This is a genomic window from Sporosarcina sp. BI001-red (assembly GCF_003384035.1).
Classification (GTDB): Bacteria; Bacillota; Bacilli; order Bacillales_A; family Planococcaceae; genus Sporosarcina.
This window is the reverse complement of the sequence record NZ_QQAK01000012.1, coordinates 288,358-346,028: the sequence shown is the minus strand read 5'-3', so window position 1 is coordinate 346,028 and position 57,671 is coordinate 288,358. Positions and strand designations below refer to the sequence as shown.

General features: G+C 40.2%; 61 protein-coding genes and 3 pseudogenes (1 of these 64 running past the window's edge). 12 read left to right on the top strand and 52 right to left on the bottom strand.

From position 1 onward, the window contains the following. Both DVB69_RS11180 and acnA read right to left on the bottom strand, forming a co-directional pair. A protein-coding gene (locus DVB69_RS11180) for an acyl-CoA thioesterase (protein ID WP_116019179.1) crosses the window boundary here: on the bottom strand, positions 1 to 52 show its 5' end (the start). 374 nt of this gene lie to the left of the window's left edge; the window shows 52 of its 426 coding nt (coding positions 1–52); it begins with the start codon at positions 50 to 52; its stop codon lies off the left edge, out of view. Between the two features lie 114 nt (positions 53 to 166). Continuing rightward, entirely contained in the window at positions 167 to 2,881 is a 2,715-nt protein-coding gene (acnA, locus tag DVB69_RS11175) for an aconitate hydratase AcnA (RefSeq protein WP_116019178.1), read from the bottom strand. Positions 2,882 to 3,092: 211 nt separating this feature from the next. On the opposite strand from acnA, the gene DVB69_RS11170 reads away from it, so the two are divergent. Both DVB69_RS11170 and DVB69_RS11165 read left to right on the top strand, forming a co-directional pair. After that, complete coding sequence (locus tag DVB69_RS11170) at positions 3,093 to 3,638, top strand: cysteine hydrolase family protein (protein WP_116019177.1); 546 nt, start codon at positions 3,093 to 3,095, stop codon at positions 3,636 to 3,638. 123 nt (positions 3,639 to 3,761) lie between these two features. Further along, on the top strand, positions 3,762 to 4,016 hold the full coding sequence (locus tag DVB69_RS11165) for a GlsB/YeaQ/YmgE family stress response membrane protein (protein WP_025784505.1): 255 nt from the start codon (positions 3,762 to 3,764) through the stop codon (positions 4,014 to 4,016). Positions 4,017 to 4,047: 31 nt separating this feature from the next. On the opposite strand, the gene DVB69_RS11160 is transcribed toward DVB69_RS11165, so the two are convergent. From DVB69_RS11160 to DVB69_RS11140, 5 genes are all read right to left on the bottom strand, one after another. Next, positions 4,048 to 4,713: a lytic transglycosylase domain-containing protein gene (locus DVB69_RS11160; RefSeq protein WP_116019176.1), complete on the bottom strand. Its 666-nt coding sequence runs from the start codon at positions 4,711 to 4,713 to the stop codon at positions 4,048 to 4,050. Positions 4,714 to 4,737: 24 nt separating this feature from the next. Further along, on the bottom strand, positions 4,738 to 5,325 hold the full coding sequence (locus DVB69_RS11155; RefSeq protein ID WP_116019175.1) for an SCO family protein: 588 nt from the start codon (positions 5,323 to 5,325) through the stop codon (positions 4,738 to 4,740). A gap of 109 nt (positions 5,326 to 5,434) precedes the next feature. Next, the gene (locus tag DVB69_RS11150) at positions 5,435 to 5,575 is read right to left on the bottom strand and encodes a YvrJ family protein (RefSeq protein WP_370452963.1); all 141 of its coding nucleotides are present in this window, start codon (positions 5,573 to 5,575) and stop codon (positions 5,435 to 5,437) included. A 108-nt stretch (positions 5,576 to 5,683) separates the two neighbouring features. After that, positions 5,684 to 5,905, bottom strand: a complete 222-nt coding sequence (locus tag DVB69_RS11145) for a DUF2922 domain-containing protein (protein WP_116019174.1) — start codon at positions 5,903 to 5,905, stop codon at positions 5,684 to 5,686. Between the two features lie 25 nt (positions 5,906 to 5,930). Continuing rightward, positions 5,931 to 6,152, bottom strand: coding sequence for a DUF1659 domain-containing protein (locus DVB69_RS11140; RefSeq protein WP_116019173.1), 222 nt, complete (start codon positions 6,150 to 6,152; stop codon positions 5,931 to 5,933). A gap of 126 nt (positions 6,153 to 6,278) precedes the next feature. On the opposite strand from DVB69_RS11140, the gene DVB69_RS11135 reads away from it, so the two are divergent. Further along, entirely contained in the window at positions 6,279 to 6,701 is a 423-nt protein-coding gene (locus DVB69_RS11135; RefSeq protein ID WP_116019172.1) for a DUF2621 domain-containing protein, read from the top strand. Between the two features lie 21 nt (positions 6,702 to 6,722). Here DVB69_RS11135 and DVB69_RS11130 read toward each other — a convergent pair whose 3' ends face one another. The 7 genes from DVB69_RS11130 to DVB69_RS11100 all read right to left on the bottom strand — a co-directional run bounded on the left by DVB69_RS11130 (position 6,723) and on the right by DVB69_RS11100 (position 13,677). Continuing rightward, on the bottom strand, positions 6,723 to 7,253 hold the full coding sequence (locus DVB69_RS11130; RefSeq protein WP_116019171.1) for a CcdC family protein: 531 nt from the start codon (positions 7,251 to 7,253) through the stop codon (positions 6,723 to 6,725). Then, the gene (locus tag DVB69_RS11125) at positions 7,250 to 7,570 is read right to left on the bottom strand and encodes a thioredoxin family protein (protein ID WP_116019170.1); all 321 of its coding nucleotides are present in this window, start codon (positions 7,568 to 7,570) and stop codon (positions 7,250 to 7,252) included. Before DVB69_RS11125 ends, DVB69_RS11130 begins: the two co-directional genes overlap by 4 nt. A 20-nt stretch (positions 7,571 to 7,590) precedes the next feature. Then, complete coding sequence (locus tag DVB69_RS11120; protein ID WP_116019169.1) at positions 7,591 to 8,301, bottom strand: cytochrome c biogenesis CcdA family protein; 711 nt, start codon at positions 8,299 to 8,301, stop codon at positions 7,591 to 7,593. A 149-nt stretch (positions 8,302 to 8,450) separates the two neighbouring features. Then, on the bottom strand, positions 8,451 to 10,229 hold the full coding sequence (locus tag DVB69_RS11115; protein WP_116019168.1) for an ABC transporter ATP-binding protein: 1,779 nt from the start codon (positions 10,227 to 10,229) through the stop codon (positions 8,451 to 8,453). Further along, positions 10,229 to 11,983 carry an ABC transporter ATP-binding protein gene (locus DVB69_RS11110; RefSeq protein WP_116019167.1) on the bottom strand — a complete coding sequence of 585 codons (1,755 nt, stop codon included), beginning with the start codon at positions 11,981 to 11,983 and terminating at the stop codon, positions 10,229 to 10,231. The genes DVB69_RS11115 and DVB69_RS11110 overlap by 1 nt, the downstream gene beginning before the upstream one ends. 79 nt (positions 11,984 to 12,062) lie before the next feature. Next, positions 12,063 to 12,395, bottom strand: a complete 333-nt coding sequence (locus tag DVB69_RS11105; RefSeq protein ID WP_116019166.1) for a YolD-like family protein — start codon at positions 12,393 to 12,395, stop codon at positions 12,063 to 12,065. Positions 12,396 to 12,426: 31 nt separating this feature from the next. Then, positions 12,427 to 13,677: a Y-family DNA polymerase gene (locus DVB69_RS11100; RefSeq protein WP_233505374.1), complete on the bottom strand. Its 1,251-nt coding sequence runs from the start codon at positions 13,675 to 13,677 to the stop codon at positions 12,427 to 12,429. Positions 13,678 to 13,917: 240 nt separating this feature from the next. On the opposite strand from DVB69_RS11100, the gene efeO reads away from it, so the two are divergent. The 8 genes from efeO to DVB69_RS11060 all read left to right on the top strand — a co-directional run bounded on the left by efeO (position 13,918) and on the right by DVB69_RS11060 (position 21,969). After that, complete coding sequence (gene efeO / locus DVB69_RS11095; protein ID WP_116019164.1) at positions 13,918 to 14,781, top strand: iron uptake system protein EfeO; 864 nt, start codon at positions 13,918 to 13,920, stop codon at positions 14,779 to 14,781. A gap of 7 nt (positions 14,782 to 14,788) precedes the next feature. Beyond that, a complete protein-coding gene (gene efeB, locus DVB69_RS11090; protein WP_116019163.1) occupies positions 14,789 to 16,057 on the top strand; it encodes an iron uptake transporter deferrochelatase/peroxidase subunit in 1,269 nt (422 codons plus the stop codon). After that, a complete protein-coding gene (locus DVB69_RS11085) occupies positions 16,032 to 17,786 on the top strand; it encodes an FTR1 family iron permease (RefSeq protein WP_233505373.1) in 1,755 nt (584 codons plus the stop codon). The genes efeB and DVB69_RS11085 overlap by 26 nt, the downstream gene beginning before the upstream one ends. A gap of 115 nt (positions 17,787 to 17,901) precedes the next feature. Next, entirely contained in the window at positions 17,902 to 19,134 is a 1,233-nt protein-coding gene (locus DVB69_RS11080; protein ID WP_116019161.1) for a dicarboxylate/amino acid:cation symporter, read from the top strand. A 312-nt stretch (positions 19,135 to 19,446) separates the two neighbouring features. Further along, positions 19,447 to 19,776, top strand: a complete 330-nt coding sequence (locus DVB69_RS11075) for a LytTR family DNA-binding domain-containing protein (protein WP_147300775.1) — start codon at positions 19,447 to 19,449, stop codon at positions 19,774 to 19,776. 10 nt (positions 19,777 to 19,786) lie between these two features. After that, entirely contained in the window at positions 19,787 to 20,206 is a 420-nt protein-coding gene (locus tag DVB69_RS11070; protein WP_116019159.1) for a DUF3021 family protein, read from the top strand. Continuing rightward, positions 20,199 to 21,137 (top strand): ABC transporter ATP-binding protein, encoded by a 939-nt coding sequence (locus DVB69_RS11065; RefSeq protein WP_116019158.1) that lies wholly within the window; start codon positions 20,199 to 20,201, stop codon positions 21,135 to 21,137. Before DVB69_RS11070 ends, DVB69_RS11065 begins: the two co-directional genes overlap by 8 nt. Further along, entirely contained in the window at positions 21,118 to 21,969 is an 852-nt protein-coding gene (locus DVB69_RS11060) for an ABC transporter permease (protein ID WP_233505383.1), read from the top strand. The genes DVB69_RS11065 and DVB69_RS11060 overlap by 20 nt, the downstream gene beginning before the upstream one ends. A gap of 95 nt (positions 21,970 to 22,064) precedes the next feature. Here the strand turns inward: DVB69_RS11060 and csaA are convergent, their stop codons facing one another. The 17 genes and pseudogenes from csaA to DVB69_RS10970 all read right to left on the bottom strand — a co-directional run bounded on the left by csaA (position 22,065) and on the right by DVB69_RS10970 (position 34,299). Continuing rightward, positions 22,065 to 22,394, bottom strand: a complete 330-nt coding sequence (gene csaA / locus DVB69_RS11055; protein WP_116019156.1) for a chaperone CsaA — start codon at positions 22,392 to 22,394, stop codon at positions 22,065 to 22,067. Between the two features lie 407 nt (positions 22,395 to 22,801). Further along, positions 22,802 to 22,984 carry a hypothetical protein gene (locus DVB69_RS11050; protein WP_116019155.1) on the bottom strand — a complete coding sequence of 61 codons (183 nt, stop codon included), beginning with the start codon at positions 22,982 to 22,984 and terminating at the stop codon, positions 22,802 to 22,804. A 244-nt stretch (positions 22,985 to 23,228) separates the two neighbouring features. Continuing rightward, positions 23,229 to 24,449, bottom strand: coding sequence for an MFS transporter (locus tag DVB69_RS11045; protein ID WP_116019154.1), 1,221 nt, complete (start codon positions 24,447 to 24,449; stop codon positions 23,229 to 23,231). Positions 24,450 to 24,498: 49 nt separating this feature from the next. Next, positions 24,499 to 24,888 (bottom strand): DnaJ family domain-containing protein, encoded by a 390-nt coding sequence (locus DVB69_RS11040; protein WP_116019153.1) that lies wholly within the window; start codon positions 24,886 to 24,888, stop codon positions 24,499 to 24,501. A 339-nt stretch (positions 24,889 to 25,227) separates the two neighbouring features. Further along, complete coding sequence (locus tag DVB69_RS11035) at positions 25,228 to 25,677, bottom strand: NUDIX domain-containing protein (protein WP_116019152.1); 450 nt, start codon at positions 25,675 to 25,677, stop codon at positions 25,228 to 25,230. Between the two features lie 174 nt (positions 25,678 to 25,851). Next, positions 25,852 to 26,520 (bottom strand): annotated as a pseudogene (locus DVB69_RS11030) (HAD family hydrolase); the annotation flags it as partial. Between the two features lie 199 nt (positions 26,521 to 26,719). Continuing rightward, entirely contained in the window at positions 26,720 to 27,232 is a 513-nt protein-coding gene (locus DVB69_RS11025; protein ID WP_116019150.1) for a DUF4825 domain-containing protein, read from the bottom strand. 280 nt (positions 27,233 to 27,512) lie between these two features. Further along, positions 27,513 to 27,824, bottom strand: a complete 312-nt coding sequence (locus DVB69_RS11020; RefSeq protein ID WP_116019149.1) for a phosphatase — start codon at positions 27,822 to 27,824, stop codon at positions 27,513 to 27,515. Positions 27,825 to 27,939: 115 nt separating this feature from the next. Further along, on the bottom strand, positions 27,940 to 28,143 hold the full coding sequence (locus DVB69_RS11015; protein ID WP_116019148.1) for a hypothetical protein: 204 nt from the start codon (positions 28,141 to 28,143) through the stop codon (positions 27,940 to 27,942). A 121-nt stretch (positions 28,144 to 28,264) separates the two neighbouring features. Beyond that, entirely contained in the window at positions 28,265 to 28,531 is a 267-nt protein-coding gene (locus tag DVB69_RS11010; RefSeq protein WP_116019147.1) for a DUF4190 domain-containing protein, read from the bottom strand. Between the two features lie 346 nt (positions 28,532 to 28,877). Next, positions 28,878 to 29,285, bottom strand: coding sequence for an NUDIX hydrolase (locus DVB69_RS11000; RefSeq protein ID WP_116019145.1), 408 nt, complete (start codon positions 29,283 to 29,285; stop codon positions 28,878 to 28,880). A gap of 139 nt (positions 29,286 to 29,424) precedes the next feature. Continuing rightward, positions 29,425 to 30,045 carry a class I SAM-dependent methyltransferase gene (locus tag DVB69_RS10995; protein ID WP_116019144.1) on the bottom strand — a complete coding sequence of 207 codons (621 nt, stop codon included), beginning with the start codon at positions 30,043 to 30,045 and terminating at the stop codon, positions 29,425 to 29,427. A gap of 240 nt (positions 30,046 to 30,285) precedes the next feature. Then, entirely contained in the window at positions 30,286 to 30,780 is a 495-nt protein-coding gene (locus tag DVB69_RS10990; protein WP_370452962.1) for a GNAT family N-acetyltransferase, read from the bottom strand. Positions 30,781 to 30,879: 99 nt separating this feature from the next. Beyond that, positions 30,880 to 31,668 (bottom strand): ABC transporter ATP-binding protein, encoded by a 789-nt coding sequence (locus tag DVB69_RS10985; protein WP_116019142.1) that lies wholly within the window; start codon positions 31,666 to 31,668, stop codon positions 30,880 to 30,882. A gap of 654 nt (positions 31,669 to 32,322) precedes the next feature. Further along, positions 32,323 to 32,955, bottom strand: a complete 633-nt coding sequence (locus DVB69_RS10980; protein ID WP_116019141.1) for a type 1 glutamine amidotransferase family protein — start codon at positions 32,953 to 32,955, stop codon at positions 32,323 to 32,325. A gap of 77 nt (positions 32,956 to 33,032) precedes the next feature. Beyond that, the gene (locus DVB69_RS10975) at positions 33,033 to 33,995 is read right to left on the bottom strand and encodes a helix-turn-helix transcriptional regulator (protein WP_116019140.1); all 963 of its coding nucleotides are present in this window, start codon (positions 33,993 to 33,995) and stop codon (positions 33,033 to 33,035) included. Positions 33,996 to 34,065: 70 nt separating this feature from the next. Next, positions 34,066 to 34,299, bottom strand: a complete 234-nt coding sequence (locus DVB69_RS10970) for a hypothetical protein (RefSeq protein ID WP_116019139.1) — start codon at positions 34,297 to 34,299, stop codon at positions 34,066 to 34,068. Positions 34,300 to 34,719: 420 nt separating this feature from the next. Between DVB69_RS10970 and DVB69_RS10965 the strand changes: the two genes are divergently transcribed. Then, the gene (locus tag DVB69_RS10965) at positions 34,720 to 35,106 is read left to right on the top strand and encodes a DUF3888 domain-containing protein (RefSeq protein ID WP_116019138.1); all 387 of its coding nucleotides are present in this window, start codon (positions 34,720 to 34,722) and stop codon (positions 35,104 to 35,106) included. Between the two features lie 192 nt (positions 35,107 to 35,298). Here DVB69_RS10965 and DVB69_RS10955 read toward each other — a convergent pair whose 3' ends face one another. The 21 genes and pseudogenes from DVB69_RS10955 to DVB69_RS10840 form a co-directional block, all read right to left on the bottom strand. Then, positions 35,299 to 35,874 (bottom strand): histidine phosphatase family protein, encoded by a 576-nt coding sequence (locus DVB69_RS10955; protein WP_116019136.1) that lies wholly within the window; start codon positions 35,872 to 35,874, stop codon positions 35,299 to 35,301. Between the two features lie 133 nt (positions 35,875 to 36,007). Then, positions 36,008 to 37,282, bottom strand: coding sequence for an acyl-CoA thioesterase/bile acid-CoA:amino acid N-acyltransferase family protein (locus DVB69_RS10950; RefSeq protein ID WP_116019135.1), 1,275 nt, complete (start codon positions 37,280 to 37,282; stop codon positions 36,008 to 36,010). A gap of 246 nt (positions 37,283 to 37,528) precedes the next feature. Beyond that, positions 37,529 to 38,068 carry a GNAT family N-acetyltransferase gene (locus DVB69_RS10945; RefSeq protein WP_116019134.1) on the bottom strand — a complete coding sequence of 180 codons (540 nt, stop codon included), beginning with the start codon at positions 38,066 to 38,068 and terminating at the stop codon, positions 37,529 to 37,531. A gap of 522 nt (positions 38,069 to 38,590) precedes the next feature. Then, positions 38,591 to 38,974, bottom strand: a pseudogene (locus tag DVB69_RS10935) (ankyrin repeat domain-containing protein); the annotation flags it as partial. 254 nt (positions 38,975 to 39,228) lie between these two features. Then, complete coding sequence (locus DVB69_RS10925; RefSeq protein WP_233505372.1) at positions 39,229 to 39,720, bottom strand: DUF5412 family protein; 492 nt, start codon at positions 39,718 to 39,720, stop codon at positions 39,229 to 39,231. A gap of 757 nt (positions 39,721 to 40,477) precedes the next feature. After that, positions 40,478 to 40,723 (bottom strand): annotated as a pseudogene (locus DVB69_RS10920) (group II intron reverse transcriptase/maturase); the annotation flags it as partial. An 837-nt stretch (positions 40,724 to 41,560) separates the two neighbouring features. Continuing rightward, the gene (locus tag DVB69_RS10915) at positions 41,561 to 42,025 is read right to left on the bottom strand and encodes a GNAT family N-acetyltransferase (protein WP_116019130.1); all 465 of its coding nucleotides are present in this window, start codon (positions 42,023 to 42,025) and stop codon (positions 41,561 to 41,563) included. 343 nt (positions 42,026 to 42,368) lie between these two features. Next, positions 42,369 to 42,650 (bottom strand): hypothetical protein, encoded by a 282-nt coding sequence (locus DVB69_RS10910; protein ID WP_199562851.1) that lies wholly within the window; start codon positions 42,648 to 42,650, stop codon positions 42,369 to 42,371. 1,331 nt (positions 42,651 to 43,981) lie between these two features. Then, the gene (locus DVB69_RS10905) at positions 43,982 to 44,479 is read right to left on the bottom strand and encodes a P-loop nucleotide/nucleoside kinase family protein (protein ID WP_116019129.1); all 498 of its coding nucleotides are present in this window, start codon (positions 44,477 to 44,479) and stop codon (positions 43,982 to 43,984) included. A gap of 138 nt (positions 44,480 to 44,617) precedes the next feature. Next, the gene (locus DVB69_RS10900; protein WP_116019128.1) at positions 44,618 to 44,857 is read right to left on the bottom strand and encodes a hypothetical protein; all 240 of its coding nucleotides are present in this window, start codon (positions 44,855 to 44,857) and stop codon (positions 44,618 to 44,620) included. A gap of 88 nt (positions 44,858 to 44,945) precedes the next feature. Then, the gene (locus tag DVB69_RS10895) at positions 44,946 to 45,674 is read right to left on the bottom strand and encodes a Fic family protein (RefSeq protein WP_116019127.1); all 729 of its coding nucleotides are present in this window, start codon (positions 45,672 to 45,674) and stop codon (positions 44,946 to 44,948) included. A gap of 197 nt (positions 45,675 to 45,871) precedes the next feature. Then, a complete protein-coding gene (locus DVB69_RS10890; RefSeq protein WP_116019126.1) occupies positions 45,872 to 46,546 on the bottom strand; it encodes a hypothetical protein in 675 nt (224 codons plus the stop codon). Positions 46,547 to 46,984: 438 nt separating this feature from the next. Beyond that, positions 46,985 to 48,802 carry a group II intron reverse transcriptase/maturase gene (gene ltrA / locus DVB69_RS10880; protein ID WP_483315846.1) on the bottom strand — a complete coding sequence of 606 codons (1,818 nt, stop codon included), beginning with the start codon at positions 48,800 to 48,802 and terminating at the stop codon, positions 46,985 to 46,987. A gap of 850 nt (positions 48,803 to 49,652) precedes the next feature. Next, entirely contained in the window at positions 49,653 to 50,018 is a 366-nt protein-coding gene (locus DVB69_RS10875) for a DUF5412 family protein (protein ID WP_116019125.1), read from the bottom strand. A gap of 913 nt (positions 50,019 to 50,931) precedes the next feature. Continuing rightward, positions 50,932 to 51,651, bottom strand: a complete 720-nt coding sequence (locus DVB69_RS10870) for a Fic/DOC family protein (protein ID WP_116019124.1) — start codon at positions 51,649 to 51,651, stop codon at positions 50,932 to 50,934. 3 nt (positions 51,652 to 51,654) lie between these two features. Continuing rightward, positions 51,655 to 51,840: an antitoxin VbhA family protein gene (locus DVB69_RS10865; protein ID WP_116019123.1), complete on the bottom strand. Its 186-nt coding sequence runs from the start codon at positions 51,838 to 51,840 to the stop codon at positions 51,655 to 51,657. A 161-nt stretch (positions 51,841 to 52,001) separates the two neighbouring features. Next, complete coding sequence (locus DVB69_RS10860; protein WP_116019277.1) at positions 52,002 to 52,343, bottom strand: NIPSNAP family protein; 342 nt, start codon at positions 52,341 to 52,343, stop codon at positions 52,002 to 52,004. Positions 52,344 to 52,448: 105 nt separating this feature from the next. Further along, on the bottom strand, positions 52,449 to 52,805 hold the full coding sequence (locus DVB69_RS10855; protein WP_233505370.1) for a nucleoside triphosphate pyrophosphohydrolase family protein: 357 nt from the start codon (positions 52,803 to 52,805) through the stop codon (positions 52,449 to 52,451). Positions 52,806 to 53,086: 281 nt separating this feature from the next. Beyond that, positions 53,087 to 55,636: an FtsX-like permease family protein gene (locus tag DVB69_RS10850; RefSeq protein ID WP_116019122.1), complete on the bottom strand. Its 2,550-nt coding sequence runs from the start codon at positions 55,634 to 55,636 to the stop codon at positions 53,087 to 53,089. After that, positions 55,633 to 56,298, bottom strand: coding sequence for an ABC transporter ATP-binding protein (locus tag DVB69_RS10845; RefSeq protein WP_233505369.1), 666 nt, complete (start codon positions 56,296 to 56,298; stop codon positions 55,633 to 55,635). Before DVB69_RS10845 ends, DVB69_RS10850 begins: the two co-directional genes overlap by 4 nt. Before the next feature lie 66 nt (positions 56,299 to 56,364). Further along, positions 56,365 to 56,721, bottom strand: a complete 357-nt coding sequence (locus DVB69_RS10840; RefSeq protein WP_116019120.1) for a hypothetical protein — start codon at positions 56,719 to 56,721, stop codon at positions 56,365 to 56,367. Between the last annotated feature and the right edge of the window lie 950 nt (positions 56,722 to 57,671).

Genomic DNA, 57,671 nt, shown 5'->3' with positions numbered 1-57,671 from the left:
TCTGGTCGGTCTCCGCATATCGAATTTCAATTTCTTTTTCGCTAATAAACATGTCCTGTCACCTCTTCTACCTAGACAATTATACAAAAATCGATTAAAAATAACAGCCTTGACGATTGTAAAAACCCCCCTTACTGAATTAAATCAGTAAGGGGGGTTCTAGGAATTACTTTTCTAGCATCTTGTTGCGAAGTACCATTTGAAGAATTCCGCCGTGACGGTAGTAGTCGATTTCGACTTCTGAATCGAAACGCGCGAGCGCATCGAATTCCGTTACAGTGCCATCTGCAGCAGTAGCAGTCACTTTCAAGATGTCGCGTGGTTTAACGCCTTCAGCGATATTCACGCTGATTGCTTCTTCTCCTGTTAATCCAAGAGATGCTGCACTTTGTCCGTTAACGAACTGAAGTGGAAGAACACCCATCATTACTAGGTTTGAACGGTGAATCCGCTCGTAGCTTTCTGCGATAACTGTCTTAATGCCGAGAAGAGATGTCCCTTTCGCAGCCCAGTCACGTGAAGAACCCATTCCGTAATCTTTACCCGCAATAACTGCAAGTCCAGTACCTTGTTCTTGGTACTTCATGCAAGCGTCATAGATTGGCATGATTTCTTTGTTTGGCCAGTAAGTTGTGTAACCGCCTTCTGTGCCTTTAGCGATTTGGTTACGGATACGGATGTTCGCAAACGTACCGCGCATCATTACTTCGTGGTTACCACGTCGTGAACCATATGAGTTGAAGTAACGTGGCTCTACGCCGTTTGCACGCAAGTAGATGCCTGCTGGTGTATCTTTACCGATTGCGCCAGCTGGTGAAATGTGATCCGTCGTAATTGAGTCGCCAAATTTACCAACAACGCGCAAGTCTTTTAATGCACCGATATCTTCTGGCTCTTTTGAAAGACCCTCGAAGAATGGTGGGTTTTGAATATATGTTGAGTTCTCATCGAAATCATACAATGCATCGTCAGTTGTTTCGATTGCATTCCACGCTTCGTTTTCAGAGAACACGCGTGCATATTCTTTACGGAAGAGTTCAGGAGTGACCGTTTTCTCGATCATTGCCTTAACTTCTTCTGTTGATGGCCAGATGTCTTTGAAGTATACATCTTTGCCGTCTTTAGATGTCCCGATTGGTTCTTTTTTGAAGTCGATATCTACGGTTCCAGCGAGTGCATACGCAACAACTAGTGGTGGTGAAGCTAAATAGTTTGCCTTCACGTAAGGGTGGATTCGTCCTTCAAAGTTACGGTTACCCGAGAGTACGGATGAAACGAGCAAGTCGTTTTCGCCAATCGTCTTCTCGATTTCTGGAAGCAATGGACCAGAGTTACCGATACATGTTGTACATCCGTATCCAACTGTGTTGAATCCGATGTGGTCGAGGTACTTATCAAGACCAGAGTCTTGTAGGTAGCCTGTAACTACTTTTGAACCTGGTGCAAGTGAAGTTTTCACGTATGCAGGAGGTGTAAGTCCGAGCTCAACCGCTTTTTTCGCGACAAGTCCAGCACCGAGCATTACGTAAGGGTTCGATGTATTGGTACATGAAGTGATTGCAGCAATCGCGAGATCCCCTGTTTTCATCTCCATTTTTGTACCGTTTGCGAACTCGATTGTACCACTCTTCTTCATTTCTTTCGGCGTAAGTCCGAATCCTTGGTTGCCTTCAGGTGCGACAACCGCATCGTTGAATTCACGCTTCATGTCTGTAAGTGGAATCATATCTTGAGGACGTTTTGGTCCAGCAAGGTTCGCTTCTACTTGAGTCAAGTCGATTTCGACAACCTCTGTGTAGATTGGATCTTCTTTGTCCGTTGTGAAGAACATGTCGTTCTCTTGTAAGTACTTTTTCACGACAGCGATATGATCCGCATCGCGGCCTGTTAGACGCATGTAGTTAAGTGATTCTTCATCAACTGGGAAGAAGCCACATGTTGCGCCGTATTCAGGTGCCATGTTAGCAATCGTTGCACGGTCAGCAAGTGGTAATTGCGGTACGCCTGGCCCGAAGAACTCAACGAATTTACCAACAACTCCATGTGCACGCAAGATTTGCGTCACTTTTAGAGCAAGGTCAGTTGCAGTCGTTCCGTTTGGAAGCTCACCCGTCAATTTAACACCGATAACTTGTGGAATTGGGAAGTAAGAAGGTTGACCAAGCATACCTGCTTCAGCTTCAATTCCGCCAACGCCCCAGCCAAGTACGCCGATTCCGTTGATCATCGTTGTGTGAGAGTCTGTACCGACTAATGTATCTGGATACGTTTCGAACGTTCCATCTTCATTTTTAATTTCGTGGACAACGCTTGCCAAGTACTCAAGGTTTACTTGGTGAACGATACCAGTTGCTGGTGGAACCGCACGATAGTTGTCGTATGCTTTTTGTGCCCAGCTCAAGAACTGGTAACGCTCAGCATTACGCTCAAATTCGAGTTCCATGTTTTTCTGTAATGCGTCCGATGTTCCGTAGCTGTCAACTTGAACCGAGTGGTCAATAACGAGGTCTACAGGGATTTCGGGGTTAATCTTATCCGGATCTCCACCCATTTCTGCCATTGCAGAACGAAGAGATGCCAAATCGACAACAACTGGTACACCAGTGAAGTCTTGCAAGATAACGCGGGATGGCTTGAATGGTACTTCTGCATCCGCATCAGCGTCCTTGCCCCATTTTGCCAGGTTGTTTACATGATTGTCTTGGATGACATATCCGTCGTGTTGGCGCAGGACAGATTCTAACAGTACTTTGATCGAGTAAGGCAATCTCGAGACTTTTGCAATACCTGCTTCTTCAATCGCTCCAATGCGGTAATAGTTATACGTTTTACCGTTCAAATCAAATGAGGAGCGGCTGTTATGAAAATTGCTCTTTGTCATTGCTGAATTCCTCCTTTACGTACTGAAAAGGCTCTATAAATAAGCATCTTTTCTCTACTCCATCATATAACAGCAAAGTCTATAAGTAAATTACATTAAATTTATAGTAATCCATAAGTAAACGCGATAGACCGTACAAAAGAAGAATAGATGCATATTTTTGTTGGTCTGTGCATAATGGAATCAGAATATGGAAAGGACGTGCTGGATTATGAAAAAAGCGTTGTTGGTTATTGACTACACTGAAGATTTTGTCGCAGAGGATGGAGCGTTGACATGTGGGGCACCTGGAATTGCGCTTGAAAGGTATGTCGAGCAACTGACTAAGGAGTTTATTGCCCAAGGTGAAGCTATTGTATTCGCGGTGGACGTACATGACGAAAACGATCCGTATCACCCTGAATCTCGTCTATTCCCCCCACATAACTTACGTGGAACTACTGGAAGAGAACCATTTGGATCGTTGAAACAACTTCATGAAGACAACTGCAAATCGATCCACTGGATGGATAAAACCCGTTACAGTGCGTTCGCTGGAACGGAACTTGAAATTTGGCTCCGTTCGCGCAGCATCCAGGAAATCCATTTAGTTGGTGTATGTACAGACATTTGTATTTTGCATACAGCTGTAGACGCGTATAACAAAGGATTTACCATGGTCATCCATGAACGAGGTGTGGCAAGTTTCGACGCTGCTGGACACGACTGGGCGTTGCGTCATTTCGAAAATACGCTAGGTGCTACCATTATTCGATAAGTTTTAGTAAAAGCCAATGAGACAATATGAACAATTTTAGCTAATAGGTTTCAAGTAGGTCAATTGCGGTTATTATACTTACTAGATCAGACATACTATATTAGAAAAAGGAGAGGATTTCAAATGAGTTTCATTTGGTTCTTAATCATTGGCGGAATTATCGGTTGGCTTGCCGGACTTATTCTAGGGAAAGATATCCCAGGCGGAATTATTGGTAACATTATTGCAGGTATCGTAGGTGCATGGGTTGGCGGAATGCTGCTCGGCTCTTGGGGACCTAAAGTTTCAGACTTCTATCTCGTACCAGCAATCATCGGTGCTGTCATTCTTGTCTTCATTGTCAGCCTGATTATGAAAGCTATGCGAAAAGCAGCATAACAAAAAGGACTTCGCGAATCGCGAAGTCCTTTTATTTTTGCGCTTGCTGGGTTTGTTGTGCTTCATATTCTTCAAAAAACCAAAGAACGTCTTCTACGTATTTATCACTATGGTTGTAGTGAAAGATGGCCTTTTCGATTTGTCCGTCTGCTGCCCCACTTTGTGATAGGTAGTTAGCAGCGCTAAAGATGGCATCTTCCAAGTTGTATGGATCAGCAATTCCATCGCCATTTCCATCTACTCCATACCCGCCATACTTTGCGATCACATCAGGGTTGGTTTTATCCTCTTCGGGGATATCCCCTTTTCCTAAACCCGTACACCCTGGATAGCTCCATCCAACGAACGTACACGGCATGAATTGCATATGCCCTTCGGCTCCTGTCGGTGAGACCATTGTTTTCATTGTGGAAAAGCGCGTTTCCACCCGATGGTGTGCAGCAAGCAACGTCCATGGAATGTTGTATTCTTTGGCGGCGGCTTTATAAATCGGAATATATTCTTCAGGAATCGTCAACCCACCATGTCGATCTGACAGATCCATCAACGTGCTGGCCGACTTTTTAATGACTTCCGGATGGCTGATGCTTGTCCAAATAATCGCAGTCAAGGTGAAGAGGACGACTGAAACAGGAATAAGCAGCGCGATTAGCAAGACTTTAGCTTTCGTCGTTAGGCTGCGCTTCTTTTTCTTCACTCGTCCCTCTCCTCTCTGTACGATTTAGTCTTGTTTGCTTAGTGCTTTCATGTCTTTCACGATTGTATCGAACGGAACGTCGCCGTTACCAGAATATGATTTAACGACTTTTCCTTCTTTATCGACTAAACCAAAGCGGGATCCGTGAATCACTTGGTCTGAATTTGGATCGTCAATTACAGGCATTTTAAAGGACTTCACCGCAAGATCGCTTATGTCCTCCATCGTATAACCAGTGAGCATTTCCCATTTTGAGGAATCCTTAACATCGAAACGGCCTAAATATTCTTTGAGTTTTTCGGGTGTATCGACATCAGGATCTACACTGAAGGACACAATTTTGTAGTCTTCAATCCCTTTTTCTTCTAACTTCTCTTGGATTTCCGCCATATTGGTCATCATAGGCGGACAAACAGTCGTACATGTAGTGAATACAAACTGAGCTAGCCAGATATCACCTTTCAAATCATCCAATGAGACCTTTTCGTTGTTTTGGTTCGTGAATTCGAATGGCGCGATGCTGTAATGATGATCTGCTTTAAATCCACCGGAGCATGCACTCAATGCCAGTGCCATCATAATGACGCCAAAAACGATTGCCTTTTTCTTCATTGCACTTCCCCCAAACCTATTGTGTTTACCATATCATATTCTACAAACGAACGCCAAACAACCATGGATCTGCAGGTTGTTTGGCGTTTGTTTGTCGGTTATGTGAAGACTACTTCACTTTTAGTGTAATGAGCGCTCCGTGAATCGCTTCGAGCTTCACTTCCAGGCGGTGGAGCAGGTACAAGGATACAAAAACCGGAAAGCCCACCTCCTGGATGAACCCCATGGTTTGTTCCAACAATTGTTCCATCACATTCGCCTCCTTTAATTGGGTATGCCATGCAAGTCTTATTGCTTGGTTTTAAAAAAGCCGGCCCCTGTCAGTTGACTAGGGACCGGCCTACCTACTTTTATCGTATTACTTGTTGCTAATCAGATCATTCACCGATCGATCGATAATGCGAGCGCTCTTCACAGCGGTCAGGACGTCCCCATCCCTTTTGAACACACCGGATGCAATGATCTGCTCCATTGCGGTCTGAACTTCAGCGGGTGTGACCCCGGGACGCGGATCATCGACGGATAGGACAAAATCTTTTCCGTCTGACTTTGTAAATACGAGTTGAAGTGTGAGTGCCATTTGTGAATTCCTCCTTTTTTGTTAGTTAGTCTGTAATTTCAGATGTGACGATTTTTTCATAAGACATGACTGTCATAGAAGACAGTTGGCCAAGTGCAGAAAGTGCAATCTGCAAGTTTGCCGGTGTCGCATTTTGTTCGATGAAACGATAGCTTTGTGACTTGCGGATGAGACGTCCATCGGGTGTAGAGCCTGCGTTGTAGAAAATCTTACCGACTGCTGTTTGAAACTCGAGTGCTGCTGCCATGTGCGTTCCCCTCCTTTCACAGTCTAGATAGACGAAACTCGCAGAAAAGGATACAATGTTCGTGAAAGTTTTTAAGTTTACAGTTACAATTGAGAGCGTAGAGAGTCTTAAAGAGGTGAACGTATTATGCCAGGCTGGTTTATCTGGTTTATTGTATTTTGGTGTATTGTCTTAATCGGCTTGTTTGGGATTGGCGGATTTTTCATGTTCCGCAAATTCCTTAAAGTGTTCCCGAAGGAAGATGGGAAGTCGACATTGGACTGGGAAGAGTACTACGTGGACAACTCGCTTCATTTATGGAATTCCGAAGCGAAGGGGTTGTTGAACGAACTTGTCCAGCCGGTTCCTGAGTTATTCCGTCCGGTAGCAAAGCAGAAGATTGCAGGTCGTATCGGTCAGATTGCACTCGATGAGCATGCGAATTCGATTGAATTCGATCATATTATCCGTGGGTACATCGTGGCAACGCCGAAACGCGACCACAAATTCTTACGTAAGAAGCTCACGACTATGGATGTCGACATGACACCATATGAGCATCTTTTTTAACACAAAAAGAGAGAGACTTGGTCATTTGATGACCGTAAGTCTCTCTCTTTTTTTTAGGTTGTTGTATTTAATAAGCATACCAATGCGCCATGGAACGATCATCGCAAATGCGAGGATGAAGAACATCCCGGCAAGTTCTCCGACATCGATCGAGCTACTGAGGATCAGTTTGGCGATCAGGCGGAAGATGAGTAAGCCCGCCAAAATGAAGACAAACGCTTTCGATCGCTTGACGAACAATTGACCATTTTTCTTCTCGAAATTTGTTGTTGCAATCAAAATCGTTGAAAAGAGCAGCCCTACAGCCGCCGCTTCCATCACCTGACTCCACGGAACCTGGAATTGAGTAAACAAAAACATGAGCATCCCGGAAGACATGAACAACGGTGGCAGTATAATACGAATCGGTGAAATCGGGCGATCAGCCGCTTTGGAACGGACAAAGAACGCCAAAATCCCCATGAAGAAAAATGCAACTGTTGAACCGACGATTAAATAGACGGGCGGAATTTTATTGAAAACTGTATCAATCAGTTCTTGGAGTTGACTCATCCGTGCGCCTCCTTCAGCTCCTCCAACCGTTTGCGAAGTGGCTCCATCGGAACAAACCTCGCAAACCGAGTCGTTTCTTTTCCTTGCCTGAATAACAATACAGCAGGTGCTGTAAACAGAGAAAGCTGCCCTGCCATTTCTGGCACTTTCGCGACATTCACATAATAGAACGGAAATGAATACTGTTCAGTAAGCACTTCAACTTGTGGATACAGCCCATCACATACAGAACAATGATCGGTTTTCACGAATAATAGCATAGCTTCTTGCTGTGTTAAGAGTTCTTGCCATGCTTCAAAAGACATAACTTCGTTCATTGTTCAATCCTCCTTGATGGTTAAAAACCTTGGAAATCTCCAAAGATCGGACTGAGTAAGCTGATTAAGAACGTCATACCGTCAAAGAATAACACGATACCGAAGACAATCATAAAGGCTCCGCCTATCCGCATAATCGTCTGATTATGTGTACGGATCCATCCAAGACGAGTTACGAAGAATGACAGTACAAAAAATGGAATCGCGAATCCAAGGACGTAGGTCATCATATACAGCATACTCGAACCTGGATTTGAAGCGGCAAGTCCGATTATGGCACCAATAATGGGACCCATACATGGCTGCCAGCCTGCTGAAAATGCAAGTCCGATGAGTGCAGATCCTAAGTAGCCGGACGGTCGATTTTTAAACTGTAGTTTGCGTTCCGCCATTAAAAACTTTGGTGTGAAGATCCCAACAACCATTAGACCAAATAATACGATGAAGATGGCGCCAATTTGCCGAAGAAGATCCATATACTCGATAAAGAAACGACCGATAAATGAGGATCCGAATCCTAGGAAAATAAATACGATGGAAAATCCAAGAAGGAAAAATAGCGTATGTAACATTCCGTTCCGGCTCATACGTTTCTTATCTGAGCGCAAATCATCGATCGACATCCCAGTAATGTAGGAAATGAAAGCTGGATACAGCGGTAAGACACACGGCGATATGAAGCTTAAAAAGCCCGCGCCGAATGCTAGGAATACGTTCACATCTGTTGCCAAGGAACTTCCCCCTCTAGATTTTTTCTTTTTCCTATCCATCGTATCAGAACGCGTCCTCGAATACGTACATTTTGTCTGTGAACAGTTTATGACACATTTCCAACCCCGTATGTGCACGATGACACATACGGGGTTGGAAACAAGAAAATTTAAGCGGTCTGACCGTTCTGCAACTGATACATCTTATAATAGAGTCCCTTCATACTAAGGAGTTGCTGGTGGGTTCCACGTTCAGCAATCTCCCCCTTGTGCAACACTAAAATTAGTTCCGCATCTTGGATTGTACTGAGTCGGTGTGCAATGGCAATCGTCGTCCTCCCTTTCCGCATCTTTTGCAGGCTGGCTTGGATTGCGATTTCCGTTTCAGTATCTATATTGGCGGTCGCTTCATCGAGTACAAGGATTTTAGGGTCTACTGCCATCGTCCGTGCAAATGCAATGAGCTGTCGCTGTCCACTCGACAATGTGGCGCCGCGCTCCATCACTTTGTGCGCGTAGTCCCCCTCTAATTGTTCAATGAACTTATTCGCTTGTACGAATTCCGATGCTGCTCGAACCTCTTCGGATGTCATCGATTCGTTATGCAGTCGGATATTACTTTCAACATCCCCGTAAAACATGAATGGATCTTGAAGAACTAGGCCGACTTTGTCGCGTAATTCCTCCATTGGATAGGACTTCAGGGAACGTCCATCAATACTAATGGAACCGTGCTCGTACTCATAGAACCTCATAAGTAAGTTGATGATTGAACTTTTCCCGCTGCCGGTATGCCCAACCAGAGCGACAGTTTCACCTGCATTTGCGGTGAATGAAATATCTTTCAATACGTCCGTTTTGCCGTCATAACTAAATGTGACGCCGTCAAAGATGATGGTTCCTTCTGTAATCTTTGCATCCCTTTCCGCTTGTTGAACAGGTTCCATGTCCGGTTCGTCAATCAGTGTGAAAACGCGCGATGCTGAAACAAGCGCCTGCTGGAAAATGGACATCCGGTTCATCACTTGCTGTACGGGTTGGAACAGGCGGCTGAGTAATGTCGTAAATGCATAGATGACACCTACGTCGACTGCAGTGGAAAGCGATGTGAATCCGAAGTATGCAAGCGTACAAACAACGGCTGCAGCATATAACAAGTCAATGAACGGTCCGAGTAAGATGCTGTCGAACTTAATGTTCCGGACTCCGGCCCGATAGTGTCCATCGTTGATCGACTCGAATTCATCTGCGAGCCGCTTTTCTTGGCGGAACGCTTGAATCATGCCCATTCCTGAGAGGGATTCGGAGATTTTTCCGTTCAATTGACTAAGTCGTTCCCGGATATCTTGATAAAAGTCTGCGCTGTAATGACGATAGACCGATATTAGAATAAGGAATATGGGTAACAACACCATAGAATACAATGCCAGTCTCGCATCTAGTGAGAATAGCGCGATGTAAACTCCGATGATTCCGAAGATTGCTTGCAGGAATGTGACAACAACACTCACAAACATTTCTTTGATCGCTTCCGTATCGTTTGTCACCCGGGAAACGATTGCACCCGCTGGTGTTTTATCGAAATAGCGCATTCCAAGTCCTTGTACTTTAGTGAACGCATCGATTCGGATTTGTTGGATAATCTTAAGCGCAATTTTTTGAAAGCGGAGCGATTGGAAATAGGAAATCACAACAACTGTCACTTGAATGGCGACATAGGCAACCAGCAACCGGATGATACCCGCGCGCCCAAAATCCAACGTGACGAGATGGTTGTCGATGAATGATTGAATCAGAAGCGGACTCACGATGCTTCCTGTAATTGTGAGCGCCAGAAGCAAGAGCGCAATCGAAATCGATACGGTGTGAGGCTTCAAGTATTTTAGAAGTCGGACGAATACTTCCCACTGTCCACGTGCGGACAATTTTGTCTGTTTCACTTCTGCCATTACGCCTCACCCCCTTGTTCTACAGACGCTTCAAGTTGTTGCAAGTCGTACATTTCCTTATAGCTGCCGTTTTGTGCCATCAATTCTGAGTGGGTTCCAGATTCTGAGATTGTCCCCTCATCCATGACAATGATTTGGTGCGCGTGTTGAATAGCACTTAACCGATGTGATGTAATGATCGTTGTTTCCCCACTACGTGTTTCTTTCAAGGAACGAAGGATCGCTTCTTCCGTCTTCGCATCCACTGCTGAAAGAGAGTCATCTAAAATGAGTAGTTCAGGTTGCATGAGCAGCGCACGGGCAATCGATATTCGTTGTTTTTGCCCTCCGGATAACGACACACCGCGCTCTCCAACAATCGTGCGATACCCTTCTGAAAACCCTGCGATGTCATCATGGATATGCGCGAGTCGTGCAGCGTGATGAATCTCTTCTGACGGAGCCATCGGATTCGTAAAGGCAATGTTTTCCGCCAATGTTGTTGAAAAGAGGAAGTGATCTTGCGGGACATATCCGATCGATTCACGGAGCCGCTGTTGTTTGTATTGGTGGATGGAGTGACCGCCGTACGAAATGACACCGTCATAATCGTCAAACTCCCGTAGCAACAGTTTCAAGATAGCTGTTTTTCCGGATCCGGTTTTCCCTACGATTCCAAGTGTTTCTCCTTGACTTAACGTAAAGTGGACGTCTGAAAGTGCGGGTTTCGGATCCCCCGGGAACGTAAAGGTGTCAATATCGACTGCAAGATCCCCTTTTGGTCGTTCATCAATGGCACCTTCCACATCCACCACTTCAGGATCGACAGACAGCAATTCACGGATTCGTGTGTACGAAGCATTGCCTCGCTCTACGATATTAAATAGAAATCCGAACGCAAGCATCGGCCACGTCAACAATCCGAGATAGGTGCTGAACGCGACCATATCCCCGACGCTCATGTCACCGGCGATGATAAAACGGGCTCCGAAGATAAACGAAATAATAGAAGAAATCGCAAAGATTCCACCGATTGTGGGGTCAAATAAGGCATCTACACGGGCAACCCGCATGTTTTTTTCCACTACTTCATCCGATAGTTGCCTGAAGTCTTCGATGTCCTCTTTTTGCTGTCCAAACGTTTTAATAACTTTGACACCCGAGATACTCTCTTGAGTCTTATCGTTCATGCTAGAGAAGGACTCTTGAGCAGTTCGGAAATGACGTCGTAGCAATTTGCCGTAAAAACTCGTCAATACAATCATGATGGGAATCGGAATAAGCGCGATCAGCGTCAACTTCCAGTTAATCGTTAACGCCATCGTTAAGATGACAAAACCACCTGTTGAAATTGAATCGAACAAAGTCAGCACACCCATGCCTGCAGTTTGCTGAACTGCACTCACGTCATTGGTGGCATGCGCCATTAAATTCCCTACTCGACGTTTTTGATAAAAAGCGGGTGACATCTTTAAAAAATGATCGAATAATTGCTTTCGGATCGTCCGTGCGAGGACAATCGATGAACCGAAAATCATAACGCGCCAAAGATTGCGGAATCCATACATGGCAATCCCAGCGACTGCAAGGATAACGAGCCATTTCGTCAGCTGGTTCCCAGTTAACGTTCCTTTTGTAATGCCATCGACGATATAGCCGAGGATTTTTGGCGGCAGTAGCTGTAAAATTGAAACAAGTACAAGTGCTGCAACTCCAATTGTATATTGCTTTTTACGCTGTTTGAAAAACCAGCCGAGCTGAATGAGTACGTTCAATGAATTCCCCTGCCAATCTATATAGGACTCTGAACAGTTTAGCAGACTCTTACATAATCCGGAAAGTATTCGTTTCGAATTATCCGATTTTAGAAATAGTTTCAATATCGAGCAGAGAAAGAATGCGTGCTCCCCCATCGATTGTCACAATGCGCAACTGCCTTTTCTCTGGTTCTAGACAATGGATGTAAAAGTCATCGGTCACGCGTTTACCGGTTTGCCAATGTGTAATGGTGATAGCTTGGTGAGTCTCCATGGCAGTAGCGATGATGTAATTCCATTCCTCTAACTGCTGTTCGTCAGGTTCGCTTCGCGTCAGAACAGCGTCTTCTGCTTGCCATGCGCGTAAACGCTCAACGTGTTCCGGTAGCATCAGTGCGGTCCATTTAATCTTTCCACGATCTCGTAGCATCATACTCTCTCCTTTCGTCCGTCACATACCGTCATTTTACATGTCCGCCAATCAGGCCAGCTCGATGGCGCGCTGTCCCTGCATCGGTATACGAGACTGCACGTAAAACGGCAGCCGATCCATATTTACTACGGAGTTCATCGACCGTTTCACCAAGCTTGCGTGTCTTCCATTTCCGCTGGTCAAACAAGCTCAGTTGCATCGAGTGCTCTTCGACTAGATTGGATAGGCTCAACGATAGCTGGCGAACAGGGCGACCATCGTGAAACGTATCGAACAGTTCTGTGCATGTCTTGTAAATCTTCATCGTATCGTTTGTCTCTTCTGGAATCGACTTGGAACGGCTAAATCCTCCACCTAACGCATTCTTCGAGTAGCCAACAGATAAATGGATCGTCCGACCAGCACGCCTTGCAGTGCGAGCACGCATCGCGACGTCTTCACACATTTCAAGCACTACAGCAAGCACATCCTCACGACGACAATAATCCCTGAAAAGAATTTGCCCCTTGCCATAGCTGACTTGCCCCTCAATCAGTGGCGCCCCGAGATCAGACAAATCAATCCCGTGGGCATGATGGTAAAGCTGATTCCCCATAACACCGAACTTCTCTTCTAGCTGGACAAGTGAAGCGTGTGCGAGATCACCAACGGAGTAAATCCCCATTTCATTTAAAGTGTGTTCAGTCCTTCTCCCGATTCCCCACATTTCACTAAGTGGTGCGATGGGCCACAATTTCGTTGGCACATCCTCGTAGCCCCAGTAAGCAAACCCCGTTTTCTTCGCTTCCAAATCCAGGGCAAGTTTGGACAACAGCATGTTTGGCCCCATCCCACATGCGGATTGCAGTTGGAATTGGCGAAATAAATCATCCTGAATACGTGCCACGGTTTCTCTTACGGGTCCCCATAGTTTCTCCGTCCCATCCAAGTCAACAAAGCTTTCATCAATGCTATACACATGAATCGCTTCTTTTGGGACGTATTGGTTCAACAAATGAGTGATCTCCATTGAGACCTTTATATAAAATTCCATCTTGGGTTCAATCAGTCGTATGGAGGGATCATCTGGTATTTCAAAAAGGCGCATCCCGGTCTTAATACCAAACCGTTTTTTGAGTGGAGGCGATGCCGCCAGTACAACGCCCCCTTTTCGCTCTTTGTTTCCAATAATGGCGATTGGCGTTTCCATCACATCCAGTCCTTCCATGGCGGCTGCACAACTTGCATAAAAGCTGCGCATATCGATGCAAATAATTTTACGTTCAGGCAGCTGTTTCATAACGATTCCTCCTAAGAACATCTGTTCCCTTATTATATGACGAACAAACTCGTTATACAACAGCCATTCTCTTCCAATTGCAGTAAGACGTTGAGATTCCGCTCCCCAACTTGCCATAACTTATTTTTGTTTTATAGGAAAATGACATGAAATTGCCACCCCTTGATAGAAAAAACTATTGACTCAGAGTGGTGATAATGATTATCATTGAGAAAAAGACGGAAAGTAGGAAATAATCTTATGAAATCCCATGCCTTGCTCGCTTCACTACTCGCAACAGGTCTCGTCCTTTCAGGATGCGGCGCTGATAAAACCACTGATAAAGCAACAACTGAGAAAGAATCAACAGAAGCTGTAGCTCCAACTGATCTTCAACAAGAAACAGATGCATATAAACAATTCGCTTTGGAGCAAATGGACCAGTTCGTTATGGAAACCGATAAATTTGTCAGTGCTGTAAAAGAAGGCAGAATCGATGACGCAAAAGCAATCTATCCCCTCGCCCGCATGTACTTTGAACGTTCAGAGCCGATTGCAGAAAGTTTCGGAGACCTCGATCCTCGTATTGACGCACGTCTAGCAGACTTGGAAGACGAAGGTCAAGGTGAAGAAGAATGGTCTGGATACCATAAGATTGAATACGGTCTATGGGTCGATAATACAACTAAAGGATACGAAGACGTTGCGGATCAGTTGTTGAAAGACGCAAAAGAATTGCGTGCTCGTGTAGAAACGGTTGAAGTCGGTGCGGATTTAATGATCACAGGTGCTGTTGACCTGCTTAACGAAGTATCTACATCAAAAATTACGGGTGAAGAAGAAATCTTTTCTCACACCGATCTATATGATTTCAAAGCAAACGTTGAAGGCGCAGAAGAAATTTTCCATATTTTCGAGGCGGTCATCAAACAAAAAGATGCGCAACTTGCAACAGACTTGACGAATAAGTTCTCAACTCTAAATGGACTTCTTGCCAAGCATGAAGATGGAAAAGGCGGTTATATTTCCTACGAAGAGTTAACAAAAGAAGATACGAAGCAATTAGCAGATGCAGTTAATCAACTCGGTGAACCATTGAGCATGATGGGCATCGTAATGGAGTGAGAATCTAATGGCAGAAGAAAAGTTGTTTGAGAAGAAAATCTCCCGGCGCCAAATGTTGAAACTAACGGGCGCTGGAGCTGCTGGTGCAGCAATCGGTGCTTCTGGACTTGGTGGTCTTCTTAATGTGTTTGGGATGACGACGGAAGAGGATAATCCGTCATCCAAAAACAAAGTTAACTTTTATGGTGCGCATCAGTCCGGTATCATCACGCCTGTGCAAACTCACGTCTATTTTGCATCACTTGAAGTTCTTGTGAAATCCCAAGGAGAACTAAAAGAGCTGTTCCAGCAATGGACACCGATGGCGGTTCGCTTAATGAATGGCGAACCTATCGGTGAACTCTCTTCTAACGGCTTTATCCCAGCAAAAGATACAGGAGAAGCTGGCGGACTCGATGCATCTGGCCTGACATTGACGTTCGGCGTCGGTCCTTCTCTATTCGATAAAAACGAACTAGGACTTTCAGCGAAACGTCCTTCAGAACTCAAAGATCTCCCCCACTTCCCAAAAGATCAGCTCGATCCTGCTTACACGGGAGGCGACATATGCATTCAGGCATGTGCAGAAGATCCTCAAGTTGCGTTTCATGCAATACGCAACCTGATTCGCGCCGCTTCGGGGAAAGTACGCTTGAAATGGTCCCAAGCGGGGTTCAATTCATTCCCAGAAAAAAATAAAAAACGTGAAACACCGCGCAATTTGTTTGCCTTTAAAGATGGCACATCAGGACCGGATGCTGCGAGTAAACAGGCGATGAATGACGCCGTCTGGGTGCAATCGGGTGAATCACAAGGTTGGCTTACTGGTGGTAGTTATATGGCAGTCCGCCGAATTCAGATGCATTTGGAAACGTGGGACCGCACAGCGCTTAGTGAGCAGGAAGCGACATTCGGTCGTCACCGCGCAACTGGCGCTCCTATTGGATTGAAAGGCGAACACGATGAGATGCCTCTTGATCAAAAAGATGCATCGGGAGAACCTGTCATTCCTGTCGATTCTCATGTACGGTTAGCAAAAGAAGCGAAAGCACAAATTCATAGACGTTCTTTCTCCTACTCTTCAGGGACAATGGACGCAACCGGTGCATACGATGCCGGTTTGCTGTTCATCTCCTATCAAAAACATCCGGAGCAATTTATCGCCATCCAAAAAAGTTTCGGCCGTGCCGATAAGCTGAATGAGTACATCACACACCGTGGCAGTGCCTTGTTTGCCTGCTTCCCTGGTGTTCAGAAAGGAAGCTATATCGGTGAATCGTTATTCAAAATTTTGTAAGCAGGCACTGCTCATCGCAGTCCTGCTTTTGTCTCTTTTACCTGCGTCTCTTGTCCACGCGGAGTCACCTTCTTATAGTGACTTGTATATCGCAATTGGCGATGCCATTATGGCGTCCAAGCAAGACGATAAGCAGGCTGCAGAGACCGCGCTAGAAGAATTCAAGACTGCATGGGAGCAAGAAGACCACCCTGCAAAAGAAAGTAAGCAAGTCGAAAGTGCGCTGAAAGAAGCGGAGCAGGCAAAAGGATCTGCACAGCGTCTTGAATCGTTAACAGCACTGTCAAAAGCCTTACATACGCTGGAGAAAGTTGAAAATCCTGTAGATGAAAAAGCGCAACGTCTCGAGTTTAAAAAGGCAGTCACGCCGGATCTTGAGAAGTTAGGAGACACCATTCGCTCAGGAGATATGGAAGCGATTCGAGGTTCCGTTCAGAAGTTTCTAGCTACTTGGACACGTAACGAACGTCCAGTGCGTGAACAAAGTATCGCGGCTTACGGGACCATCGAAACCCAAATGGCGTTCTTGCGCATTGCACTTGCGGAAGATTCTCCAAGTCAGACCGATCTAGAACAGACGTATACAGCGCTAGAACAGGCGATTACATCATTTGCAGCGGGTGAAACCACTCAAGGTTCAGCACCTGTTACGAGCGACTCGCTAGACACGCTCACTTCCCTATTAGCTGACAGTCGTACAGCACTTGCAAAAGACGACGCAGACACAGCGGTAGCGAAACTTCGTGAATTCATCACGAGTTGGCCGAATGTTGAAGGTCAAATCCGTACGAAAAATGCAGCACTTTATACAAAAATTGAAAGTCAAGTACCGTTGCTAGCAGGAAAACTTACAAGCGAAAAAGCAGATATTAAAAAAATATCAGGTGACATTGCCAGTCTGCAGCAGCAAATCGAACTCGTTAAAGAAAGTACATCGTATACATTTTGGGATTCCGCGCTCATTTTACTGCGTGAAGGATTAGAAGCTTTGCTCATTATTATCGGGTTGGTGGCGTTTCTCAAGAAAGCCGGACAACCTCAACTTGCTAAATGGATCTATACAGGTTCAGCAGTAGGAATTGTCGCAAGTATCGTTGCAGCAGTGCTAATGACAACCATTCTTAACTCGGTGACGATCGGAAGCAGCCGTGAAATCATGGAAGGTGCTATCGGTCTCGCAGCTGCTGCCATGATGATTGGAATGGGAGCATGGCTCCACCGCAAATCATCTGTAACTGCATGGAATGACTACATTGCGCGTCAAATGGGGACAGCTGTTTCCAGTAAAAGTGCTTGGGCGATTGGATTGCTTAGTTTCTTAACGGTGTTCCGTGAAGGTGCAGAAACCGTCGTGTTCTATGTAGGAATCGCGCCGAACATGAAATTGTCCGAATTTCTACTCGGCATCGCTGTAGCATTAATCATATTGGTCGCTGTTGCTGTCGTGTTATTAAAAGCCGGAAGTCGTATTCCAATTCATCGATTGTTTGCGGTAGCGACAGTTTTCATCTATGTCCTTGCGTTTAAAATTATTGGTGTAAGTATTCACACGCTCCAATTGACGGATATCTTCCCTACTTCTATTGTGAACGGTCTTCCTGTCGTAGCTGCAATCGGATTCTATCCGACATGGGAAACCATTGCAGGACAGCTGGTATTAGTAGTAACAGTAGTTACTATGTTTGCAATCAAAAAATGGATGCCTGCGCGAAATACCGTTTCCTCTTAAGGAAGCGGTATTTTCAATTCTCGACAAAATCCGAGCATAGAAATTGACCGTAACTTTCAAATTAAGGTACACTTCGCTAAATAAGAAATCAATACATACGAATAGGAGAGAACCGATGTTATCGAAAATATGGCGTGGCTATCGTGATAGCTCATTTGTACTTAAAATGTCCATCGGATTTATTGCAGGAATTGCAAGCGGTCTAGTTTTTGGACAGAAGATGGCCTTTTTCCAGCCACTTGGTACATTACTCATCAATCTACTTAGTCTCGTTGCCATTCCAGTGATTTTTTTAACTGTTGTACTTGCTGTCGATCAAATGAGCATGAAACAGCTGGGTCGAATGGGATGGAAACTTATTCTCTATTATATGGCTACAACAGCGGCTGCAGTGGGAATAGGAGTCGGACTCGCCCTTTTGTTCCAACCGGGTCAGTATTTAACACTTCCTAATATAAAAGTGGATACACCGGCGGCACCGAACTTCTCAGATGTCTTATTGCAAATGGTTCCATCTAATATGTTTGAAGCCTTTTCGGGCGGTAATGTAATCGGAATTATTTTCTTGGCTGTCATTATTGGTCTCGCCATTTCAGCAATGAAGTTTTCAACGGACAAAGAGATGCAAAAGCACGGTCAACTGTTAGACAGAATTATCATTGCGCTTAAAGAAATGTTTTCGAAACTACTCACTGGTGTATTGCTTTACGCACCGATCGGCGTGTTTGCAATCAGTGCAACTGCATTCGGCAGTCAAGGATGGGAAACGTTCAAGTCTCTGCTCACATTCACGGGAGTCTTTTACCTAGGCGTTATTCTGTTATGGATATTCGTTTATACAGCATTCATTCGCTTGTCAGGAAATTCCGTTATAAACTTCTTCAAATCAACGAAAGAAGCCTACACGACTGCTTTCTTTACATCCAGCAGTATCGCATCCTTGCCGATTGCCATCAAAGCAGCGCAAAAAGCAGGTGTCTCTGAACGGACGGCAAACTTCGCCCTTCCTCTAGGTGCCGTGTTCAACTCAGATGGCGGCGCACTCCGCATGGGTGTGTCGATTGTATTCGCAGCAAACATTACAAATCTCAATCTTTCTATATCTAGCTTCTTCCTCATCGTTATTGTGGGTACGTTGCTCTCAATCGGAACTGCAGGTGTTCCTGCTGCGGGTCTGGTGACGCTAGCAGCTGTATTGACGATGTTCGACCTGCCACTTGAAATCGTCGCCCTGATCGCAGGCGTAGACGCGATCATCGGTATGGGTGGAACTGCTTCGAACGTTGTCGGTGACATCGTAGGTGCAGTCGTGGTGGATAGTTCAGAAAAGAAACGCGCGACGACTTAAAAAGCCGTACGTTTTAAAAAGATTCCAGAATATAAAAAGACCGCTAATTCAATTTGAATTAGCGGTCTTTTTTGGTTTAACTGGTTTACTCTAACGCTCAGATGCAAGTTACACCGCGATACATGCAACACACCGAAATTGTATTGTTCTCCATCTGATGAAATGGTACGATTCATCAAAGATTAGAACTTCGAGGTGAGTCCAATTCGACTAAAAATAAATGAATCCGAAGATTTTACAGACATTGAAATTATCATTAATTGCCCTGAAGTAGATGACAGTTTGTCTCCTTTGATTCAGCAGATTAATCAAATGATGTTTTCCATTCAAGGGAAAAAGGATGGCATTACATATCCATTGGTATCAGATCATCTGTTGTACATTGAATCCGTGAATGACACTGTGTTCCTCTATACCGATGAGGCTGTCTATGAAAGCGACAAGAAACTATATGAGTTCGAAGAGCAGCTGAAAGATACGAGGTTTATGAGAATTAGCAAAAATTTCATTGTGAATACGTCCAAGATTGAGAGTGTAAAAGCTCTGATAAACGGTCGATTCGAAGCATATTTATCGAACGGTGAAAAAGTCATTGTGAATCGGCATTATGTAAAATCATTTCGAAAACATTTTTTAGGATGAGGTGACATGTATGAATCGCTCAATTATCTATATAGGTGCAGCTTGTTTCGCCTTCACTTTCAGCTCTATCTTCTATTATCTGTTTAGGGTGCTCAGCATCTTTCCGCCACTTACAGAGAAAATTACGATCTATTTGTTTATCATATCCTGCCTTATTACCTTGCTAATAGTTCTTTCTCATAAACTGCCTGTTGACCAGCCGCTACTCGTTCATTTAATTGAACTGATCTGTGTACTTGTAGTTCTGATCCTTGCAGGTGCATTTTTTGATGTGTACCCTTTCCGTCCTTTTTATATTAGAATGGTTGCTCTATGTGGGATATGTGCATATACATTTGTCATCCTGATGGTTTATTTGAATAACAAGACGGCTGAAAAAGCAATCAATCAAGCGATTGCCGAGCAGAGACGGAGAGGATCGAATGTCTAAAATTATTGAGGTGCATCACTTATATAAGTCATTCGGTGCTGTGGAGGCTGTGAAAGATGTCAGCTTTTATGTGGAGGAAGGAAGCCTGTTTTCATTTCTCGGTACAAACGGAGCCGGAAAGTCTATAACCATCTCCATTCTGCTGACTCTTTTAAAACAAGATGCAGGAGAGGTGAAGGTAAACGGCTTAACCGTTGGAAAAGAAGACGAAGCAATACGTAAAGAAATAGGTGTTGTATTTCAACAAAGTATATTGGATCCTTTGCTGACGGTTAAGGAGAATTTAGATTACCGCGCACGGCTGTATAAGATGACGAAGGAAGAAAGGCCTGCCGCAATTGAGCGCGTCGCTGCGACTGTTGATATATCTTCCATCATGAATCGGCGTTATGGTAAATTATCTGGAGGACAGAAGCGAAGAGTGGATATTGCCAGAGCCTTGCTACATCAACCTAAAATCTTGCTGTTGGATGAACCTACGACAGGTCTTGATCCCCAAAACCGGAAACAGATTTGGAATACCATTCTGCAATTGCAGCGTGAGAACAATATGACGGTCTTTCTAACGACACACTATATTGAAGAAGCGGCCAATTCAAATTATGTGGTGGTCATGAAAGCAGGAGAAATTATCGCCAAGGGGACACCACATCATTTGAAGTCCCAATATTCTGCCGATCGGTTAATGATCCTAGCAAAGGATTCGGCACGATTACGACGTCAATTGCGAACAGATGAGGTAGTCTTCACCGAAGAACACTCCACCTTCCTGATCCACCTCGAGAAAACAACCGATGCCATTGTATTATTGGCGAATTACGAAGAACTGATCGATTCATTTGAAGTACAAAAATCCAGTCTGGATGATGTGTTCATCCAAATCCATAACAGAAAGGAGGACTTGCATCGTGATGACTGTTACGAAGCGTAATATACTTCTCTATTTCCGCGATAAGAGTGCCCTATTCTTTTCTTTGCTTGCTGTCATCATCCTGGTTCTCCTGTACGGAACATTTCTAGGGAACTTAATCTCAGACAGCCTTCCTGACTTCCCTGCTAAAAAGTGGCTTCTCTTGTCATGGATCTTTGCTGGAATTTTAGCGGTAACTTCAGTCACGACGACACTGGGTGCGTTTGGGACATTGGTAGAAGATCGTTCGACTGAGGCTAATCTGGACTTTTATGCTTCACCAATTAAAAGATCAGCCCTTTTTGGTGGCTATGTCATGAGCTCGATCTTCGTCGGTTTCATCATGTGTCTACTCGTCCTTCTGGCTGCAAATGCAATTTTCTTTTTCTCAGGTGACGAAATGCTAACCGTTCTCCAAGTGCTTAAAGCGATCGGGGTGATCAGTTTATCCGTGATCTCCAGCAGTTCAATGATTTTACTGCTCGTTTCCTTTTTCAAAACCGTAAAAGCTTTTGCTGCTGCGAGTACCGTCATAGGAACACTGCTTGGTTTTCTAGCAGGTATTTATATTCCTATTGGAAATCTACCGGCATACTTGCAAACCGTAATTAAATTATTCCCCACCTCGCATTCTGCCGCGTTATTGCGCCAAATCCTGATGGAACAGCCAATGCAAGAAACATTTGCACAGGCACCAGCGTCAGCCAAACAGGAATTCTTGCTGGATATGGGAGTATTCTATGAAATAAACGGAGATTTCACTTCACCCCTGTTTAGCGTTCTCTATTTAGTAGGCGTGGCAATATTATTCTCGATCTTGGCCGCTGCCTTTATGAATCGGAAAAGGTCTTAACGGGACACTGCCGATTCGTAGCCCATCAGCGCTGCAAACAGGCTGATTATAGGAGTAGTGCTTCTACAACATCTGCGCCCTGATTGTGAGATGCTTTAGGCAATAGGTGTACCATTCTTAACAGGTTGCTCTGGTTTCAGAAGTACCACGTCATCTTCTCCGGGTACACCGCCAATTACCAACACTTCAGATTTAAAACCGGCTATCCGTCTGGGAGGGAAGTTTACTACCGCAACGACTTGACTCCCAACGAGTTGTTCCGGCTCGTATCTTCGTGTAATTTGGGCTGAAGAACGTTTAATCCCCATTTCACCAAAATCAATTTCTAATTTTATTGCGGGTTTCCGTGCCTCTGGAAATGCCTCTGCCTTAATCACAGTGCCCACACGAATATCACATTTTAAAAAATCCTCAATGTTTATCACAAATAGCACCTCGTTTTTATATTATCTTGATTTTGCAATGCGCTTTCATTTAACCGGATCACTGAATCGACCCAACTCCTATCTACCAGAACCGTGCCAGTTTCTATTTATTCTTTACCAATATCAAAGTCTTGAATTGTCTTATCATTCAGTTGTTATGCTACAAAATGGTCCGAATGTAGATTTGATAGTTCATTTTCCCTCACTTCGTTTTCTCTGAATGAAAATTGTAGGGACGAGTATCCCCAGAGATATTAAAGCTAATAGTTGAAACTCTACGTTCCTATACAGAGTTATCAGCCAATCGTAGATGAACATGACATTAGCACCTCCCACACATTTCCATAAACTAACCTGGCCCATTTGCAACGCCAGCCATTATTAAATAAATTCGCTCGTTAATGAAATTAAAATGGTAGGCTTTGAAAAAGCGAAATAGTTAAAACTAATGCCGATACAGATCCTGCAAACAATAACGTTATCAATTTCCGTGAATTTATCTCTTTTGAAGGTTTCACAGACTCTCGAGAAACCGCAATCCATATCACAGCAGAAACTATTGCAACTATAGCAATAACACCATTAGACATAGTTAATACCCCCTTTTATTTATATTTTGTTTGACCCTAAATAGGGATGCATTCTGTTCCGTTCCGTTAACAGGCGGCCGTCAGTTGAAGTAAGCATAGTTATCAACCTATTGAGAAACCACGGCCTGTTTAATCGTATCTATTACCACATTTGGATTCTCTAAATGTATAGAGTGATTACTATTCGTCTTAATCTGGATGGTTTTATTGGACCAGAAATTAATGTAATAACTTTAATAATAGGTTAGTGGCTTTCTTCTAAGTAGAATGTCTTTTTATTATCTTTCAGAACGAACCATATATATATAACAGATGTAATAAGCATTAGGATAGCTAGTGTAGCTATGACAACCCGTAAAGATAAAATGTCCCCTAATAAGCCTATACCTAATATAAATAAAACCTGCACTATACTTTGTATGAGCTGATAGATACTTGTTACTCTTCCCATGACTTCAACGGGAACATTATTTTGATAAAAAGTCATGATACCAGCGTTTAAAAAGACGTTAAAGAATCCTAGAATTAAGAAACCAATCACAATTGATAGAAATGACCAAGAAAATGCATAAATGATATATCCCGTAGTCGTCATGAGTAATCCAATTGAAATCATATACCTTAAAGAAAATTTAGAGGAAAAGATTGTTAGCAAAATGGCACTAAACAAAGAGCCGATCCCAGTAATACTAACAAGCAAGCTGTAATCAATTTCAGTAAGACCAATGATTCTTTGCGTAAAAACAACTTCTTGGGTATCCATAGCAAAAGAAAAAATCATAATCAGCGTAAATCCAAAATAAATCACAGATACATACCGATTCGCAATGACGAAGTCCTTCACAACAGTGAAGTCACTCCTTATTTGCGAAATCGTCAATGCAGGGATATTCTTCTTATCAATCGACTCTTTTTCTGGGAGTACTCGCAACAAAAGTGCTGCTGCAACAAATAGTGCAGCATTGATCCATAATGTGATTTCATAAGAGTATAGATAGAGCAAGGTACCTCCTATTGCCGGCCCAATGATGAAAGCCCCAGAACTTGCAAAAGCACGTATGGAGTTAAAACGCTTTCTTTTTTCAATAGGAATCATAATGGTTACGTAGGTGGTAGACGCTGGATGAAAGAAAGAATTTGACACACTTAGTACAATTAATATTCCATAGATCATGATCATATTGGGCGCAAAAGGGATGAGACTTATAAATAAAGCGCGGATCACATAGGTACTCATCATCACTTTCCTCTTACTGCGATAATCTATAAAACTACCCGTCCAAAATTTAGTAACAATATTCGTAAGTGGACTAATTATCCAAAGTCCCGCGACAGCTGCAGCGGAGCCAGTCAGTTGAAATACAATGATATTAATGGCGATTAGATAAATAAAATCACCGATATTAGAGATTGCGATTGAAGATAATAATATGCCCGGATCCTTCCATTCCTTTAATTTACTCACCGTAACACGACTCCTTTATCCAGAAACCCGTTCGCTTTTACAAATCAATTTAATTTCTCTTGTTCAGTACGTTTTGAATTGTATCCATAGAAACGGGCCCCTTTTGCATAGGAGGAGGACATAACCGATTATATTTAAAGACTTTTAAATTGATTTCCTTCAAACGCTCTTCGATATTAACCGTGATCTGAGCCTCATGAAAATCGGCAAGTTGCAGAACATCCTTCCGAATTTCGTGTTGCAAATTCAGCCAGTGTGGCTTGTAGCCTGCATCTTTAGCAATTCGCTGAAAGTGTTGAAATGTATCTCCGGAAAAATAATCAGCGTTCAACGGTTTACCTTTCCCCGGTAGATTGTCCATTCCCCCTTCTTCCGCATGCTTTTTAATAATATCCCCCATTAAATCTCGATAAGGCTCTTGAAAATCATTCTCCTTCATCCGTTTCACAGTCCTTCCCTAAGCTTTTATAGGTTCAACTAAGTTATCTACTCATTCGCTGACGTACTTTTTCGCTTGCAATAAATGCATATTTCAAACAGATAATGGCCAGTTGGCGGCATCAAGACGCTATTACGAATTAGCCGATTTTGTATAACAAGTATAGCATCCATATTTCTGAATAGTATATTTATTCTCGTTGATTAACCAGAAGGTATGAAGTGGTAAAGGTAATGTCACTCACTGGTACAAACTATGTCACTTGGTGGTAAAAAACATGTCACGAGTGGTACGTTTCATTAGTTGTAATCACTGATATATGAGTTCTCAAGCAATCCTTTACTCCATGTAGTCAAAAATTTTCAAGTCTACTTCGTCTACATAACTCAACGGTTCGTTTAAGTCCCACAGTCTAATTTCAGAGGTCTCACAATTGTTTTGAAAAGGCATAAGTTTCTCCAAGGTAGAAAAATATACGGGATTAAACTTAATTTCGCCATTTAGCAAGTTTTTCACTTTGAGCAAGCCTTTAAATTTTAATTCCTCTACAAGTTGCCCCGTTTCTTCGTATAGTTCCCTTGCTGCACACTCTTTTGGTGTTTCATCATCTTCCCTATGCCCAGCGGGTAATTCCCATTGCTTTCTCCGCGTGTTATAGCATAAAAGATACTGAACCTCACACTTTATCACAGCATAAGAACCGGCCAATCTTTGATAGTGGTAAATCTCGGATTCATTCACAAAAAGAAAGTCTAGAAATTTTAAATTATTCTTATTAGTGACTTCCATATAGCAACCTCCTCGACGTTAGTAAGGAAGATTCTAAAAATCCCTGAATGATAAAACTCTAGTTCTGAATTTATCCATTATACATAGGAATTAGTTATATCTACCAGTAATTCAACGAGTTTATTATCGGACATCACACTTTTACTATCTCGAGTTTAGAGTGACAACATATAGTTAAATAGTTTGTAGGATTGATTTTAGCTCACCTAAATCATCGATTACCAAATCGGCCATGGCCAGTTCATCTTCTTTTGCAAAATCAAAGTTACACCCAATTGCTCTTAGTCCGTTATCTCTAGCTGCATGAATATCAGATAAGCGATCTCCTACTACCGCGGCTGTCTGAATATCATATTTTGTTAGAATTGTTTTAACTAAATCGCCTTTATCCAACGTTTCTATTTGTTGAATACTAAAAGTTTCCGTGACCCAAATCTCCAATTTGTAATAACTCACAATTGCATTTAAATATTCAGTTAGACCATTACTCGCTATGTAAATTGAACAATTATTCTCTTTTAGAAAATCAAAAATCTCTATCACATTAGGATATAGAGCACCGTTTCCGCTTCTAATGTTTTCAATTAATCGTTCTAGAAAATAAGAATCTGTTTGTTCTCTCTCTGCGATAGAATGATCAGGCAACAAAGCTTCCCATACTTTTGGTAGAGGTACCCCCATAATTTCGCGATAAGTATCGATAGGGGTTATAGAATCCCATCTATTTTGATGTCGTAGGTGATTAAACGTATCCTCAAGTGACAATTCTAAAATTTTGTCCGTTTGAAATAGAGTCCCATCCATATCAAAAATTAATGCTTGTAGCATTGAGTTCTCTCCTTTTAGACAGCGCTGAATTACTTTCACTGTATGACAAGTCAACTGCTTAACTTTTATCAATTCCTCGTATGTGTACTCCTATTCTTCTAAACCTAACCATTTTTGGTCTCTTCCTCGTGCTTGAACATAACAAAAGACATGATTCACAAATGGTTATCTATTCGCTCAAATCAATCTGTAGAGTATAGTTCTGTACTCCTGCTCATTCCGTGACTAACTGATTTACCATCTCTTCATCATTCACATACTTTTGGAGTAAAGACTTTACCTCATCTTCACTTTGCACTTCTCGCAGATCCTTCCCATACCAGTTTTCCAGATCTACTCTCGTGATCGTATGCTCCTGTTCCGCAAATTTAAAAGTGATCAATTCTGCATTCCTAATTAAGGTATATAAGAATGTAGCGTTATAAATCGCAGTGTTTTTAGTTTCCTGTTCTGTTGTTGTTTCATTGCCGTAATTTAAAATCATGCCATATGGTTCTTCAGCCGTTTTCAGTTCAAATCTTTGAAAGTGATCTGCACTCTTCAACTGGCTTACGATGTTCAACACTGCACTGGCATCTCCAACATATGCATCTTTAAATTCAAATAAGTCCCCGACATATGCGTCTTGAATGTCAAGTGAATCTCCGTTCCCGCTATTTACCGCACAACCACTCGATATTAGAAGTGCCAGCGTCAAAAAAGACGAAAGTTTAAGCAATTGTTTCACTGGTCTGCGCTCCTTTAAAAAAATTCTATGCGATTTTCCTTGTTTCACTGTACAAGGACTCCAATTGTTAGTGTTTCACCAAACTGTTACGGTAAATTCTCACGCTTTTAAAGCCGAGTTTATAACATGATTTTTCTTACCAATTCGCGTGCTACTCGATGCAAGAGAAGCCTTTCAGAGCGTTACTTCGTCATTCAACTTCTCCATATAATTCTTTAATTTCAGGAAACCTAAAACTGCATAACTTTTACCGGAATTGTGTGACCACTTTTCATTTGAGTTAGGAACATTTCGCACCTGCACCTGTCCTCGATTGCATCTCATTATCTTTAAAGTTCTCTATTTCCTTAACGATTAGTATAATGGCTGTTATGACCAACAACAGAGAGATAATTAATGGCAAAGTCCCTACTTTAAGTAGTGCAGTTCCAAAGATCCCATAATTACTGTTCCACCCTGGCCCACCGACACTTCCAAGAGTTAGGGAATAGATTGATGCTGATATTATGGCAGAGCCAAAAATAATGGCACTCGACAGAAGTAAAACAAGCCCTATATTTGTATTTTTCCTTTCAATCCCCTCATCATGCATTTTGTATTTCGCCATTTTACTGAAAGGGGCGCAAAACCTTGTTTAAGAATTGCCACTGATTCTGAGAAGTTTCAAAAATTATTCAACCGTTTTTGAAGTAAGAGAATTACTTAGATTAATTACTAGTATCGCAAGAAAAAGAATAAGTTAAATTTAAAAAACTACTTTGTAGATCGGGTATTCCACCTATTTCAGGGCATCCATCATTAGCAAGTCCAATTTCTTTATTATTAAAATAGGATTGAGTACTAATCAGGAATACTGTCATTACAAAAATCAAAGTACCTAGCATTACGAACATTTTAGTTTTCTTCGTCATAATAAAATTCACCCTATCTACTTTGTTTTTTCACGAATTCGACCCTATTGTTGTGCAGTCATTACGTATAAACAGCCCCGGTTATAGCACATTTTATGAAATTGTTTCTAAGTTGACTGACTTAACCAACAGTAGTTAAAGAATTGAAAGCTATAAGTCCCAATACACCAAATAATTGAATGACGATTCCTACCACACTACAAATTAAACCTGAGGTCGCTAAACCTTTACCATTCTCACTTGTTTTAACAATATCCTTTGAAGCACTTCTTGAGAATACAAGTCCCAAAACACCAAGAACTAAACCAATCAGTGGTACGACGATTGAAAGGATACCAAGAGTTAGTGAAATAATGGATTTACTATTAGTCTCATTTTTTTCATTCATTTTTCATCCTCCCAACTTAAACACTGAAATCCTTTTTAAACCATCAAATTCGAGTGCTTAATAAACCTCATATATTTCTAAGTCCTTTAGATAAGCGATTCTAACTTCTTCTGTTTCCTCTTATAAAAATACCGCCAAATAAAAAAGACTGTCCAAGAAAGTAATGGAAGGAGAGCATTTATATAGCTATTTGGAGTTTCAGAAAGTAGAATAACAGCTATTTCCCCTAGCGCTGTTGGAATCATAATGGCTAACCATACTCGAACTTCCTTGTTTTTAAAACTTAACTCAAATCGGTTATTCACTGATGCCACCTCTTTTTCGGTTTTCTATTCAGATAAAACAGTTAAAAGTCAATAAAAAAAGGATGTGTAGTCCTGTCTAAACAGTATTCGATCCTTTGTTTGAAGTTTTTCCAAGTTACCATTTCCAATGCTTTCTCTATTGGGAAAAACCCTACTTCTAAACTCTCAGGACTGGTAGTTGGCTGTCCCCCAATATCTTTTCCTAGAAAGAGCGTGTTGCAAATAGACCGTTCTACATTTTGAAAGATTCCGCAAAACTTGACGATTTCTATTTCAATCCCCGACTCTTCTTTCGTTTCTCGGACTGCAGCTTCCTGAATAGATTCCCCTTCTTCAACCTGCCCGCCCGGCATCTCCCAACCCCTGCGTGGTCCTTTTATTAACAGAAGCTCATTTTTGTCGTTTAATACAATCGCTGCGGCAGAAACAATATGTTTTGGTGGTGTCATTCTATTCATCCCCCTTAAATCTGTATATTTTCCCCGTGGGCTGATTTAGGTGTTTCCTTCCTTTTCCACTCCATCTGAATGTGACTTGCGGTTAAAAATAAAGAGTGGCAAAAGTTTAAACTCTTGCCACTCTAACTTTTCAAGCCGAAATAATGAATAGGCCGCCACAATGTGAGATTGGATAAAACTCACACGTATGCTGTAGCGAAGTTTTGATTTCATCATGTACAAAATAGAATTCATCGTTATCCCAGGAATCCTTATTTTCTTCATGACAACGATCCAAGAGTTCCCTGTTTTCAAATGCGATGTCGCCAATGAGCAGTTTACCGCCCTTTTTTAGAAGAGGGATTAAGTCAGATATAAATGCTGTTTTTTCATCATCAGGCAAATGGTGTAATGTGTACGTGCTAATAATAGCATCATACGTATTTTTAAGAATGTTTGGAGGCAATCCTGCTGAAATATCCCACTCAAACAAGTTAGCAGCGGGCATTTTAGATTGAGCAATGGAAATCATTTTTGATGAAAAGTCTATCCCATCGATTGCGTGACCATTTGCATACAGTTTACTAGATAAGACACCTGTTCCAAATCCAATGTCTAAGACTTGAGAATGCTCCGTTTGCATCACTTCATTAAAAATAGTATTCAGTATTTCCTTATATCCAGCAAAGGGGTAAAGGTCTTTTTCTTCACTGATTTGCACGGTTTTGTCATAATCATCCGCCCATAAGTTAAATCCTTGGTTTGTTAACATGAATGCTCCCCCAATAATTATCAAATTTACGAGCATTCAATTTAATTTTTCATCGAATTACTCGTAAGATCCTCCAGTAGAATGCTCTTCTTGAGTACAATTAAATTTATAGTGCATTTTCATCACACCTTTCAATATTATAGTTTAAATTTTACCATAAATCTTGGAATATTACATCCCGTTTTCTGAGTAATCAGTGGATAATTTTTAGTTCAATCGGAGTATACTTGTGATATTAAATTAAAGAAACAATACCATTAAGTCTTCATCAAAATAGCTATCATCTAGCTTTAATGCTTGTTTCTCGGTACCGAAAATTTCAAATCCCAATGAAATATATAGTTTTTTTGCTGATTTGTTTGTCGTAACCACAGTTAGATAGACTTGCTCCACACCATCCAATTCTTTTGCCATCGTAATCGCTTCATTCACTAAAGCCTTCCCAATGCCTAAACCTCGTTTACTTGGAGAAACGTACATGGCAACAATAGTTGTACGATGGCGGAGTTTAATCCGATGTTCTTTAACTAGCGTAATGATACCAACAAGTTCACCATCTTCAATAGAACCAAATGTAATGGAGTCGCGTGATTGAAATCTTGTTCTGTATTTATCGACAGGTTGATCTTTTTCTTCTTCATATGTAGAACCGAATGACTCGGGACTGTTTTGTAAAGCCTCTAATCTTAACGTCAGATACTTTTCTGCATCTTGTGCAACTAAACGCCTTATCACTATGTATTCCCCCGCAATTATATAGGATTTTCTTCTAGCTTTTCCAAGCCTAGTGCGGTCTCTGTGCCACCAACACTGACTCCCCTTTTATATTCATACTCACACGTCTGCAGTTACAGTCAAATAAGGTCTGCCTTGGGACCAGTTTAATGATAAAGGGACTTTGAATGTTTCAGTTACGAGCTCGTCTTTTAGCACTTCTGCTTTTGGACCTGCTGCTACAATTTCGCCGTCTTTCAATAGCAACACATGAGAAATTTCTTTCACTAGCTCTTCAATGTGGTGGGTTACATAGACAATATGACATCCGCTGGACGCAGCTTTCTCCAATGAATTCAAAAACTGTTCGCGCGACAAAATGTCTAACCCTGAACACGGTTCATCCAAAATGAGCATGTCCGGATTACTCATAAGTGCACGTGCGATGAGTACTCTTCTCTTTTCGCCTTCTGATAATAAGTTAATCTTTTTCCCTTTTAGATAAGATAGCCTGAAATCATCCAAGAGCTGATATGCGCGCATCCAATCCTCTTCGTGAATTTCCTCATACAAACCAAAACTGGCATGCTTGCCGCTTACAATAACGTTTTCCACCGATTCACTTTGAAAAAATTGTGCGAACCGTTCTAGTGAACTACTGACGAATCCGATTCTTTTTCGCAACTCGGGCAAGTTTGTTTGACCAAACCGGTTGCCTAGAACGATTGCTTCCCCGCTGGACGGAAAGTTATTTGCTGAAATGATATTTAGCAAGGAGGTCTTACCTGAACCATTCAATCCTAAAATCGCCCAGTGCTCTCCTTTTTGAATGTTCCAGTCGATCTGATTTAATATCGACTTACCCCCCCGCTTAAAATTTACATGTTGTAATGACACGATAGATTCCACTTAAATCCCTCCCATTTCAAAATCTAGATACTACGGATATTTTATATTTCAGACTTCTTTCGATAAATTATATGTATGGAATGATTTTACTCTATCTGAAAAAACGATCGTTTGCACGCGGTAACCCGGTTCTATACTCTGTATTAGGTATTATTTTGACTCATTCATTAATCGTAAGAGCTGTAGCCCATCAGAATTGTAACCGACATATCCCCATTTTACCAACTCTCTTTCAGATACATACATATTCATTTTATCACCATACCAACCTGTGTCTTTGAAATTTAAAAGTTAAAAAACCTGTTTAGGCACTATTTCGGAGGCAACTTTACCAGAAGTATTTTAAACAATTTGAATTTACACGTCAATAGTAGGAGCACGGTATGCCCGATTATGGCAAGGTAGAAACTCTCCCTGTATCTTTACTTCATGACTGTTTAATCCGTGAGTGTATGTTAATAAATATCTAGGATAGTTCCATAGAATTTTTTAGATTTAAGAAAAGGAAGGTCTTAATTACCGAGTCATCCTAGAAACACCTTTCTAAAATGGAAAAGCATCGCAAAATGCGATGCTAATTAATGAGTATAGATAGTGAGTAACAATAAATTCTAAACCGAACCTGTTAAAAATTTCCGGGTTGGTTTTTTTAGTTCATCTACTTACCGAATTCATTAATTGGAAGAAGTATTCTGGTTTGTGAGTCTTGTTTAGGTTATACCATGAATGCAATGTATCTGGTGTAAATACATCTAATTTTTTCATTACTTCCATCGCAAATTCCAAAGGAGCTACTCCTGATGCAGTAACCAAATTCTCGCCAGATACGACAGGCCCCATCTCGTAAAACTTTTCTCCATTATAATTAGGACAGACCATTTTAATATACTCTAGGTCATTGCTTGTATGCTTTCTAGAATCTAGGTATCCGGTATTTGCCAGTCCCTCAGTTGCACCACAAATAGCAGCAACAATAGTACCAATCTCTAAAGCATCTCCAACCCTTCCTAAGATAGGTAGATGAATATCTTCCCCCCAAGTATTCCCCCCAGGTAAAATTAAGAGATCCATTCCCTCGAGAACACATTCGTTAATGGAAATATCCGGTTTTATATTCAACCCTCCCATCGTAGTAATAATTTCTTTATTAGCTCCTACTGTAATTACTTTTAAAGGTGCTAAATCCTTTTTGAAATATCTCCCTGAGTTTAGTTCAGCAATTAAATATCCATATTCCCAGTCTGACATTGTATTAAAAACATAAAGAAACACTTTTTTTGTTTGCATCGAATAACACTCCATTCACAATTAATATAGCCAAATATAACATAACTTCACTGACATCTAGCGTCAGTGAAGTTATGTTATATTTGATGAAACTTTATTAATTCCGCCAAAAATTCAATCATTCTTTTCTTAAGACTAATTGGCTCAATAACTCGAATAGATTTACCGTACGGCAAAAGTAAATTAGGTACGTATGTATGCATCATCTCTTTTTCAAGATGAAATACTGCTTGATTTGAGGTGCGCTCTTGTAAATAATGACCCAAAAACCAATGTTGGCAAATATCCCCCAACACCCTCTCATCTCCATTAATAACCAAAGAAATAATCCCTTCCTTATCATCCATAGTAGGGAGAAGATTCCCCATAAAAAATTCACGTGCTGAAAAATTTTCTGGTTGGTGAAACGTATCTTCGGTTCGTATTAGACTTTCCATTCGATCTACCCTAAAACTACGGATATCATTCCTGAGATGACAGAACCCAATCATATACCACTTATTATTCCAATAAATAATTTTATACGGATCTACCAGTCTATACTTTAAATGCTCTTGGCCACTTTTATGGTATAGAATTTTTACAGAGAATCCATCGGACACCGCTTGCTCCAACTCATTCAAAAAAGGTTCCATAGCAAGCGGACTTAATCGAGATATTACTTCAAGACTGGTTAAATGTTGGTTTATCTTTGATTCTTGCTCTTGGTTCGAGTATTTACCTAGCTTTGAAATAGCCCTATCTAGTGCTTCACCACCATAATACCCTGCTTCTTCAGCGAAACTTGCAGCGTGAAAGAGTGAAGTTTGCTCCTGAAAATCAAAAAAAAGAGGGGCTTCAATAAAATTATTCAACAAAGTGTATCCACCATTATGTCCCGCGTCTGAAATTATAGGTACACCACTTATTGAGAGTGTATCAATATAACGATATACAGTTCTAATATTCACCTCCAACTTTTCTGAAATTTGTTTTGCAGTAACTTTTTCACCTGACCTAAGCATCCATAGAATGGCAAGTGAATTGTCAACTTTAGCCATAGAAATCCACCTCTTTACGGAGTTTATTATCTATTATACAAGTTTATATTTTTATTTAGGAGAACACCCATTAGTCTATAATAGTCATTGGGTGAGCCATGGATTCACCATTAACTTGAATCTCTATCGTGTCATGATACTGATCCATTGTTAAAGAATAGACATATTGCCTTACATCGTTATCTTTCGGTTTCACTTCGTTCAACTTGACAAGCACTGTCGTACCCACTGTTTCTAAACTGGCTTTAACATCTTTTAGAGATTGAAAAACCATGTAATATAATTTGCCACTACTGTTAACCACTTGAAGTTGCTCATAGGGATTTATTGCTTCCGTTATTCAATAAATTCAAATTCAAAACTCCATTCTTAATACAACGATCTGGCTCTATTACTAAAAAAAGTTGCAATCCTTAGGACGGAATTGCCCTCGATTATGTAAGATGTCATCTGTTGTTATCGGTCAATTTTTTCAATAACTCTTTAATTTCTTCATTTTGCGTTGTCCCTTTTCTTAGTTGAGAGTCGATTGACCATAGGAAAATTATGATAATAGAAAAACCTATTAAAAACCCCAATACAATTCCCTCCTCAGTTCTTTAACGATTATATTGCCCCGATTGAAGAACATTTTGACCGTTTTTTTTGTTTAACACACCCTCATAAGTTTAATAAAAATTACTTAATTGTTCATACTAAAATTAGCATTGAATGGAGGATTTTTATGAAAAAAAGCCTTTTATTATTGATTGCTTGCTTGACCCTTTTCTCTTATTCCCCTGTCAAATCCAAAAATGTAACCGAAAATGATCTACAATTGCGTGATGACGTGATTTTTACTATGCTTTATCCCTTTATTGAAAAGGAATTGGAGAAGCAGTATGGCGAAGGCAAACAAATTGAGTGCGAAAAAATTATCAAAATTGAAAGGCTGCCCGTAGGCACTTACTTATTTAATATTACCGTGCAGGCGATAACATTTGAAGATGCCCACGGTCCTCCTAATGATCTAGTGACAATCACTTTTAATAACGAAACCTCCCAAGATTGGCACGCTATTGATTTCAAACAAAAAAGATTAAAGGAAAATGAAATACCAAAATGCGACTAAACGCAGGCATCCTTTGTAATAAGAGGCGCTTTTACCTTAAGAGAAAATTCCAACCATTTGTCCCTATTCATGAACAACCTTGTACGGTTAACGCCCCTGTTTGACTGAAAAGAGAGCAAATCCTTATGCCTGAATTGCCTCCTCTTGCTGAAAGTTATAAAAGAATTGAACTCACAATTGCACAGTTTTTGGTCAGCATCTAATTTCAAACCAACCTGTTTCATCCAGAAAATCTTTTCTTGACAAACTATAGCCAGAAATAAATTGGCGATATGCAGTAATCGTACCATCGTGCGAAACTACATAAATTTTATTTCTTTTTAACAACTTCAAACTCGCAATAAATTCGCGTGCAATCTTATTGTATTCACTATCACACATAGTATTAATACCACTAGACCATAAATTAGAAGACGCGTACGTATCTAATTCTAGTTCTGGATAATCTCTTTTTATTATTTCCAAATCAATAATTTCGTCACAAGGCAATGTCTTACCATCTTTACGAGTAGGGAATATACGCGGAGAAACAAATGGACTTACAATCTTACGACAGTCAATATTCTTAGTCCAAATTAGAGCTGTCTCTATGGTTCTTTTAATAGGACTAATAAATATAATATCCTTATCTGTTAAAGTGAACTTTTCATTTAACAATTTCGCTTGATTTATTCCTTTTATAGTTAGTGAAGGACTCTTTAAGTACAAGCTATTAGGCATGTCTAGTGTGTGTTCTCCCTGGCCATGACGAATAAATATCAACTCCACTTGATCACCACCACTCATAGGTAATATTTAAAATAAATTGTTCACATCGCAACTCGTGTTTCTTAATCAATTTGGCTCGATTTAAGCACAAACCTTGTATCGTTAAAGCACCCTTTTGCTGAGCTCCCATAGATTAATCTAATCTAGAGGTTAGGGTTTCATTAAAAAAGACGACTGTTCTTCGCCAAGCGTCAAATTGAGCCTGTGAGTTATCTTTAGGTGTTCCTCCAAGTAATAACTTCCCATTTCCAAATGGAGACATGGCAGATTGTGTAGTTGGAAATCCTGGAGCCGAAAAAGAATGACCAGCTTTCGGAAAGTTGATATGTTTGAAATTGTAAGGATGGTTGTGTTTTTTCAATCTAGTTATTACTTTTTCAGACAAGATATCAGCTGGCCAAAGTTGGTCATCACCACCAGAAATCAAAAGAATAGAACCCTGAATATCTTCGACTGCAATCTCTGCTTGTTTCTCACCTTCTGCCCAATATTGGTAGGTTTCACGCCAGGATATCGGTTTACTTGTATGTATTGCCTGTTCCAATTTCTTCGTGACCTCCATGGGAACCTTGCCATAGGAAAATGGTAACGATTGCCCCTTATATTGCCAAGAAGTTAAACCAAGTCCTGATTGACCTATTCCTGGATAAACAACTCCACTAGGCACATATCCAACAACGGCCTTGATTGATGGAAAGATTGATGCACTTAATAATGCTAGTTCCCCACCTTTAGATGTTCCAAATACACCTAATTTGTTGGAGTCAACATTCGGATTACCGTTCAACCAATCTATTGCTTCTTCGATATAATCCAAGGGAATATTCACTAGCTCTTTTGGTAAGTCTTCAATACCAAAGTACGCCAATGCTAACGTGTTAAATCCATGCGATGCCAACAATGCAGCATTGCTTTCCCTTAACCCACCTTCAGATCCACCCAATACGATAACAGTGGGTAAAGGTCCGGCATTAGAGTGATAAAAGAATATTCCGATAAGTCCTCGTTCACGTACTGGAAGTCTATCCACTTTAAGCGAAACCACCTCTCGGATTATCGAGGTGAATGCCAAAACTTCTTGCCCTCTCATTACAAATAGCTTTGTTTCCAATGGTTTTAAAGGGGTCCTTCTTTTTGGTTTATCATTCGAGACAGGTGACATAGACCAAAAAAGACCAGTCACATCAGGAGTTAAGTATGTACCAGATATAGGCTTCGCAGTTGCTGAATTGATTTCCCCTTCGTCATTAGACATAAGTTCTGCAAACGACTCCCAATTCTTGCCAAGGTTGTCGCACATTTCAGCTTTTAACGTTACAACCTCACACGGTGGAAGATTGGTGATTCGGATTTCCAATGCTGTATCTATAAAGGAACTGTTTTGTGTAACATGGAATTTAGGTTTCATTGCTATCCTCCACGTATATTTTTTGGTATTAAACAAGATGGTCCGTTACTGAAAAGTGTGCAAATCCTTGTTAAACAATCGCTCCGTTTGCTAAAGATTGTTATTGAAGTAATCTGCGCTTCATTACGGTTCGCGGAAGCGTGCACTTTTTTGCACGGCTAATGTTGTGCTTTCTTTTTGCATTTTTACTATTGACTTCGCATAGTTGGTCTTATACTGTACGATGCACTATTCAAATTGTTAGCTTTATAATCCGAGTCTGGCACCTACTTCTGCATACTCTATATCTTTTCTTTCTGCATTCCAATTACCCCCTGTTTGTCCGTCCCATATCGCTCCTGTTTCAATGAAACCGACAGACGCATACAACTTCCGGGCGGCTTCGTTTACCAGCCAATATGATAGAGAGACTGCATCGGCTTTTCCTTGTGGAAACGACATTATGTAATCAATAACTTTCATCATGGCTTGTTTGCCAAATCCTTTGCCCTGATGCTTTACATCAATCATAAAGCGATTAATTCCATAAGTGGATTTATCTCCATATTTTTCACGTAAAAATGAACTTTCCGCCTGTTTGTAAAATCCCATATCGACATATCCTATGACTTCATCATGATGGCATATAGCGAAGATCATAGGAGGCTTTTCGTCGTTGAGTATCCTCACATAGGCTCTAGCTAAAGAATATATGCTGGAATCCACATTCCCTTTCTGCTCATCTGTTATGCTTAACTTCAACACCGCCTCAAAATTATCGTGGGTAATTTTTCTTAATTCAATCATTTTTCTTCCCTACTTCCGAAAAATTCTATTATTTGCCCTTTGTTATTCAATTATCCTGACCCGTTAGCAGAGAGGTTACCGCCTAATTTAACAATTGCACTCATTTTATTTCTCGCTTGTTAGTATTCAACATAATGGCCCTTTAACGGCATAATCCTAATTCCAGAATTGCACCCGAATGTTTAACATGTAATTTACATTTTACCCTGAGCTATCCATTGCCATATCCGCAGACTTCCTCCAAAAGATACTACAAATAGTCCAATTAGTAGTAAACTCCACAATGGTGTTTGTCCTATTTCCCTTATACCCTCGGAATTACTAATCACAAAAATTAAAGCACCAAAGAACATTAGATATAAAAATATATTAGGGATAATCCAAATAATCCTTAACTTTTTGTTCTTCAAAATATCAACCCCTAATTTTAAAGTAACCTGGATAATGGCCCTTTTGTTGAAAGAGAGCAGATCCCTGTTTCTGAATCGCTCACTATTAATAAACACCGTTTAGGTGATAATATTATTTTGCCCCATGCTCACGCAGATAATTAGCGACTTCCTCATTTTCATATTCTTTTGCATAAGAGAGAGCAGTATTTCCATCCTCATCTTCTGTATTAATTCTTGCACCCCTTTGAATGAGTAATTTTATGATTTCTAGTTGATTCCAACTGCTTGAAATTATTATTGGAGTGGTATTATTATTTGACTTTATTTCAATATCAGCACCATTTTCTAAAAGATATCGGACTAGTTGTATGTATCCATCGGCAGCAGCTTGGTATAGAGGAGAATGCCCCTCGACGTCCTTTACGTTCACGTCAGCACCTAAGGAAACTAGTAATTGCAAGATATCCAAATGACCTTCCTGTACCGTCCAGTGGAGAGGTGTACGTCCATCATCCTCAGCTTTATGATGTCTATTTCCAACTGTATGATTCTCTTTACCTTTTCCAACTGACCGTCATAAATAGCCCAAATTAATTCTCCTCTATACTTCTTCACTGTTTTCATCCTCAATCTTTTTTTTACTATTTTCCCCCTACCCATTTTAGTTCTCATTCTTACGCTATGCCACGATTAAAGTAAGTACTTTGCGACCCCTTTAAACGGTTCTAGTGGTGAAACAAACGCCTCAGTTAGTTTGACAATAAAAGATTATTCTTGATAACAAGTTTCATACTCATCCTTCATCAACCAACTTCGACACGCTAATCCTCTATCATGATAAATTTCTGTTTCCACATCTAATTTCATACTGTTGTTATAAGGTGCTGCGTTGGTTATGAGTAACGTTTTTTCATCTACCCAATCCAGAAGAATATTGTCATTTGCATCACTATAATAAATTATTTTCTTACTGTCATTCTCATGATGTTTTGTTATTTCTACCCACACATTAACTCCTCCTGCCGCACCACCATATGGTTCGTAATAAGCATTTGCCGTATATTCCTCAGTAGGCGATAAATCAGGACCAGGTCCGTTTTGGATGAATTCTTTATCAATATCATCAAATGTAAAAAAATACACCTTGTATACATAGATTGAGGATACCAATACAACCCCAAATAACATTGCAAGCAATAATTTTTTAGGAAATGGCTTCTTTTTAATAAATGAGATTACTATCTTAACCGATAATATCAAAAATATAATTCCTGTAACAAACGAAATTAAGAGACCCAACAAAATTAAAATAATAATCCCCCTCTTGCTCAGTTCAAATAATAATTACTCTTACACTATTCCACTACACGTAAACGATGGCCAGATTAATAAAAAGGATGCAATTCTTCTTCGAGAAATGTCTCCCGGTAGTGAACTGTTAATATAGTTTAGAGCCACTTAATTCATTGAAATAATATCAATACTTAAGGCTCAATATGTAGTCTATTTTAATCTTGTTAATCAATTTTTCAATCTCTTTGGCGTTTTTTACCGCTCCTGCAAACCCAGTAATTCAAAATCTATATGTTTTCATAACCGTTGAAGTGTCTACTGATAATTACACCCTGTCAGTAAAGCTAAAAAATAATGCTGGTTATTAAAAAGTTTTCTTGTTTTAAATTTTCATAATCAGGGGGAACCCTTTTCTTATCAACTTAACGTTTTCTTCGTATTTAAAATTATGGAATATTTTGGCATGTTTGAAGCGCAAACCTTATACCATACCGTTCAAGCCCCCGATTGAGGAAGGCTAAACAATCATTTTTAGTCCGTTTCAGGAATTTCCTTGAACAACAAACGGATGAAATAATCAATAACAACTCCATATATTAAGCACAAACAAAAATGTAATAAGAAACCTGCAAATAATATTTTGTGATTTTCGTAGTCATACAAAAATCCACTACTGTTAAGAGTTGTAAGTAAAAAAATCAGTAGTGGATCAATAGCGAAAACTAGTAGATACAACTTCTACGACGGATAAATGACTTATATCTTCAATCGTTAGTTCATCATATCCACATGTTTTACTACCAGTATTTCGTTTAATATTACGATGAGCTAATCGAATGTTTCCATCAGATTGCATTAAATCGAGTAATTCATAAAAGTTTTGACCATTGGCACTTTGAGCGTATAAAGAATCAAAATGATATTGCATATCATAATACTCGTTGTGCCTCAGTTTCTTACGTTTTAACAAGTCGGTGGCTCCTTTGGAGCTGAACCTCTATTAGTCTTACAAGAACCTTATTAATCGTTGAAAGACCTGTCTTGCATGGTTGAATGAATCTTTCATTAGCCTAGTGGCTATCCCTCCACGTTCATTACACGCTTCAACGGTACTGTGCCACCACTTTCACTGATATGAAGAAAGTTATACAGCCGCTAGTCTCACGACTATTTTCCTTTCCAACGCTTCACCGAGAGTAAGCCCTCCACGTTATCAGCTTACAACGTTGAGTTACATCTATTATCGAACAAATTTAGGTGCTTCCTATGAGCCTGTTAGCATCGCATGCGCCTATAACACAAGATGGATTTTTATATTGTCTATTCTTACTCATCCACAGCTAACCCTACATTTGGTAGTAAATACATTTGTATATAACGCGCGTCTAGACCCGTACATTCAGAAGTTCGTCAGCAATACAGTATGTTATTGTATTTACATTGCATTCTCACTATATCTGTTCAACCCAAGCATCATGATTTACACCACCCCATCGGGTAGGATATCGTCAGCCAAACTAAACTGTTACTGTAAATTCTCACGCCTATTAGCCGAGCTTATAACACGCTTTTCCTTACTAATCCGCGTGCTACTCGACGCAGGGGAAGCCTTTCGGAGCGTTACCTCCTCATTCGACTTCTCGATATAACCCTTCAGTTTTAGGTAACCTAAAACTGCCTAACCTTTACCGAAATTGTGTGACCACATTTCATTTGAGTTAGGAACATTTCGCACAAACAAACGCGCCCGATTAAGGAATACTCGGAATCGAGATATCTATAATACGTATCTCGGATTACAAATCACTTATAAGGTTTTCTCCATCGATATTCTCGTATTTGAATATCCTAGCTTCTTGTATAATCGATAAGCCCCCTCATTTTTTCCGAAAACACTTAATCCAATTGATTTTACTCCATGTGCTTTAAGCTTATCTTGAAGCTTTTCAATAGTATTCGTCCCAAAACCTTTACCTCTATGATTTTCATTTATTAAGATATGGTATAAATATGCTGCACTAATTTCTGGTATTACGTTGTACCACAGAAAACCTACTTGTTCATTTGAGTCAGCGTGTATTATATTGTGGACATATTGCCCCTCAGTAGCCAATCCATCTTTAAACATGTCATCTATCATCATTTTAGATTCTTCTAGTGCTTGCTCAAGTGTTAAGTTGAAATTTTGAGTGATTTCATTAGCATTGTCAGAAATAATAAAGTCTTTATACCTTTTAAATTCTACTTCGCCCACATTACTTAATTTAATCATTTTATCTCTCCGTTCTATAAAGAAGATCTGAACCTCGTTCTTTTACACTGGTAGAGGGAAGGTGTTGAGGGATTTCTACTAATACTTGGCCCGTTTGGTGCGCAACAGTTGTTCACTTAACGCACCCTTTAGCTGACTATTTCACATACGTTCCATTGTTAATTGCTTTACGATACTTTCCATCTTCCTCAATAGCTATTGCTTCATCCGGGTCTATGTCCTTAATAGAATAAAATTTCGTTCCTTTGCGATACTTATTTGAAAAGTTTCCAGAGTATGTTCCTTCCCTATCCGAATACTTAGTGAATTGCCCCCGTTTAACGAGGAAGGTGTGAGTCGTTCCTTATTTTGCTCCAACAAACTTTTTCGCCATAACTTTTACCATTAAAAATGAAACGACTGCAAAACCAACTAAAAAGAAAGCCAGAAACAAATAGGCTGCCCCTTCAAATCCTCTAACCGTTACAAAGCCAATGTAAAATAAAACAATTGCCGCTATAACTGTTATGATTCCTGGGATATTTCTCACTGGTAGAGAAAAATTCTTTTTGATTAAGCCCCAAGTGATCAACAGTACAATACTTCCCGATATAACAGCCGCTAGAAAAGGTACTAAAATCATCATTCTAATCAATCCATATTTAAAAATTTATTACTTAACTACTCAACTCGGAAAATGGCCCGTTTGAAGCACAAGCCTTGTGTCGTTAAAGCACCCGATTCGGTAATAGCGATAAATCCCAGAAACTATTCATCGTTTTAGCCGTGCGAAAACTGAGGAATTAAAAAAAATCAAAACGAACATTACAGAAAGACCAATTAAACCCGATCGCAAAATTATTGGTTCAACTAATAAAATTATAATGGTAAATAAAATACCCATAAGTACAAAACCAGTAAGAAGTCTAACTCCAAAACTCATCATATGGTTTCCTCCATTCGACTTAATCTGGCCCGTTTCTTGAATACTGTGATTAATCTTTCTCAATTCTATTATACCAGAATTGTCCATTTATGTGTATTGAAAGAATCTTCGTATCAGATGTATCCTCTTCACCTTATCATCCAAATACAATAAAAAAGATTGTTAATTACTTAAATTCCAAATAATACTACCTTTTGATAATCTATCTCTCCTCTGATACTGTTCTCGAAAACTTATAGCATTACTACCTGACACAACTTCACAAAAGGGTCTTACCGTTCTACAGGCGTTTGATTCATTACTTCCTTGGTCAGCTAGTTTGCCACAAGAGTTTTAGCGTTAATCGCCTATTCCGGTTGATCCGTTAATTACAAAAACGCTCCAATCCCTTGTGCCACAAGGGGTTGGAGCGTTTGATGAATTTTTAAAAATCACGTTAAGGTCGGTCTTCGCGATCAGTTGGGGCATAATACAATTGAGACCACAGTGCTTTATACCAACTTCTCTCAGGACGAACAACGCGAGGTATTAAAGAAAATGGATCAAGAATCCAAAGAGAGAAATGAACAGGAAGAAGATTCGGGAGGAATCACTCTTAACCCAACAGGAGAAAAAGAGTGACTAGAAATCCGTAAAGCGAAACAGTGATCTGTTCCTATGCGCTTCTAGATGCTATACAATTATATTGTCCATAATAAACCAGAATATACCCCATACCCTTGTCTGTATCGGCAGGCGATGCTATGGGGTATATTCTTGTTCAAATTGATTCGAAAGCTACTGTGACATCAATTCTCAAAGCATTGCCTTTGCTTCCAAAAGCCTTGAATGATTGCAACCACGAGAATGTACCACTCGTTGCCAAAGAATGTACCAGTGGTGTGAACATCAAGAATGTGTAAATGTAAAATGTTGAAAACCTAAAAAAATCATAAGCATAATCCTGTATCTTGAAAGAGGAATTAGGCTTATGATCTACAACAAACGCACCTGTTAGTTGAAATCTATGCAACGTTATATTGAACTCCCTGTTAATCATTTCCACTAAATTCTAAAATATTTAAACCCTCGGATGCTTTTGGTGCTTCAAAAAAATTAGTAACATGAATAAACACCGCTTCCGTATCAAAATCTGCTCTTTCAGGTTGTTCATTACGCCTTTGTGCAATTTGACGTAAGCATTGCTCGTTATTTAGATTAAGGAAAATTAGTTGATGGTTCGCATTGACATCTAATACCATATCCAAAAACCAAGTTCGTAGCTTTTGAGTATTAGCTGGAAAATCCATCACCACATCTGTACCGACACTTAATATATTTTGGACATGTTTTTTCACAAACGGCTTGATCTGCGCCGAAAATTTTAGATAGTCCTCAAATGATTCGATTTGATTCGGATAAAGAGATGAGAGCCATTCATCCTCAGACAACAGTACCGCATTTTTATCTATTGCCATTTGTTTTGATTTAGTTGATTTTCCTGCTCCCATTTTCCCGCAGAAAAAGTATAGCGTCCCCGATTGTTTCATCTTTTTTAAACCTCCTAGCTTATTTTAGTGATTGTTTCGCCACCTTGTAAAACATGTTGTTCAACAAAATGGCCCGATTGAGCACAAACCTTATGCAAGAAATGCCCCCGTTAGTTTGAATTTAAAATTAGTTCTGCACTAAAAAGGTACCACCCAAACTTTAAATCTATAATTATTACCTATTGTCCTTCTTGTGAAGACTCTGAATTCTTTCATCTCGGCAATTCTAAAAGCCAAGGAATAAGCTATTTTATAATCCGGTGTGTCATAACCATCATATAATCTTGCATACATTTCATTTCCTAGTGAATCGGCCCAAACATCTGCTTCATACAAGCTATCAAATATAATACTTTCTCTTTTCCATTGAAGTGTCATCTTTTAACCTCCTATCTAGAAATTGAAAGACGCGGCCGGATTGAAGCACAACTATTGGTTGCAAAAAAGCACCTCATAGAGATGCTTTTTAACTAATTGTACTTAGATATAAGTCAAGAGAGTCTTCTACTTCACGTTCTACTAATGCTATAAAATCGCTATAATCTTCTGTCGTATGTGCTTTGTCAAGAGCTTCATAATAGGCCAATCGATTTTCCACCTTAATAATGACAGGAGGAAATCCATCTTTCATTACTTCTAAATTCAGCAAAAGTCTAGAAGTTCGTCCATTTCCATCTATAAAAGGATGGATGCCAACAAAAATAGCATGTAACATCGCGCCACGCTCAACAGGATGAAGGTGAATTCCTTCGTTTCGATACCAATTCATCATTTGTTCCATTCTTTCTTGGATCAGATAATGCGCTGATGGTATATGTGTGGCACCCGAAATAAAGACTTGTTCTTTACGGTAAACACCCGCATACTCTTCATGAATTCCTTTAAGTACTAACCGATGTAAATTTTTTATTTGCCATTCAGAAAGAGATTCGTTCATTTGGACATTTTCTTCAACATAACTAATGGCATCCCGATGATTGATAACCTCCAAATGTTCTCTCAGTGTCTTACCACCGATTGTAATTCCTTCAAGGACCACTTTCGTTTCGTTCATGGTTAAGGTGTTTCCTTCAATCGCATTCGAATTATAGGTCCATTCTAGAAATAACTTTTCCCGTAAACTTTTCAATGTATATTTAGGCAAGGGACGAGCAGCATCTAATTGTGCCTTCTTTTTATTAATAACTTCAAACAAATGAGTAACCTCCCAAGTATACAAGTAGAGTATTTCTATTATTGTACCGCATATTGGAAAAGTTCTATACCTTATTGATAGTGATCATACTTTTTAAATTATAACGATGAGGTTTAAGTTAAAAATTTCTTTCGAAACTAAGCATCTCCAAGTAACTTTTGTTCTGCAAACGCACCCGTTAGTTGAAGAGGTAATTTTTATGTGCCTTGTATTTGAGTTTTTATAACTGAACAATCTTTACATAAATAATAGTAAATATTCATCTCTCCTAACTGAAAATCAACAACTGAAATGAGTTCCAGTTCTCCAAGGTCTTGTGTTATTGTGGCAATGTACTTCATTTCTTTTTTACAGATCGGACATTCTAAATCTTCAGGAACCTCTTCATACAAAGGAGCACCCAACACTCTACACAAGTACTCTGACCCAAATAGATCAAAAGCCAAATCATAATTTTCTTCATTAGTTGGAATATCTTCGTCTTTCATTTCGATAAGTTTTATATTTGTTTTAGGAAGTGGCACAGGTAGCTTATCTGCCTCATCCTGAATCCAAATATCCGTATTTTCTTGATTGATTATTTGAATGGATTTACCTCCATCACTTAACTTAAAATATTGAGGTTCCCAAACCATCGAACAATTCAAACACGAAAACAACGGTAAAGCAGTTAGTTCTTTAGCTTTTAAATCAGCGAGCCTATCATCATTTAAATCAAAATAAAATATTTGATGCATATGCTCCCCGCATAACTTACATAAGGGCAAGTCGCAGTCTTGTCCCCCAAAATGATGGTTATATGTATCAAGTCCTTCTATAACCCTATATCCTTTGGAACTCTTCCAATGACGACCAAATGGTTTCTTTGCTATAATTAAAACTCCTTTTTTATTAAATGAAATTAAAATTTGTTGCTTAAATCGATTATTCCTTCTTATGGCCCGATTGTGGTCCGTTGGTTAATTCTAATTTGTAGCATTTATTAATGCCCCCATTAATTCAGTTACGTTTCTTAAATAGCTAACTAGACGAAAGCTATTTAGGGCAAGAATTAGCAAAGAGATAGCTATAACAATCTTGATGAATTTTTCCATGTGTGTCTCCTTAATAAAACTGATAAGTTTTAACATTACTTCACAATTAATGACCCGTTTGGTGCGTAACAATTGTTATAGTGATAGGTAAACTTTTGAAGTTATCGCCAGCTTTTCCCCCACTTCACACCGTACGTGCGACTTTCATCGCATACGGCGTTCCAACTAATCCAATTCATTCAATACTTTTATGTATATGCAGGATGAAATGTAGAATCAGATTGCTTCGTTCAAGCAAAGCTCACGCAATTCATTGACCTTTTCAAGTTGTTTTCCATTTAACTTAAGAGCGTTTAAAAGCACATTTATTTTCTCTCGATTTCTCATATGAATGAGACGATGGACGGGCTTGTGTACCATCATTAGATTCCCATATGAATCATCTTGCGTTAGATGAAACGGTATTTTATGATGACAGTGACAGTCGTTCCGACCTAATTCAATACCTGTAACAGCACATTTTCCGTATTGTGCAATAAATCGGCTAATCCGATTGTCGTTATATTCAATGGAACGACTTGGTATATACTGATTCATAACATAAGCAAGCACTTGTTTATTAATTGCTCGCAAACTTTGATGAATTTTATTTCTACCTACGGTAGTGTAGTTACAGATTGATTGAGAGAAATTAAGATTCACTTTACAACGTTGGGCATGAAGGGGAACAATGACCATTCCTTTTATTTTATAAAGTTTACATTCGTACCCCTTATACCGTTTCTGTAAGGTTTTTGTGAATTCCTGAAACGTAGCCTCTTTCCTCATTTCATTTAAACGATTAAATAACGTTTTATTAAGACGATTGCTCAGCTCATTTAAATCTTTTGTAATGTGAGATGCTGCGGAATAATAATTCTGTATTCCCATTATTACCGTATTGAATCGCCAAACATTTTCCGGTGATTGGTGTTTCTGAATCGCCTTTATTGCTTGTTTAAGCTTTATCTGTGCATTATCCAGTGACTTTTTGGTCATATGGGATCGGGCGACATACAGCGATCTTTTATTGGTTTGCTTTCGATGTGCTTTAATACGAAACCCTAGAAACTCTGAAGAGTTTTTCTTTAAGTTAACCACTTTAGATTTTTCCTCGCTAATTTCAAGGTGAAGCCTTGTTTGAAGAAAATCCTTCACTGCATAATGCATTTTTATCGCTTGCGAACGAGTACGACAAAGTATTTTGAAGTCGTCAGCGTATCTCACAATATAACAATGTTTCAGATTCGATTTTTTCAATGCATTATATCTGCCAGCATATGATTGATAAGGTTTTTGTGTTTCAAAGCTTTCCCATTGATGACTAACCCACCAATCTAGTTCATTTAATACAATGTTAGACAACAAGGGCGATAATATTCCCCCTTGTGGGGTACCTTTGGTTGGGAATCCTTCTCCTATAATTTCGGCTTTTAAGAGACGTGAAATAATAGAGAGTAATGCTTTATCACGAATACCAAGTGACCACATTTGTTTCAATAATTTGGCATGATTTACATTGTCGAAGAATCCTTTAATATCGACGTCCACACAGTGATATAGACACGCCCGATTAATGAGCGTCTCGAACCTGGCTTTCGCATGATGTGTACTACGATTGGGTCTAAAACCATAGCTGTGTTTATAAAACTTTGCTTCGCAGATGGGTTCAAGCACTTGAAGAATACACTGTTGGAACAATCTGTCCCAAATTGTCGGAATCCCTAAAGGACGTGTTTTCCCATTCGCCTTCGGGATAAATACCCTTCGAACTGCTTTGGGTGAATAACGTCCAAACATTCGTTGTACCGTAGATACAACTTCTACAACGGATAATTGACTAATATCTTCAATCGTTAGTTCATCATATCCAGCCGTTGTACTGCCAGTATTTCGTTTAATATTACGATAAGCTAATCGAATGTTTTCATCGGATTGCATTAAATCGAGTAATCCATAAAAGTTTTGACCATCAGCACTTTTAGCATATAAAGAATCAAAATGATATTGCATATCATAATACTCGTTGTGCCTCAGTTTCTTACGTTTTAACAAGTCGGTGGCTCCTTTGGAGCTGAACCTCTATTAGTCTTACAAGAACCTTATTAATCGTATAAGAACTGTCTTGCATAGTTGAATGAATCTTTCATTAGTCTAGTGGCTATCCCTCCACGTTCATTACACGCTTCGACGGTACTGTGCCACCACTTTCACTGATATGAAGTAAAGTTATACAATCGTTAGTCTCACGACTATTTTCCTTTTCAACGCTTCATCAAGAGTAAGCCCTCCACGTTATCAGCTTACAACGTTGAATTATATCTATTATGGAACAAACTTAGGTGCCTCCTATGAGCCTGTTAGCATTGCATGTGCCTGTAACACAAGATGGATTTTTATATTGCTGATTCTTACTCATCCACAGCTAACCCTACATTTGGTAGTAAATACATTTCTATATAATGGGCGTCAAGACCCGTACATTCAGAGGTTCGCCAGCAATACAGTATCTTATTGTATTTACATTGCATTCTCACCATATTTGTTCAACCCAAGCATCATGATTTACACCACCCCATCGGGTAGGATTTCGTCAGCCAAACTAAACTGTTACGGTAAATTCTCACGCCTATTAGCCGAGCTTATAACACGCTTTTCCTTACTAATCTGCGTGCTACTCGACGCAGGGGAAGCCTTTCGGAGCGTTACCCCCTCATTCGACTTCTCGATATAACCCTTCAGTTTTAGGAAACCTAAAACTGCCTAACCTTTACCGAAATTGTGTGACCACATTTCATTTGAGTTAGGAACATTTCGCACCAGTTAACGCCCCCGATTACTGAAGTTCAATAAGAACCCTTTATTTCTATTCATCATTCAATCCTCTACAATTGTTTAATTTTTTTTACTTCTTCCTAAAATCATAGGTATCGTCAATAGCAATTTCTATATCATTAACAACAATATTTTCATTATTTACCCATCGTACTTCTTTAACATTTGGCATCACTAGAAAAATGTTCTTTCTTAAACCACTGTTAGAATCTTCTAGCACTCCCACATAGGTTAAATCGTTACCGAATATTAGCCCACCATTAAAATAAACCGTTATAATTTTCTCTCCGTCTGGTGAGATGTAAGTTCCTTCTTCATTTTCCTCATTCACTTCAATGCTACTTAGTTTTGGGTTTAATAACTGATAAATAAATATTATGCCAAACAAAATTGTGACTGCAAAGACCATTAGTAAAAGCTTTATTAACTTAGTCATTTTTCTCAAACCTTTCCATAAAATCATTTTTACTTATAATATTTTATGGACGAAATCGGTGCAAAGAGGTTCGAATTTTCTTTCCACTTAGAATAATTCGGTTTTTAATATTCCTTATTCGATTATTTGGCCCGTTTCTTGAATACTGTGATTAATCTTTCTCAATTCTATTATACCAGAATTGTCCATTTATGTGTATTGAAAGAATCTTCGTATCAGATGTATCTCGTCACCTTATCATCCAAATACAATAAAAAGATTGTCAATTACATAAATACCAAATAATACCACCTCTTGATAATCTACCTCTTCTATGATACTGTTCTAGAAAACTTATAGCATTACTACCTGACACAACTTCACAAAAGGGTCTTACCGATCTACAGGCGTTTGATTCATTACTTCCTTGGTCAGCTAGTTTGCAACAAAGGGTTTTAGCGTTAATCGCCTTTTCCGGTCGATCCGTTACTTACAAAAACGCTCCAATCCCTTGTACGACAAGGGATTGGAGCGTTTGATGTTTTTTTAAATATCACGTTAATGTGAGTCTTCGCGACCAGTTGGGGCATAATACAATTGAGACGACAGTGCTCTATACCAACTTGTCTCAAGAAGAACAACGAGCGGTATTAAAGAAAATGGATAAAGATCCTGAAAAGAGAAATGAAAGTGAAAACTATTCGAGGGAATCACTTTTAGCCCAACAGGAGCACAAGAGTGACTAGAAATTCGTAAAGCGAAACGGTGATTTACTCCTATGAGCTTCTAGATGCTATACAGTTATTTTGTCCATAATAAATAAAATTATACCCCATAGCCTTGTCTGTATCGGCAGACGATGCTATGGGGTAATTCCATGCTCAAATTTATTAGAACGGACTATGACATCCATTCTAGGCGCATTGGCTTAAAGTTATTTTTCATCAAGATCAATTTCAAAAGGTTTTTCTTCGTATTTAGAAACATCGTATTGTCCAATCACTTGATAACTACTAGACGCTGCATCATCAGGATTGAATTTATTGAAATTAACTACACCTAGTGCATCTGTTATCATACTCAAAAGATAGTGTGTTTCTGGGGCTTCTTCTACTGCAGCAAGAACCAGTGCATTTCGCAAGTATCCTGCATGTTGTGTAAGTAATTGAGCATTGAAGTCTAGCCTGCTTGCTTCAGCAAAAAGCTTCATGAAAATTGAAACTGTTCTTGTATTTCCTTCACGGTAAGGATGAATACGCCAAAGCTTTATCATAAATACAGCAAAATCTTTTACAAGATTAGGATTAGAATAGCTCCATTGTTTAGATTCAGACCATCTAAAAACATTTTCTAAATCAGACATAATGTGATCTTTATCGCTATAAGCAACAGATAATCCATTTAAAACTCGTTCACTTTTAGATATATTGACTGTTCGAAATTCCCCAGCCCATGAATACAGCTCATGAAAAAGAAAACGATGAATTATATGGAGACTTTCATAGTTATTAAAATCAATCTTTTGGGTGATAGATGAAATATCTACTATCCCTGCAATTAATAACTGTGCTTCAACGTCAATTAATTGTTCTTCATCCCGAATGTCTAAATTGTTGATTAAGGTGTTTGTATTAGGATAAATATAAGGATCCATAAATTACTGTGCAGCCCTTGTATATTTTTCAACAATCGCTTGCTTCAATTGACTGGATGATACTTGACCCTCTTCATATTGATTTAAAAGATTCTTTGTAAATACACTTGGTTTTCCACCGTCAATTGCGGCCATTCCAACTGCAAATTCTACTTGCTTTTGGCGTTCTATTCGTGAATTTTTATTCATAAATAACACCCCTCATTTGTTGTTACCTCAATTATAACAGTTTTCATGTACCATAAGACAGTCCGTTCACTTCATGATTTTAAATTTTCATTCGGAAATTTGCACAATTCAAAGGAAACTGTAACCAAACGCACCCGATTCTTGAAGAAAATCAGTTAACATTACTCCATCAAAGTTGTTTTTATTTCTTCGTTTCTAACTTCTAATAAATAGTTATTAATGACGTAATCCCTTCCACCATGCTTATCATACCAATCCTGAACTTGTTGCACGTGCGCTTCGTCACTTCTTACGCTATTTTCAATTTTAACGTAATCCTCGTAGCTATCATATTCCCAAATAGCGAAGATCTCGGTTGTTTTTTCATCTTTTGGGATCATCCATCTGCCGATTAATTGAGCACCATGCTTTAACTGATTAGGTAAGTTATTCTCATTGAAATGAGCATTAAATACATCAACAAATTCATTCTTTACAATGTAAAATTTCCTTCTATAAAACAAATTCACACCCCCCACTCCTCTGTAATAGTACTTAGGCTAAATGGCCCGTTTGGTGCATTGTCCTTATCATGCAAACGCACCCGATAGTTCAACGGGTATAATAGTTCAATCCCCTAGTTTTTTTTCTGTCTTGGATAAGAATTTTTCTAATGCTTCACCGCTATCAATATTCGTGCGTTCAGCCAAGTTAATCAGCCACCACATACATTCTCCAATCTTATGTTCAAGTTCAGATTCAGTTTCCCCATTTGTTGGCCAACGACCCTGTTGAGACATTGTTAGACGACCGACCAAACCTGCATCTGTCAGGAAAGCTAACGCATCTTCTTCTACTGTCCATTCTGTTTGATGATACTGTCGTTCCAAACGATGGTAGACTTTTCTTAATTGTATTGAACGTTCAACGGATTCACTAAAATTCATATTTTTCATTTCCTCTCCAATAAAAACATGTGTTCTCATTTTTATTGTAACCTTAATCTAAACGAAAACACAACAATAACTACTTCAACTAAATGGCCCGTTTCATACATTGTGCTTATCACGCAAACGCCCCCGATTGAGGAACGGTCGTGTTGCTTTATCACCTTAGGTTGCAAAGTAAACTCAAATTATAACAATGGTATTGCTGTCTGTGTATCTGGTGCACAAGCAGTTGCTTAGTCTATCATAGGTAAAGTATACAAATAGCCCTTCTCTTCAATAATTTGAAGAGAAGGGCTATCTCATTTCGAAGGTCTTCTTTAGGGCATTATTTTGCGAATCCGATAGTTTACCAATATATAGCACTGAGCTATGATAAGACTAAACAAGGCGACGCTAGTCAGCAACAGGAACAGTGCATTGGTGCCTGTTATCGGGTAAAATGTCGCAAATAGCAGTCCACTAAGCACACTTCCACAAACAACCGATGTGCCGGTCCAGATAGAGAGTTCTTTGAGGAAAGTCCGCTGTATATCCTTGAACTTCCACCCGATCTGTTTCAGGCTTTCAAGTTCTTGACTACGTTCCTGTAGCATCCGGCTCATGTTTTCGAGCAAAGTGATGAACGCCATGATGTATGTGGCTGCCAGCAACAGCTTATTCCAGTTCCCAATTTCCGCATTTACGTATTTCCCTAACACCGTGGCATTGGTCTGCATCACTGATTCGTTCAGTGACAAGTAGACGAACGATGCCAGCGAACTAACGATAATCAGCTGAATAAACGTAGCTGTAATGCTCTTGCGATAGTAAAGGATGTTTCTGACCACCAAGGACCGTGATCGAGTCACCTTTCTCCCCTTCTTCGTGTTCTCCGGATTGTGGAGAAGCCGCTGGACTTGTCCACACGTGAAGCCGATAATCAGAAGCACCAGGACCACCACTATCAGGACCTGATAGACAGCCAACCGGAAACTGACCTCGTTTGCGTAGATGAAGGTGATGATAAAGACACTTGAGACGGCCACGACAATCATCAGCAACCTGTTCATTTCTTTCATATATAACTTCCGGATGTCTTTTGATGTCCATCCCAGCAGCTTCAGCAGCTGTACGGATTGTTGGCGTTCGCCGCTCCACAGTCTGATCCGATTCATGAGGAACAGGAAGGCCACAATTGCGAACATGATCGCCAGCACCAGCGTTGTGGCATTCCACTGGTTCACGATCTTTCCGGATGCCCCTAAACTTGTCCATGATTCCTGTACAACTCCGAGCCCTTCCACGTCAACATCGAGTGTCTGTAGGGATGAACCGGCGATGACGTCTACATGAAGTCCCATGCCGCGGATCTCGTTCGCCACATCTTCAATCTTTTGTGCAGCCGACGGCGTATAATCCGTGATGTCAGCCACCTTCACACGGATTGCATCGATCGGTGTGTCCCCTTTCACCAACCTCGACGATTCGATGTTCGTGACCCCTTCCGCAGGAGCTGTCACGAAGCTTCCTGGTGTATAGGTAGGAGTAAGCGTTTTCATCACCCCGTCCGTCTCCTTGTAAGTCACTGGCTCCAACTGGTAGATCCCCAAGGGGCTGGCCGCAAGACGCTCTTTCGTTTTCCCGGTTTCATAATACCCGACAGGATCGGTCAAGATCGACAGTGAATCCGCTGTCTGATCGTCACTGGTGATTGTGGTCCCTTTTTCCTCGAGAGATCGATAAATGGGCACCCCATGCTCGGTGCCGACTTGCGTAACTTGCAGACCGTCAGAGGTTCGCTTATACGGTACAGGACCTGCCTTATAATACTTGGTGCTGCTGTTCCAATTTACGGAACTTGCATAACTGGTGGTATCACTGTACGTATCCATATCTTCCACTTCTCCGTCTTCCATCACGACAAGCCCTTTGGCTTCTGCATTGAACGGCTGCAGATACCCAAGTAGCGACAGATCATGAGAGAATTCGTTTGTTACTGGAGACCTAAGAAGCCGCTCGAACAGTTTTCGGGTGCCCGGATTTTCGAAGTCAATCAATTGCTGTTCATCAAGGCCATGTTCCTCAACCAGCTTTTGAATCTCCTGAGGCGAATATGCCAGTTCCCCACTGGACACTTTCGCTTCCAAAGAAATCGTATCATCACGTAGTTGAAGAACAGGTACGATTTGTGCATCTTTCAGCTTTTCGTGGCCAGCTGTGTTCTTTCGAATGATCCCCTCTGCCTCTTTTCCAAACTGGATGGAGGCAAAGTCGATACCTGTTAGCTTTTCTTCCTCTTCCGGGTCGATTCCTACCAAAAGATTATAGGTGATAGGAAGTGGGAACAGGGCGTGCAGGGGATGAATATAAGAGAGCATTTCCACTTGGGTTACCAATGGAAGGCCCCTCTCCGCCGAATGCATGAAAATCTGGCGGTAGGTGTCCGTCGTGTACTCATTCACACCATCCGATGTCACATACTCCACCTCATAGACCGAAGGCACTTTCGGGGACGGCAGGACGCCCAGTGTTGTATTGAGTCCAGTAAAGTACCCAAGCGAGGCAATCGGCGCAGCAATTTCTGTATGAATGTTGTTCTTGATGGACTTCCATTGATTCAGGGAAATTCCGCCTTGGCCGCCCCCGATGTAGTTTTCCGGCACCATTCCGATCTCTTCTTCCAGAGTCGTGATAGCTTCAGGCGGGCGGACCAGCAGATCATAACTGCCTCGCGAGTGCTGCACGATATCGGCATGGATAGAATGACTCAGATTCGCAATCGAATATAGAGCAATCGGAGTGACAGAAAAAATAAGGACGAAGGCTGCAATGAACAGGCTATTTGTCCTCTTAAAATACCGTAGATTTCCCTTTAGAAGTTGTTTCATTCGCCATCCAACTCCACTATGGTACCGTCTCCAGTCGTCACAATACGATTACCATAAGACGCCAAGCTATTGTCATGGGTGATCAACAGTATTGTTAAGCCACCTTTATGTAGTTCCTGCAAGATACGCATCACGGTTTTCGTGCTTTCGTTGTCCAGATTACCGGTTGGTTCATCGCATAACAGGATTTCCGGACACCCGATGAGAGCCCGGGCGATCGCCACCCGCTGCTTTTCTCCTCCCGATAACTCAGCAGGTAAATGACTCAGCCTATGACTAAGACCTACTTGTTCCAATAGCTGAATCGCCTGTTTTTCCAGCTTCTTATGCGAATCATACGGCAGTTGAGGGAGCATGACATTCTCAAGCACTGTGTATTGGTCAAATAACTTGAAGTCCTGATAGACGAAACCAATTTTGTTCCGGCGGTACTCCTGCATCTCCTCACGCGTCAGGGCTTGCAAGTTCCTGCCTTCGACTTCCACTTCCCCCGCAGTTGGACGGAGCAAGCCTCCGATTATGTTCAGCAGCGACGTCTTGCCAGTTCCCGAGACGCCAAGAATTGTGATCCAGTCATTTTTATTCACGGTTAAGTTTACATCTTTTAAGATGGCAGGACTGTCGCCGTAAGAAATCCGAGCTTCAGCTATTTGTATCATCATGTACACCCCCTGAAGTAGAAGTAAAAAGATACCCTTAAGCTGATTAACTTAAAGGCATCTCTTTTTTTAAGGTAGAGTCTTATAAACTGTTGCCTTGGCAACTTTCGCTGTACCATCTCCCTTATTAACTGCCATGAATTCAGGAAGATATGTAACTGCTTTGCTTTGACTGTAGTAAGAATAACTAATCTTACTTAAGCCTACGGTGTTATTTGAATCCACTACTTTATAACCAGAACCATCACCCGGATTAAATCGTACGGAGTTCGCTCCATCATTCGCAAAACTGAAGCTCCAACTTGCAAGTGCAGTTGATCCTTTAATGTCTTGTCTTGATGGACTTACGGAAGCCGCTTCACTTACAGAAGCGAACAAGAAAGAAGATCCGAGCAATACTACTAATGACATTAGTAACTTTTTCACATTACTACCTCCTCCCTGTAAGATATTACAATATTGTAATTAATTTGTAAACACTATATATTTAAAAAATTTAAATATATTATTCAAGGTTGCATTACACTTTGAAAATTCTAAACTAGTTAGATCAGTTCCTTTTGCTCCGTCGATAACAGAGGTCTCAGATAGGAATGGGACCGCTATATAAAAAAATGCTTCAATCCCTTGGGCTATATAGGATTAAAACGTTTGATTTTTTTGGAAATTCATTAAAGTAGGGCTTCGTGATCAGCAGTCGATAATTTTCTGCCCAGAGTTTGTTCGACACATGCACTCATACCATGTTCCCGGCAAAAAGGGGGGTTAATTCTTCTTTCAATCAATAAAATCTCGAAATTCATTTGATTTTAATTCCTTTTTAATTCGGGTCCCACTTTTTCCCCTATCCCTATCCCTATTTTATATTCTATATATACCGTAATATGGCCCGTTTCTTGAATACTGTGATTAATCTTTCTTAATTCTATTATACCGGAATTGTCCATTTATGTGTATTGAAAGAATCTTCGTATCAGATGTATCCTCTTCACCCTATCATCCAAATACAATAAAAAGGATTGTTAATTACCTAAATTCCAAATAATACCACTTTTTGATAATCTATCTCTCCTCTGATACTGTTCTCGAAAACTTATAGCATTACTACCTGACACAACTTCACAAAAGGGTCTTACCGTTCTACAAGCGTTTGATTCATTACTTCCTTGGTCAGCTAGTTTGCAACAAGGGGTTTCAGCGTTAATCGCCTTTTCCGTTCGTTCCGTTAATTACAAAAACGCTGAAATCCCTTGTGCGACAAGGGATTTCAGCGTTTGACGATTTTTTAAAAATCACGTTAAGGTCGGTCTTCGCGATCAGTTGGGGCATAATACAATTGAGACCACAGTGCTTTATACCAACTTCTCTCAGGACGA

What these genes read in the sequence shown, in the direction of transcription:
- acnA (WP_116019178.1), bottom strand. Translation starts at nt 2,881, where the DNA reads ATGACAAAGAGCAATTTTCATAACAGCCGCTCCTCATTTGATTTGAAC.
- DVB69_RS11170 (WP_116019177.1), top strand. Translation starts at nt 3,093, where the DNA reads ATGAAAAAAGCGTTGTTGGTTATTGACTACACTGAAGATTTTGTCGCA.
- DVB69_RS11165 (WP_025784505.1), top strand. Translation starts at nt 3,762, where the DNA reads ATGAGTTTCATTTGGTTCTTAATCATTGGCGGAATTATCGGTTGGCTT.
- DVB69_RS11155 (WP_116019175.1), bottom strand. Translation starts at nt 5,325, where the DNA reads ATGAAGAAAAAGGCAATCGTTTTTGGCGTCATTATGATGGCACTGGCA.
- DVB69_RS11150 (WP_370452963.1), bottom strand. Translation starts at nt 5,575, where the DNA reads ATGGAACAATTGTTGGAACAAACCATGGGGTTCATCCAGGAGGTGGGC.
- DVB69_RS11145 (WP_116019174.1), bottom strand. Translation starts at nt 5,905, where the DNA reads ATGGCACTCACACTTCAACTCGTATTTACAAAGTCAGACGGAAAAGAT.
- DVB69_RS11140 (WP_116019173.1), bottom strand. Translation starts at nt 6,152, where the DNA reads ATGGCAGCAGCACTCGAGTTTCAAACAGCAGTCGGTAAGATTTTCTAC.
- DVB69_RS11135 (WP_116019172.1), top strand. Translation starts at nt 6,279, where the DNA reads ATGCCAGGCTGGTTTATCTGGTTTATTGTATTTTGGTGTATTGTCTTA.
- DVB69_RS11130 (WP_116019171.1), bottom strand. Translation starts at nt 7,253, where the DNA reads ATGAGTCAACTCCAAGAACTGATTGATACAGTTTTCAATAAAATTCCG.
- DVB69_RS11125 (WP_116019170.1), bottom strand. Translation starts at nt 7,570, where the DNA reads ATGAACGAAGTTATGTCTTTTGAAGCATGGCAAGAACTCTTAACACAG.
- DVB69_RS11115 (WP_116019168.1), bottom strand. Translation starts at nt 10,229, where the DNA reads ATGGCAGAAGTGAAACAGACAAAATTGTCCGCACGTGGACAGTGGGAA.
- DVB69_RS11105 (WP_116019166.1), bottom strand. Translation starts at nt 12,395, where the DNA reads ATGCTACGAGATCGTGGAAAGATTAAATGGACCGCACTGATGCTACCG.
- DVB69_RS11100 (WP_233505374.1), bottom strand. Translation starts at nt 13,677, where the DNA reads ATGAAACAGCTGCCTGAACGTAAAATTATTTGCATCGATATGCGCAGC.
- efeO (WP_116019164.1), top strand. Translation starts at nt 13,918, where the DNA reads ATGAAATCCCATGCCTTGCTCGCTTCACTACTCGCAACAGGTCTCGTC.
- efeB (WP_116019163.1), top strand. Translation starts at nt 14,789, where the DNA reads ATGGCAGAAGAAAAGTTGTTTGAGAAGAAAATCTCCCGGCGCCAAATG.
- DVB69_RS11080 (WP_116019161.1), top strand. Translation starts at nt 17,902, where the DNA reads ATGTTATCGAAAATATGGCGTGGCTATCGTGATAGCTCATTTGTACTT.
- DVB69_RS11075 (WP_147300775.1), top strand. Translation starts at nt 19,447, where the DNA reads ATGATGTTTTCCATTCAAGGGAAAAAGGATGGCATTACATATCCATTG.
- DVB69_RS11070 (WP_116019159.1), top strand. Translation starts at nt 19,787, where the DNA reads ATGAATCGCTCAATTATCTATATAGGTGCAGCTTGTTTCGCCTTCACT.
- DVB69_RS11065 (WP_116019158.1), top strand. Translation starts at nt 20,199, where the DNA reads ATGTCTAAAATTATTGAGGTGCATCACTTATATAAGTCATTCGGTGCT.
- DVB69_RS11060 (WP_233505383.1), top strand. Translation starts at nt 21,118, where the DNA reads ATGACTGTTACGAAGCGTAATATACTTCTCTATTTCCGCGATAAGAGT.
- DVB69_RS11050 (WP_116019155.1), bottom strand. Translation starts at nt 22,984, where the DNA reads ATGTCTAATGGTGTTATTGCTATAGTTGCAATAGTTTCTGCTGTGATA.
- DVB69_RS11040 (WP_116019153.1), bottom strand. Translation starts at nt 24,888, where the DNA reads ATGAAGGAGAATGATTTTCAAGAGCCTTATCGAGATTTAATGGGGGAT.
- DVB69_RS11035 (WP_116019152.1), bottom strand. Translation starts at nt 25,677, where the DNA reads ATGGAAGTCACTAATAAGAATAATTTAAAATTTCTAGACTTTCTTTTT.
- DVB69_RS11020 (WP_116019149.1), bottom strand. Translation starts at nt 27,824, where the DNA reads ATGCATGATGAGGGGATTGAAAGGAAAAATACAAATATAGGGCTTGTT.
- DVB69_RS11015 (WP_116019148.1), bottom strand. Translation starts at nt 28,143, where the DNA reads ATGACGAAGAAAACTAAAATGTTCGTAATGCTAGGTACTTTGATTTTT.
- DVB69_RS11010 (WP_116019147.1), bottom strand. Translation starts at nt 28,531, where the DNA reads ATGAATGAAAAAAATGAGACTAATAGTAAATCCATTATTTCACTAACT.
- DVB69_RS11000 (WP_116019145.1), bottom strand. Translation starts at nt 29,285, where the DNA reads ATGACACCACCAAAACATATTGTTTCTGCCGCAGCGATTGTATTAAAC.
- DVB69_RS10995 (WP_116019144.1), bottom strand. Translation starts at nt 30,045, where the DNA reads ATGTTAACAAACCAAGGATTTAACTTATGGGCGGATGATTATGACAAA.
- DVB69_RS10980 (WP_116019141.1), bottom strand. Translation starts at nt 32,955, where the DNA reads ATGCAAACAAAAAAAGTGTTTCTTTATGTTTTTAATACAATGTCAGAC.
- DVB69_RS10975 (WP_116019140.1), bottom strand. Translation starts at nt 33,995, where the DNA reads ATGGCTAAAGTTGACAATTCACTTGCCATTCTATGGATGCTTAGGTCA.
- DVB69_RS10965 (WP_116019138.1), top strand. Translation starts at nt 34,720, where the DNA reads ATGAAAAAAAGCCTTTTATTATTGATTGCTTGCTTGACCCTTTTCTCT.
- DVB69_RS10950 (WP_116019135.1), bottom strand. Translation starts at nt 37,282, where the DNA reads ATGAAACCTAAATTCCATGTTACACAAAACAGTTCCTTTATAGATACA.
- DVB69_RS10945 (WP_116019134.1), bottom strand. Translation starts at nt 38,068, where the DNA reads ATGATTGAATTAAGAAAAATTACCCACGATAATTTTGAGGCGGTGTTG.
- DVB69_RS10915 (WP_116019130.1), bottom strand. Translation starts at nt 42,025, where the DNA reads ATGATTAAATTAAGTAATGTGGGCGAAGTAGAATTTAAAAGGTATAAA.
- DVB69_RS10910 (WP_199562851.1), bottom strand. Translation starts at nt 42,650, where the DNA reads ATGATGATTTTAGTACCTTTTCTAGCGGCTGTTATATCGGGAAGTATT.
- DVB69_RS10905 (WP_116019129.1), bottom strand. Translation starts at nt 44,479, where the DNA reads ATGAAACAATCGGGGACGCTATACTTTTTCTGCGGGAAAATGGGAGCA.
- DVB69_RS10900 (WP_116019128.1), bottom strand. Translation starts at nt 44,857, where the DNA reads ATGACACTTCAATGGAAAAGAGAAAGTATTATATTTGATAGCTTGTAT.
- DVB69_RS10875 (WP_116019125.1), bottom strand. Translation starts at nt 50,018, where the DNA reads ATGACTAAGTTAATAAAGCTTTTACTAATGGTCTTTGCAGTCACAATT.
- DVB69_RS10870 (WP_116019124.1), bottom strand. Translation starts at nt 51,651, where the DNA reads ATGGATCCTTATATTTATCCTAATACAAACACCTTAATCAACAATTTA.
- DVB69_RS10865 (WP_116019123.1), bottom strand. Translation starts at nt 51,840, where the DNA reads ATGAATAAAAATTCACGAATAGAACGCCAAAAGCAAGTAGAATTTGCA.
- DVB69_RS10855 (WP_233505370.1), bottom strand. Translation starts at nt 52,805, where the DNA reads ATGAGAACACATGTTTTTATTGGAGAGGAAATGAAAAATATGAATTTT.
- DVB69_RS10850 (WP_116019122.1), bottom strand. Translation starts at nt 55,636, where the DNA reads ATGAAACAACTTCTAAAGGGAAATCTACGGTATTTTAAGAGGACAAAT.
- DVB69_RS10845 (WP_233505369.1), bottom strand. Translation starts at nt 56,298, where the DNA reads ATGATGATACAAATAGCTGAAGCTCGGATTTCTTACGGCGACAGTCCT.